Genomic DNA, 55093 nt, shown 5'->3' on the forward strand with positions numbered 1-55093 from the left:
GCTTCGTCTCGACCTTGAGGTCGAGGGCCTTGAAGCGGTCCATCGTGGCGGCGTCGGCGGCGTCCGCGAGGACGTGGGCGAGGCGGAGGTCGTCGAGGTAGTCGGGCATGCCGTCACGCTATCTGTCGCGGGCCGGGCGGGGCCACCAGGGCTTTGGCGGGCGTGGCGGGCCCGGGCAGGCGGCGCGAGGACCCTTGACAGTGCCCCCGTGCCCGTCAAATCTGGCAGGAAGTCGCTCGGCCGAGGGAGGCGAGGGTGCCTGCAGCCCGGGAGTCCCTGCTCGATGCCGCTTCCGCGGCGCTCGCGCGCCGGCCGTGGTCCGCCGTGCGGATGGTGGACGTGGCGGCTTCCGCCGGGGTGTCCCGGCAGACCCTCTACAACGAGTTCGGCAGCAAGGACGGCCTCGCCCGGGCGCTCGTGCGGCGGGAGGCCGACGGCTATCTGGCAGGGGTGGAGCGTGCGCTGTCCGGGTCCAGCGACCCGCGCGAACGACTCACCGCCACCGCCGAGTGGATGATGTCGGCGGCCCACGACAACGCCCTGGTCCGGGCCATGCTCACCGGCTGCTGGAGCGAGCGGCTGCCCTCGCCGGCCCTGACTGCGGTGCCCTCCTCCTCCGCCCTGCCGGCGCAGCGGCGGGCCGACGGTCCGCTGCCCTCGCCCGGCGACTTCGTGGGCCTTGTCCGCGACCGTGCCGTGGCCGTCCTGGGCGGTGCCGCGTCCTTTCCGCCGACGGACGCCGCCGATCTGGCCCGCTCCTGCGAACTTGCCGTGCGGCTCGCCCTCTCCTGCGTCGCCGCGCCGCCCGCCGAGGGCGGGGTGGCCGACCTCCTGCGCACCGCCCTGCCGCGCCGGTTGACGGCGTAGTGGCCCACGGGACCCGGTCAGGTCCTTAGTGCGCCGAGCCCGACAACTGCAGGCCGATCACGCCGATGATGACGAAGCTGATCGAGACGATCTTCAGGGTCGAGACCAGGTCGCCGAGGAAGACCATGCCGTAGATGGCGGTGCCCGCCGCGCCGATGCCGGTCCACACCGCGTACGCGGGGCCGACGTCGAGCTTCTTCAGGGACATCGTCAGCAGGCCGAAACTGCCCAGCGCGAAGGCGCAGAAGGCGATGGTGGGCCAGAGCCGGGTGAAGCCGTGCGAGAGCTTCAGACAGACGGCGAAGCCGGTTTCGAGCACTCCTGCCACTATGACCAGCAGCCACGCCATGTGTTGTCCTCCCGTGGTCCCCTACCGCGACCGCTGCGTCGGTGTCGATCAGTGGCGTCGCCCGACAGCGACTTCGTCCGGCTTTGCTCAGTCTTGGTTCCGGCTTGGTGCGATTATGCACTTACCGCCTGCACGGCACGGCAAACAACGCGGGGGTCAGTCCCCTTCCTTGCGTTCCCGTGTCGACAGCAGCCGGCGCAGCGAGTACAGCCGGGCCGGGTCGGCGTGTCCCTCGGCGACCCAGGCGTCCAGCGCGCAGTCGGGCTCGTCGTGGCTGCACGCCCGCGGGCAGCCCTCCGTGCCGGGCACCAGGTCGGGGAAGGCGTTGATCACCCGGGACGGGTCGACGTGCGCCAGCCCGAACGACCGCACGCCCGGGGTGTCGACGACCCAGCCGCCCTCCGCGGAGGACAGCGGCAGGGCGAGGGCGGAGGTCGTGGTGTGCCGGCCGCGCCCCGTCACCGCGTTCACATGACCCGTCATCCGGCGGCGGTCCTCCGGCACCAGGGTGTTGACGAGGGTCGTCTTGCCGACGCCGGAGTGGCCGACGAAGGCGGTGATCTTCCCGTCCAGGTGCTCGCGCACGAGGTCCGCGGCCGCGCCGTTCTCCAGCTCCTCGCGGCTGGTGACGACGTACGGGATGTCCAACGCGCCGTACAGCTCCAGCAGTTCGTCCGGCGGCGCCAGGTCCGACTTGGTCATCACCAGCAGCGGGGTGAGGCCGCCGTCGAACGCGGCGACCAGGCAGCGGTCGATGAGGCGGGGGCGCGGCTCGGGGTCGGCGAGGGCGGTGACGACGGCGAGCTGGTCGGCGTTGGCGACGACCACCCGCTCGTAGGGGTCGTCGTCGTCGGCCGTGCGGCGCAGGACCGAGGTGCGTTCCTCGATGCGGACGATGCGGGCGAGGGTGTCCTTCTTGCCGGACAGGTCGCCGACCAGGGCCACCCGGTCGCCGACGATCGCCGCCTTGCGGCCCAGTTCGCGGGCCTTCATCGCCATGACGATCCGGTCGTCGACGAGGCAGGTCAGCCGGCCGCGGTCCACGGTGAGGACCAGGCCCTCGGCGGCGTCCTCGTGCTTGGGCCGGATGTGGGTGCGCGGCCGGTTGCCCTTGCGGTTGGGGCGGGAGCGGATGTCGTCCTCGTCGGTGTTCTTGCCGTAGCGGCGCATGGCGAACCTTCCCTACGCCCCGAGCATCCCGGTCCACAGGTCGGGGAAGTCGGGCAGGGTCTTGGCGGTCGTCGCCACGTTCTCGATCTGCACGCCCTCGACCGCGAGGCCGATGATCGCGCCGGCGGTGGCCATGCGGTGGTCCTCGTAGGTGTGGAAGACGCCGCCGTGCAGCCGGCGCGGGCGGATGTGCAGGCCGTCGGCGGTCTCGGTGACGTCACCGCCGAGTTCGTTGATCTCCTTGGTGAGCGCGGCCAGGCGGTCCGTCTCGTGCAGCCGCAGATGGGCCACACCGCGCAGGGTGGAGGGGGAGTCCGCGAGGGCGGCGACGGCCGCGATGGCCGGAGTCAGCTCGCCGACCTCGCCCAGGTCGACGTCGATGCCGTGGACGGCGCCGGATCCGGTGAAGACGAGACCGTAGTCGGCCAGTTCGCAGGAACCGCCCATTTCGGTGAAGATCTCACGCAGCCGGTCACCGGGCTGGGTGGTGCGGGACGGCCAGTCCGGGATCACCACCTTGCCGCCGGTCACCAGCGCCGCCGCGAGGAAGGGCTGGGCGTTGGACAGGTCCGGCTCGATCGTGAGGTCCCGGCCGAGCAGCGCGCCCGGCGTGACCCGCCAGACGTTCGGCTCGCCGCCCGACTCGGGGGTGTCGACCTGGGCACCGACCGCGCGCAGCATGTCGACCGTCATACGGATGTGCGGCATGGAGGGCAGCGCGGAACCGGTGTGGCGCACCTCGACGCCCTGGTTGAAGCGCGGTCCGGACAGCAGCAGGGCGCTGACGAACTGGGAGGAGGACGAGGCGTCGATGTCGACCGGCCCGCCCTCCAGGGCGCCGCCGCCGTGCACGGTCAGCGGCAGCGCGCCGCGCCCGTCGTCGTCGACCCGGGCGCCCAGGACGCGCAGCGCGTCGATCACGCCGTGCAGCGGACGCTCGTACGACCGCGGGTCGCCGTCGAAGCGGACGGCGCCGTCGGCCAGCGCGGCGACCGGCGGCAGGAAGCGCATGACCGTGCCGGCGTTGCCGACGTCGACCGTGGCCGGGCCGCGCAGACCGGCCGGGATGACCCGCCAGAACTCGCCGGTGCCCTCGGGGCCGACGCCCTCCTCGATCTCGACGCCCATCGTGCGCAGGGCCTCGGCCATCAGCAGGGTGTCGCGGGAGCGCAGCGGGCGGCGCAGCCAGCCGGGCTCGGAGGCGAGGGCGGCCAGCACCAGGGCACGGTTGGTGACCGACTTGGACCCGGGCACGTGGACGGTCGCGTCGACGGCTCCGCTCGCATGCGGGGCGGGCCAGAGGGCGGTGTACGCGGGGTTCACGGTCATGAGGCCCACTTTAATGGCTGAGGACGATCGGAGATCTTGATCAAAAGCGGCGAAACCTGACCGAAAACGCAACAGTGCACTTGCCGTGCATATATGCGGGGCGTGCGGACGGCGCCCGGGTCCTCACAGCTCCAGAAGCCAGCGCGCTCCACCGATCAGCGAACACAGCGACACCGCGTGGAACAGGAAGAACCACACCCCCGCCGGCGCGTGCGTCAGCCGCGCCAGCTGGTCCGCGTCCGAGTCCCCGGCGCCGCCCCGCGACCGCTTGGCCTGCAGTTCGAAGGCCGGGCGCACCCCGCCGAGCAGCAGGAACCACACCACCGCGTACGCGAACGCCGCCTGCACCTGCGGCCCGGCCAGCCAGGACACCAGGACGAACGTGCCGCCGGTGACCACCACCGTCAGCACCCCGTAGGCGTTGCGGACCATCACCAGCAGGGCGACGAGCAGCGCCGTCGCCAGCCAGAGCAGCAGGGTGATGCGTCCCGCGGCCAGCAGCGCGGCGCCGCCGAGGCCCAGCAGCGGGGGAGCGGTGTAGCCGGCGACCGCGGTGAGGATCATCCCGGCACCGTGCGGCTTGCCCCGGCTGACGGTCAGGCCGCTGGTGTCCGAGTGCAGGGTGATCCCGGTCAGGGTGCGGCCCGTCAGCAGGGCCACCAGGCCGTGGCCGCCCTCGTGGGCGATGGTGATCGCGTTGCGCGCTATCCGCCACGACCCGCGGGTCACGACCACGGCGAGCGCGACCACCAGGGTCGCGATCACCACCCACAGGTCGGGATCGGGCTGGGTGCCGGAGACCTCGTCCCACAGGGAGGTGAGCGAGGCCGTTGCGAGGTGGTCCATGTTCGGGGAGGGCTCCTCGTGGTGACGGTCGGGCGGGTGCGGCGCGAAGCGCCTCGTTGCGGGGTGGTGGCCGGGAGGAGGGCGGGCCTGGCAGTGTGGCACGTATGTGCGGACGGTATGCGGCGAGTCGTCGACCCGAGGATCTCGCGGGAATCTTTGAAATCGAGAAGTGGGAGCCCGAGGAGAGCCTGGAGCCCGACTACAACGTGGCCCCCACCAAGGAGGTCTACGCCGTCCTGGACCGTCCCCTGAAAGACGTCGAGGACCCGAAGCCGGTTCGCCAGCTGCGCAAGCTGAAGTGGGGCCTCGTCCCCTCCTGGTCCAAGTCGCCCGAGGGCGGCGCCCGGATGATCAACGCCCGCGCGGAGACCGTCCACGAGAAGCCCTCCTACCGCCGCGCCTTCAGCACCCGGCGCTGCATCCTGCCCGCCGACGGCTACTACGAGTGGGTCACCGGCAAGCAGGAGCGGGACCTGGAGGTCGAGGGGCGCAGGAAGCGGCCCCGCAAGCAGCCGTACTTCGTGACCCCCGCGGACGGCTCCGTGTTCGCCATGGCCGGGCTCTACGAGTTCTGGCGGGACAAGACGCTCCCCGACGACCACCCGCTGGCATGGTGGGTGACGTGCTCGGTGATCACCACCGAGGCCGAGACCGAGCCGCTCGCGGTCGCCCCGGCCGACGGCCCGCACGCCCTGGCCGACATCCACCCGCGGATGCCGCTGATGCTGACGCCGGACCGCTGGGACGACTGGCTCGACCCGGCACGCACCGACCCCGACGAGCTGACCTCCCTGCTGGCGCCCCCGCCCGCCGGGCTGATGCGCGCCTTCCCCGTCTCCACGGCCGTGAGCAACGTCCGCAACAACGGGCCGGAGCTGCTCAAGGAGCTTCAGGCTCCGGAAGAGGGCACACTCTTCTGACGTGACCAGCGACACCACCGAGACCACCGAGATCACCGACACCGATGCGGGTCCCGCCCGCATCACCTGGCACCCGGCGAAGCGGCCCCGGCTCGTCCTTGCCGTGAGCCACGGCGCCGGCGGCGGCATCGAGGCGCGCGACCTGAGGGCGCTGGCGGCCGCACTGCCCGCCCACGGGGTGAGCGTCGCCCTCGTCGAGCAGCCGTGGCGGGTGGCCGGCAAGAAGCTGGCGCCCGCTCCGAAGACCCTGGACACCGGCTGGCGGGGCGTCTGGCCCGCGCTCGCCGCGCCCGGCCTGCCGGTGATCGCGGGCGGCCGCAGCGCCGGTGCCCGCGTCGCCTGCCGCACCGCCCGCGAACTGGGCGCCCACGCCGTCCTCGCCCTCAGCTTCCCGCTGCACCCGCCGGGCAAGCCGGAGAAGTCCCGCGCCGACGAGCTGCTCGGGGCCGGGGTGCCCACCCTCGTCGTCCAGGGCGGCAACGACCCCTTCGGCAGACCGCAGGAGTTCCCCGAGGCGCCCGCGGGGACCTACGACCTGATCGAGGTGCCGTACGGCGACCACGGCTTCGCGGTGCCCAAACGGGCGGCGATCGGCCAGGAGGAGGCGCTGGAGCTGATCACCGACGGCGTCCTGAAGTGGACCGGCTCACTCGGCTGAACGCCCGGGAATGACCGGCGGGCGGCCGCTGTTGTGCGGTGCGTACGTTGCTGAGAATCAGCGCCGACGCCGTAGGAGAGGAAGTCCGCCGCATGGGTTCAGCCTTCTGCCCGAGCCGCAGCAGCCGGTCCGACCTGGACTGGACTGTGCTGCACGCGGCGAAGACCGCCCCCATTCGGGCGGCGGGCGGACCGGATCGTCGTCTATCCTCCGATTCGAGTGAGACCGCTCTCGGTTTCACGACGTCACTGGAGGAGGTGGGTCCGGTCACTGGGACCGACGCAGGGACCGAACACGGCCAGGCGGAGCAGCCCGAGGGCCGGGGTACGGGCGCGGAGTCGACCGCGGAGCGCAGCGCGCGCTTCGAGCGGGACGCGCTGGAGTTCCTCGACCAGATGTACTCGGCCGCGCTGCGCATGACACGTAATCCGGCCGACGCCGAGGACCTGGTGCAGGAGACCTACGCCAAGGCGTACGCGTCCTTCCACCAGTTCCGCGAGGGCACCAACCTCAAGGCGTGGCTGTACCGCATCCTCACCAACACCTTCATCAACTCGTACCGCAAGAAGCAGCGCGAACCCCAGCGCAGCGCGGCCGAGGAGATCGAGGACTGGCAGCTCGCGCGTGCCGAGTCGCACATGTCGACGGGTCTGCGCTCCGCGGAGTCGCAGGCGCTCGACCACCTGCCCGACTCGGACGTGAAGCAGGCGCTCCAGGCGATCCCCGAGGAATTCCGTATCGCCGTGTATCTGGCGGACGTCGAGGGCTTTGCCTACAAGGAGATCGCAGACATCATGGGGACACCCATCGGTACGGTGATGTCCCGGCTGCACCGTGGACGCCGTCAGCTGCGCGGCATGCTGGAGGACTACGCCCGTGACCGCGGCCTCGTCCCCGCCGGCGCCGGAGAGTCGAACGAAGCGAAAGGCTCGGGGTCATGAGCTGCGGAGAGCCGCACGAGACGGATTGCAGCGAAATCCTCGATCATCTCTACGAGTTTCTCGACAAAGAGATGCCGGACTCGGACTGCGTGAAGTTCGAGCACCACTTCGAGGAGTGCTCGCCCTGCCTGGAGAAGTACGGGCTGGAGCAGGCCGTGAAGAAGCTGGTCAAGCGGTGCTGCGGACAGGACGACGTGCCGGGTGACCTGCGCGCCAAGGTCATGGGGCGGCTGGACCTGATCCGGTCCGGGCAGTCCGTGCCCGAACACGACGTCACAGCCTCGCCGTCGTCGGCTCCGCAGGAGTCCTGAGCCGGTCTCCGGGCCGGTGCCAGCGCCCTGAGTCGTTCAGAAGTCACTCGTACGTGCTAATCCGCGGGTTATCTGCCCGCGGACTCCCCCCGCCGTCCTAGGCTCCGGAGCCTGAAAGACGTGGCCGGGGAGGGGGCTCATGGACGCGGTACCGGCGCGGGCGCGTGCGTACGTGACCGGCGTCACCCTCGCCGCCCTGCTGTGCCTGCGGCCGCTGCCGTCGGTGCACGCGCCCTGGTGGGCGGTGCTGCTGCTCACCGGACTGTACGCGGGCTCCGAACTCGTCGCCCGGACCCGCCTCGTCGGGACCTGCTACCCCGTCCTGCTCGCCGGGGCCTTCCTGCTGCCGCCGCCCGCCGCCGCGCTCGTGGCACTGCCCGGAGCGCTGCTGTCCCCGGTGCCGCGCCGCCCCTTCGGTCTGCGGCGCGTCTGGCGGGCCGCCCAGCTGACCCTCGCCGTGTGGGCCGCCGCCTGTGTCCACTGGCGGCTCGGCGGCCGGGACGCGGTCGTCGAGCCCGCCTTCCCGTACGCCCTCGTGCCGGCCGGGGCCGCCGTACTCGCCTTCTGCCTGGTGCTCACGGTGCTGGACGGCGGCATCCTCACCCTCGCCGACCACGTGCCGCCGGGCCGGGCGTGGCGAGGCCTGCTCTCCCGGTCGCTCGCGCCGATCGCCGTGCACGGGCTCGCCGGGCTGATGATGGCCGTCCTGTGGCGCAGCGAGTACGGTCCGGTGGCCGCGCTGCTCGTCCTGCTGCCGATGTGCGTGGCCTGGTGGGCCTTCGCCCAGTACCACCGCGAGCGGGCCGCGCACCAGGCGACCATCCGCGCCCTGGTGCAGGCCGTCGACATCAAGGACGGCTACACGCGCGGCCACAGCGAACGCGTCGGCCAGGCCTCCATGATGATCGCCCGCGAGCTGGGCATGGACGACGAGCGCGTCGAGACCCTGCGCTTCGCCGGGATCCTGCACGACGTGGGCAAGCTCGGCGTGCCCACCCGGCTGCTGCGCAAGGACGGGCCGCTGACGCCCGAGGAACGCCGGGTGATCGAGCTGCACCCCGAGTACGGGCACGAGATGGTGCGCGGCATCCGCTTCCTGGGAGAGGCCCGCGCCGCGGTCCTCCACCACCACGAACGGCTGGACGGCAGCGGCTACCCCTACGGACTGGCCGGCGACCGGATCCCCGAGTCGGCCCGGGTGGTGGCCGTCGCCGACGCCTTCGACGCTATGACGTCCACACGCTCCTACAGCAGGGCCCGCCCCGTCGCAGTGGCCCTGGAGGAGCTCCAGCGCTGTGCCGGGAGACAGTTCGACCCACGGATGGTGCGGGCGCTGGTCCACGCCCTCCGCCGCCACGGCTGGCGTCCGTCGGTGACGGCGGACGGTTCGCCCGGCCCCGCCGCCGAAGCGGCAGGGGGCCGGGGCGAGGGTGTGCGGGACAGTGTCGGCAGGGGCGCGCCATGAGGGAGCCGGAGCCGGCGATGGCCCCCTGCCCGCCTCACGCGTGCCGTTCGCCTCGCCCCGGCCGGCCGGGGCGAGGCCGGGTGCCGTGCACGGTGGCCCCGGCGGTGCCCGCCGTCCGCGCCCCCACCGGGCCGGGGGAGCGTGCGGGCGGGTGGCTCGCGGCGGCGCCCCGCGCCGCGGTGCGCGGTGGCCGCGTGGACGGGGGCAGCCCATGACGCCCTTCCGGCCATGGGTCCCGTCTCCCGCAGCGGTCCCGGTCGCGGGCCCCGGAGCCAGGCGCGGGCCCGCGCTCCCGGCCCCGGCGACGCTGCTCCTCGTGCCCGGCTGTGCCGGGCTCCTCGCGCTCGGGTGCCTCGCCTCCGTGGTGGTGTCCGGGCCCGTGCAGCGGCCCGTCGCGCTCGCCTTCGGCGGTCTGGTCGTCCTCGGTGAGCTGACCCGGCGCACCGGTGCCGAGGCCCGGGAGGCCGCCCCGCTCGGGGCGGCGGGCGCGCTGGCGTACGCGCTGCTCGGAGACGTCGCCGGGCAGCCGGCGCACCACGGTGTCGCCCAGACCGTCACCGTCGTGCTCGCCGCCTCGCTGCTCGGCAGCGTGCCCTACGTCGCCCGCGGCAGCGGGCCCGTCCTCGGCCACCTGGCGCGGCGGGTGCTCACCGTCGGCTTCGCCGCCGTGTGCTTCCGGCCGCTGGCCGGCCAGGGCACCTTCGACGACTGGAGCGGACCCGCCGACGCCCTGCTGCTGCTCGCGCTGCTGGCCCTGACCACGCTGTGCGACGCCGTACTCGCCGCGGCACCCGCCCACGCGCGCACCGGCTGGCCCTTCGGACCGCTGCTGCGCGAGGAACTGCGCGGCATGGTCGGGATCACGTCGGCGGTGTGCGCGACCGGCGCGGTGATGGCGCTGGCGGTGAGCGTCGCGGGACTGTGGGCGCTGCCCGTCTTCAGCGTGCCCCTGCTGCTCGCCCAGCTCTCCTACCGCCGGTACGAGGCCGTCCGGGCCACCTACCGGCAGACCATCGCCTCCCTGGCCCGCGCCACCGAGATCGCCGGATACACCCCGGCCGGGCACGCCCGCCGGGTCGCCGGACTCGGCGTGGCCGTCGGGCGGGACCTGGGGCTGTCCGGGGCCGAGCTGACCGTGCTGGAGTACGCGGCGCTGATGCACGACATCGGCCAGCTCAGCCTGGTCGACCCGGTCCCGGCGGGAGCCACCGCGGACCTGCCCGCCACCGAGCAGCGGCGGATCGCGCTGCTCGGCGGGGCCGTCGTGCGTCAGACCGGCGTCGACGCGGCGGTCGCCGTGGTGGTGGAGCGGCAGGCCGACCCCTGCCGGGAGCAGCCGGTCGCCGCGCGGATCGTGCGGGTCGTGAACGCCTACGAGGAGAAGGCGCGGGACGCGGGCCCGGGCGGCGTCCTGACCGCACTGGAGGAGCTGCGCCTGGCCACCGCCGGCGACTACGCTCCGGAAGTGGTGGAGGCACTGGCCCGGGTCCTTTCCCGGAGCAGCCTTACCGAGCCCGCGGCTGGGTAACCCATGGGTAATGAGCGCCTCTACAGCCGTACGTGGTTTGATGCCCGGGAGAGGGTGTCCGGGGGCGCGAAAGGCACAGCCAGCCCACAGAACGGAACTGGCAGGCGGGAATCGTGAGGATCTTCGGCAAGGCACGGCACCGGCCCTCCGCCTCCTGGCGGCAGGCCACCGACCGCGCGTTCACGCTGATCGGCGACGGTCGCTACGAGGACGCGGGTGCGCTGCTGACCCGGGCGGCGGACCTGGAGCCCTGGCTGTCGGAGTCCTGGTTCAACCTGGCGCTGCTGCACAAGTTCCGGCACGACTGGGAGCAGGCCAGGGCGGCGGGCCTGCGGGCCGTCGCGCTGCTCGACCGGGACACCGGCGCCCCCGACTGGTGGAACGTCGGCATCGCCGCGACCGCCCTGCAGGACTGGCCGCTGGCCCGCCGGGCCTGGCAGGCCTACGGGCTGCGCACCCCCGGGGAGGCCACCGACGCCGGTGAGCCGCTCGGCATGGACCTCGGCAGCGCTGCCGTACGGCTGTCGCCGGAGGGCGAGGCCGAGGTGGTGTGGGGGCGGCGGCTCGACCCCGCCCGCGTCGAGGTGCTGTCCATCCCGCTGCCGTCGTCCGGGCGGCGCTGGGGCGAGGTCGTCCTGCACGACGGCGTACCGCACGGGGAGCGGACCACCAGCGCCGGGCACTCCTACCCCGTCTTCGACGAGATCGAGCTGTGGGCGCCCTCGCCCGTGCCCACCTGGGTCGTCCTCCTGGAGGCCGCCACCGAGTCCGACCGCGACGCGCTGGAGCAGCTGGCCGCCGACGCCGGGTTCGCCGCCGAGGACTGGTCGTCCTCCGTGCGGCTGCTGTGCCGGATGTGCTCGGAGTCCCGGATGCCGTCCGACGAGGGCGAGGGCGAGCACCTCGACCCGCACGACCACAGCGAACCCGGACACCCCGGGCCGCTGGGGCACCGCACCGACGGGCAGCTGTGGGTGCCGGAGCGGGAGTGCGGGGTGGCCGCGCCGGCCGGGCTGGTGAAGGGGTTGCTGGACGGGTGGGTGGCCGACAGCCCGGACTCACGTGACTGGCGGGACCTGGAAGAGGTCTGCTGAGCCGCCCCGTAGTCTTTGTCAGGACGCTCCAGCAGCAGTCACCATCAGCACCACCCTTGGTTGTACGAGGAAGGCATACGTCGGTCATGGCCCAGCAGGACACCGATCAGCAGCACCCGGGCGTGCTCCCCGTGGACGACGAGGGATTCGTCGTCGACACCCAGGACTGCGAGGAGCGTGAGGCCGACTGGCGCGGGCGCGGCACCTCGCGCCCGATCACGGTGGTCGGCAACCCGGTGCTGCACAAGGAGTGCGAGGACGTCACCGACTTCGGCGAGGAGTTCCAGCAGCTGGTGGCCGACATGTTCGCCAGCCAGCGCACCGCCGAGGGCGTGGGCCTGGCCGCCAACCAGATCGGCGTCTCCAAGAAGGTCTTCGTCTACGACTGCCCCGACGACGAGGGCGTCCGCCACGTCGGCGTCGTCTGCAACCCCAGGCTGGTCGAACTGCCGGCCGACCGCCGCCGCCTGGACGACAGCAACGAGGGCTGCCTGTCCGTGCCGACCGCCTACGCGCCGCTCGCCCGACCCGACTACGCCGAGGTGACCGGGCAGGACGAGAAGGGCAACCCCGTCAAGGTGCGCGGCACCGGGTACTTCGCCCGGTGCCTCCAGCACGAGACGGACCACCTGTACGGGTACCTGTACATCGACCGGCTCTCCAAGCGCGAGCGCAAGGACGCGCTGCGGCAGATGGCCGAGAACGAGCCGCGCTACCCCGTGGTCGCGAACGACTGACACCGCCTCACGGGCCACACATCCCCCTTGCGCACGGCGCCTGTTCGGGTCTTCCCCGAGCGGGCGCCGTTCGTGTGTGGAAAGCCGCCACACAACAGGAGAATTCCGGCATCGCGGGGTAGTGAATGGAGCAAATCCGTTCCCAGAACGGTCAGTTGTGGTGCTGAATGGGAAGTGCGGGGATACGCAACGGCGCACGCCCCGCTCAGTGAGAGGAGTGCGCCACCGGCGGCTGAGAGGGGTTTGTTCGTGCATGCTTTCCCACACGGCACCACAGCGACACCGACCGCGATCGCAGTACCGCCATCGCTGCGCCTCCCGGTGATCGAGGCGGCATTTCCCCGGCAACTGCACCCGTATTGGCCCAGGCTTCAGGAGACAACCCGCACCTGGCTGCTCGAAAAGCGGCTCATGCCGGCGGACAAGGTCCAGGAATATGCCGATGGCCTGTGCTACACGGACCTCATGGCGGGCTACTACCTGGGCGCCCCCGACGAGGTCATGCAGGCGATAGCGGACTACAGCGCGTGGTTCTTCGTCTGGGACGACCGGCACGACCGTGACATCGTCCACGGCCGTCCCGGCGCCTGGCGGCGACTGCGTGGCCGGCTGCACACGGCACTCGACTCACCCGGGGACCACCTGCACCACGAGGACACGCTGGTGGCCGGGTTCGCCGACAGCGTGCGGCGGCTCTACGCCTTCCTGCCGGGCACCTGGAACGCCCGGTTCGCCCGGCACTTCCACGCGGTGATCGAGGCGTACGACCGGGAATTCCACAACCGGACGCGCGGAATCGTGCCCGGCGTGGAGGAGTACCTCGAACTGCGGCGGCTCACCTTCGCGCACTGGATCTGGACCGACCTGCTGGAGCCGAGTTCCGGCTGCGAACTCCCCGACGCCGTACGCAAACACCCGGTATATCGCCGGGCGGCGCTGCTGAGTCAGGAATTCGCCGCCTGGTACAACGACCTCTGCTCGCTGCCCAAGGAAATAGCGGGAGACGAGGTCCACAATCTCGGTATCAGTCTCATAACCCATCATTCACTCACGCTGGAAGAAGCCATCGGAGAAGTCCGGCGGCGCGTCGAGGAATGCATCACCGAATTCCTCGCCGTGGAGCAGGACGCCTTACGGTTCGCCGACTCGCTGGCCGACGGAACCGTACGCGGAAAGGAACTGAGCGGCGCCGTGCGAGCCAACGTCGGCAATATGCGGAACTGGTTCAGTTCCGTCTACTGGTTCCACCACGAGTCAGGCCGGTACATGGTCGACAGCTGGGACGACCGGTCCACGCCCCCGTACGTCAACAACGAAGCGGCAGGTGAGAAATGACCGTCGAGTCCGTCAACCCCGAGATCCACGCGCAGACGGCACCGGAACTGCGCGAACCGCCCGTCGCGGGCGGCGGCGTACCGCTGCTCGGCCACGGCTGGCGGCTGGCCCGCGACCCGCTGGCCTTCATGTCCCAACTGCGTGACCACGGCGACATCGTGCGCATCAAGCTCGGCCCGAAGACCGTCTACGCGGTCACGGACCCGGAGTTGACCGGTGCCCTCGCCCTGAGCCCCGACTACCACATAGCGGGCCCGCTGTGGGAGTCGCTGGAGGGCCTGCTCGGCAAGGAGGGCGTGGCGACCGCCAACGGTCCGCTCCACCGCCGCCAGCGGCGCACCATTCAGCCGGCGTTCCGGCTCGACGCCATCCCCGCCTACGGGCCGATCATGGAGGAGGAGGCGCACGCGCTCACCGAGCGCTGGCAGCCGGGCCGGACCGTCGACGCCACCTCCGAGTCCTTCCGGGTCGCGGTGCGCGTCGCGGCCCGCTGCCTGCTGCGCGGGCAGTACATGGACGAGCGGGCCGAGCGGCTGTGCGTCGCGCTCGCCACCGTCTTCCGGGGCATGTACCGGCGCATGGTGGTCCCGCTCGGGCCGCTGTACCGGCTGCCGCTTCCGGCCAACCGCCAATTCAACAACGCGTTGGCCGATCTGCATCTGCTGGTCGACGAGATCATCGCCGAGCGCCGCGCATCCGGTCAAAAGCCGGACGATTTGCTCACGGCATTGCTGGAGGCGAAGGACGACAATGGCGACCCGATCGGGGAACAGGAGATCCACGACCAGGTGGTCGCGATACTCACCCCCGGCAGTGAAACCATCGCGTCCACGATCATGTGGTTGCTCCAGGCACTTGCCGACCATCCGGAACATGCCGACCGCATACGCGACGAAGTCGAAGCGGTCACCGGCGGGCGCCCCGTGGCATTCGAGGACGTCCGCAGGCTCACGCACACCGGCAATGTCATCGTGGAAGCCATGCGTTTGCGCCCCGCCGTATGGGTATTGACGCGGCGCGCGGTGGCCGAGAGTGAACTCGGTGGCTATCGCATTCCGGCCGGTGCGGACATCATCTACAGTCCGTACGCAATCCAACGCGATCCGAAGTCGTACGACGACAACCTGGAGTTCGACCCCGACCGATGGCTCCCGGAACGCGCGAAGAATGTGCCGAAATACGCCATGAAGCCGTTCAGCGCGGGCAAGCGGAAGTGCCCCAGTGACCACTTCTCGATGGCCCAGCTCACGCTGATCACGGCCGCGCTCGCCACCAGGTTCCGCTTCGAACAGGTGGCGGGCTCCAACGACGCGGTCCGGGTCGGCATCACGCTGCGCCCGCACGACCTGCTGGTCAGACCCGTGGCGCGGTGACGGCCCCGACGGCTCAGGCGGCGGCCTCCGGGCCACGGAACGTGCGCCGGTAGGCGTGCGGGGTGGTGCCCAGGGCCCTGGTGAACTGGTGCCTGAGGGCCGCCGCCGTGCCGAAACCGGCGCGCCAGGCGATCGTGTCCATCGTCTCGTCCGTCGCCTCCAGGAGACGCTGGGCCAGCAGGACGCGCTGGCGCAGGATCCAGCGGTAGGGGGTCGTCCCGGTCTCCTGCTGGAAGCGGCGGGCGAAGGTGCGCGGGGACATGTGCGCCCGGGCCGCCAGCTGTTCGACGGTGACCTCCTCGTCGAGGTGCTGCTCCATCCAGGCCAGCACCTCGCCGACGGTGTCGCAGGAGGAGCGCGGCAGCGGCCGTTCGATGTACTGCGCCTGCCCGCCGTCCCGGTGCGGCGGCACCACCATGCGCCGGGCGATCCGGTTGGCGACCTCCGTCCCCTGCTCCTTGCGCACGATGTGCAGACAGGCGTCGATGCCGGCGGCGGTCCCGGCGGAGGTGATCACCGGGTCCTCGTCGACGTAGAGCACGTCCGGCGCGACCTGGGCCCGCGGATACTGCCGGGCCAGCTCGGCCGCGTGGTGCCAGTGCACCGCGCACCGCCGCCCGTCCAGCAGTCCGGCGGCGCCCAGCACGAAGACGCCGGAGCACACGCTCAGCACGCGTGTGCCCCGGTCCGTCGCCCTGCGCAGGGCGTCCAGCAGCTCGGGCGGGTACTCCCGGCGGACGAAGTCGCTGCCGGCCGGCACGGTGATCAGGTCGGCCTCCTCCAGCCGGTCGAGACCGTACGGCGTGGTGACGGAGAGCCCGCCCACATGGGTGCTCAGTGCCGGGCCCTCCGCCGAGACCACCGCGAAGTCGTACTTCGGCAGGCCCTCGTCGGTCCGGTCGATGCCGAAGACCTCGCAGACGACGCCCAGTTCGAAGGGATGCACGCCGTCCAGCAGGACGGCGGCCACGTTCTGCAGCATGGTGCCAGTGTGCCCCGGAAGTGGCAGGAAATCGAGGCCCTACGGCAGTCCTGCCACTCCCGGTAAGGAGTATCCGGCGCGACAGTGGTGTCATGAACGGAAACCAGATAGAAGGCCTGATCGGAATGCTCGCCACCTTCGGACTCCTCGTCCTGATGGTCCTCCCGTCGGTGATCGGCATCATGCGCGACCGGCGCATCGACCGCGAGATCAGGGAGGCCCGGAAGGACAGGGGGGAGGAGAGCCGGGCGACTCAGAAGTCCTCGTCCAGGTCGACGGTGCCCTCCACCGCCACCTGGTACGCCGAGGGACGCCGCTCGAAGAAGTTGGTCAACTCCTGAACCCCCTGCAGCTCCATGAAGGAGAAGGGGTTCTCCGAGCCGTACACCGGGGCGAAGCCGAGGCGCGTCAGGCGCTGGTCGGCCACGCACTCCAGGTACTGCCGCATCGAGTCGGTGTTCATGCCCGGGAGGCCGTCGCCGCACAGGTCGCGCGCGAACTGCAGCTCGGCCTCGACGGCCTCCCGCAGCATGTCGGTGACCTGCTGCCGGAGCTGGTCGTCGAACAGCTCCGGCTCCTCCTTGCGCACGGTGTCGACGACGTCGAACGCGAAGGACATGTGCATGGTCTCGTCCCGGAACACCCAGTTGGTGCCGGTGGCGAGGCCGTGCAGCAGCCCCCGGCTGCGGAACCAGTAGACGTAGGCGAAGGCGCCGTAGAAGAACAGGCCCTCGATGCACGCCGCGAAGCAGATCAGGTTGAGCAGGAAGCGACGGCGGTCGGCCCGGGTCTCCAGGCGGTCGATCGACTCGACCGAGTCCATCCACCTGAAGCAGAACTCGGCCTTCTCCCGGATGGACGGGATGTTCTCCACGGCCGCGAAGGCGGCGGCGCGGTCCTCCGGGTCGGGCAGGTAGGTGTCGAGGAGCGTCAGATAGAACTGGACGTGGACGGCCTCCTCGAAGAGCTGGCGGCTCAGGTACAGCCGCGCCTCGGGGGAGTTGATGTGCTTGTAGAGGGTCAGTACCAGGTTGTTCGCGACGATCGAGTCACCGGTGGCGAAGAAGGCCACCAGCCGGCCGATCAGGTGCTGCTCCTCGGGGCTGAGCTTCGCGAGGTCGGCGACGTCCGAGTGGAGGTCGACCTCCTCGACGTGCCAGGTGTTCTTGATCGCGTCCCGGTAGCGCTCGTAGAAGTCGGGGTAGCGCATGGGGCGCAGGGTCAGCTCGAAGCCGGGGTCGAGCAGGTTCTTCGTGGCGGGGTTCGCGGGGGTCTCGGTGGTCATTACTGGCAGGCCTCGCAGGACTCGGGGTTCTCCAGGGAGCAGGCGACCGCTTCGGGGTCCGGGGCCGCCTGCACGGGGACGGGGGTGGCGCGGGCCGCGGCGCGGGCGATCCGGGTCGCCGGGCGCGAGCGCAGGTAGTACGTGGTCTTCAGGCCCTGCTTCCAGGCGTACGCGTACATCGAGGAGAGCTTCCCGATGGTCGGCGTCTCCAGGAACAGGTTCAGCGACTGGGCCTGGTCGAGGTACGGCGTGCGGGCGGCGGCCATGTCGATCAGGCCGCGCTGCGGGATCTCCCAGGCGGTGCGGTACAGCGCGCGCACGTCCTCGGGGATCCAGGAGAAGCCCTGCACCGAGCCGTTCGCCTCGCGCAGCGCCTCACGGGTGCGGGCGTCCCACACGCCGAGCCGCTTGAGGTCGTCCACCAGGTAGGAGTTGACCTGGAGGAATTCACCGGACAGCGTCTCGCGCTTGAACAGGTTGGAGACCTGCGGCTCGATGCACTCGTAGGCACCGGCGATGGAGGCGATGGTCGCGGTCGGCGCGATGGCCAGCAGCAGGGAGTTGCGCAGCCCGGTCGCCGCCATGCGCGCGCGCAGCGCGGCCCAGCGCTCCGGCCACGTGTGCTCGACGCCGTAGTGGTCGGGGTGCAGCACGCCCCGGGCGGTACGGGTCTTCTCCCAGGCCGGCGCGGGGCCGTTGCGCTCGGCCAGGTCGGCGGAGGTCTCGTACGCGGCGAGCATGATCCGCTCGGCGATACGGGTGGACAGGGCCTTCGCCTCGGGGGAGTCGAAAGGCAGACGGAGCCGGAAGAAGACGTCCTGGAGGCCCATCGCGCCGAGGCCGACCGGACGCCAGCGGGCGTTGGAGCGGCCCGCCTGCTCGGTCGGGTAGAAGTTGATGTCGACGACCCGGTCCAGGAAGGTGACGGCGGTGCGGACGGTGGCGTCCAGCCGGTCCCAGTCCATGTCGCCGCTCGCGGGGTCGACGAAGGCGCCGAGGTTGACCGAGCCCAGGTTGCAGACCGCCGTCTCCCCGTCGTCGGTGACCTCCAGGATCTCCGTGCAGAGGTTGGAGGAGTGGACGACGTGGCCGGGGGTCGCCGTCTGGTTCGCCGTGCGGTTGGCGGTGTCCTTGAAGGTCATCCAGCCGTTGCCGGTCTGCGCGAGGGTGCGCATCATGCGGCCGTACAGCTCACGGGCGGGCAGCGTCCTGCGGGCGAGCCCCGCCTCCTCCGCCCTGCGGTACGCCGCGTCGAACTCCTCGCCCCACAGGTCGGTCAGCTCCGGGACGTCGGAGGGGGAGAACAGCGACCAGGTCCCGTCGGTGTCCACCCGGCGCATGAACTCGTCCGGCACCCAGTGCGCGAGGTTCAGGTTGTGCGTACGGCGGGCGTCCTCACCGGTGTTGTCCCGCAGCTCCAGGAACTCCTCGACGTCCGCGTGCCAGGTCTCCAGGTAGACCGCCGCCGCGCCCTTGCGCCGGCCGCCCTGGTTCACGGCGGCGACCGAGGCGTCCAGCGTCTTCAGGAACGGGACGATGCCGTTGGAGTGCCCGTTGGTGCCGCGGATCAGCGAACCCCGGGCGCGGACGCGGGAGTAGGCGATGCCGATGCCGCCGGCGTGCTTGGAGAGGCGGGCGACCTGGTGGAGGCGGTCGTAGAGGGAGTCCAGCTCGTCCTTGGGGGAGTCCAGGAGGTAGCAGGACGACATCTGGGCGTGCCTAGTACCGGAGTTGAAGAGGGTGGGGGAGGAGGGCAGGTAGTCCAGACGGCTCATCAGGCCGTACAGGGCGGCGACCTCGTCCACCGCGCGGACCGTGTCGTCCTCGGCGAGGCCGGCGGCGACCCGCAGCAGGAAGTGCTGGGGCGTCTCGACGGTCTTGCGGGTGATCGGGTGGCGGAGCAGGTAGCGGCTGTACAGGGTGCGCAGTCCGAAGTAGCCGAAGCGGTCGTCGGCGGCCGGGTCGATCAGCGCGTCGAGGCGGGCCGCGTGCAGCCGGACGAACGCGGCCGTGCGGTCGGCGATCAGACCCTCGCGGTGGCCGGTGGCGACGGAGTCGGTGAAGGTGACGACGCCCTGGGAGGCGGCCTCGGCGCGGATGCCGACGGTCAGCAGCCGGGCGGCCAGCCGGGAGTAGACCGGGTCCTCGGAGATCAGACCGGCGGCCGCCTCGGTGGCCAGCTCCCGCAGCTCGGCCTCGTCGGCGTGCGCGGACCGGCCCCGCAGCGCGGCGGCGGCCACCCGGCCCGGGTCGGCGCCGGGGAGGTCGGCGGTCAGCCCGGTCAGGGTCCGCAGCAGGGCGGCACCGGGTCCGTCGGGTTCCCCGGTCGCCGTCACCGGGGTCGCTGAAGCCGGATCGGCTGGCGCGATGGTCACGTGGAGCACTCCCTCGCTCGGCACGGGGCCTGGCGGAGGGAGGGCAGGGGGCAGCTCACGAGCGCACGCGGCGTCGCGTCCACCGGCCCACTCCACGAGGCCCGGACGTCATGGCACCCGGGCCAAGGCGGCCGGGCGCACTGTCGGCAGGTCCTCGGACTGACCAGGCGTGCGCGCACGTGCGAAGACGTACGGATGCACACGAGTACACCGTTGCGGGACAGTTCCGGATTCGCACCGGATTCCCCTGCGGCGACAGCGAGCACGAGCATACATCTTGTGCCGGGCTCCGCCAGCACCCCCAGATGTTGTGTCTGGCTTCCGTGTCAGGGTGTAGCGTCGGGCCCGCTTCGGGTCGGTGCCAGAGCGTCAGAGCGTCAGTTCGTAAGTGAGCAGCATGATGTCGTCCAGCTCCGGCAGGGGGTTCCAGTCGCGGTCGGGCGTGCGGACGAAGCCCAGGCGCTCGTAGAGGCGGTGGGCGGTGCGCATGGCGGTCTGGGTCGACAGCACGACGCCCGTGCAACCGGCCACCGTCCTGGCGCGGTCGACACAGGCCCGTACGAGCGCCTCGCCCGCCCCGCGGCCACGCGCCTCGCGGGCGACGGCGAGCATGCGTATCTCGGCCTCGCCGGGGCGCGCGATGTCCGCCATGGGACCGCCGGACGGCACGAAGGTCACGCCGCCGAGCACCCGGCCGTCCGCCGCGGCGACCAGCACCTCGGCCGCCGCCGCCCGCTTGGCCACGTCGCGCAGCTCGTCCAGGTACGAGTCGCTCTCCCCGAAGTCGAGGAGGCCGTCGCGCAGGTAGGCCTGCGCGGTGATCTCGCCGAGGGTGTCGTACTCCTCGGCCGTCGCACGTCGGATCACGAAGTCCATGACGCCGAGTGTGCCCGACGGGTACGACAACGGGCCGCCGGATTTCTCCGACGGCCCGCCGCGTTCGCGCTCCGGGGATCAGTGCGAGCTGCCCGCCGTGGCCGGCGGCAGTTCCACCTGGACGCCGGGGTCGCCGGCGTCCGCCGTGTAGTCGCTCGGCTTGGTCTCGTCGATGCCGTCGGGCGCCTTGACCGCCCTCAGGACGAAGGTCAGGACCACGGTGACCAGCACGTTCAGCACGAAGGCGGTGAGACCGATGTAGCCGATCTCGCCGATGCCGGGGATCTCGTCGGAGGAGCCGCCGAAGTGCTTCTGCGTCGGCGAGGCCACACCGTAGGCGGCGACCGTGCCGTAGACCATGCCGACCGCCCAGCCGCCGAGCAGCGCCCAGCGGTGGAACCAGCGGGTGAACAGGCCGCCGACCAGGGCCGGGAAGGTCTGCAGGATCCAGATGCCGCCCAGCAGCTGGAAGTTGATCGCGACGGTCTTGTCCATGCCCAGGACGAAGATCAGCGCGCCCACCTTCACCAGCAGCGACACCAGCTTGGAGACCTTCGTCTCCTGTTGCGGCGTGGCGTCCGGCTTGATGAAGTCCTTGTAGATGTTGCGGGTGAACAGGTTCGCGGCCGCGATCGACATGATCGCCGCCGGGACCAGGGCGCCGATGCCGATCGCCGCGAAGGCCACGCCCGCGAACCAGTCCGGGAACATGTTCTCGAACAGCTGCGGGATCGCCAGCTGGCCGTTGTCCACCTTGACCCCGGCCGCGATGGCCATGAAGCCCAGCAGCGCGAGCAGGCCCAGCATCAGCGAGTACAGCGGCAGGATCGTGGTGTTGCGGCGGATCACCTCACGGCTGCGCGAGGACAGCGTGGCGGTGATCGAGTGCGGATACATGAAGAGTGCGAGGGCCGAGCCGAGCGCGAGGGTCGCGTACGTCCACTGGCCCCCCGCGTCCGGCACCACTCCGCCCTTGCCCGCCTCGGTGAACTTGTCGCTCGCCGACGCGAAGATGTCGTCGAACCCGCCCAGCTTGATCGGGATGTAGATGATCGCCACCGCGATGACGATGTAGATCAGCGTGTCCTTCACGAACGCGATCAGCGCGGGCGCGCGCAGCCCCGACGAGTAGGTGTACGCCGCCAGCACACCGAAGGCGATCAGCAGCGGCAGGTCCTTGACGAACCAGTTGGTGTCCTCGCCGCCGCCGACGCCCATCACGTCGAGGACGGCCTGGATGCCGACCAGCTGGAGCGCGATGTACGGCATGGTCGCCAGGATGCCGGTTACGGCGACCGCCAGCGACAGGCCCTTGGAGCCGAACCGGCCGCGCACGAAGTCCGAGGTCGTCACGTAACCGTGCTTGTGCGAGACCGACCACAGGCGGGGCAGGAAGGTGAAGATCAGCGGGTAGACCAGGATCGTGTACGGCACCGCGAAGAAGCCGGACGCGCCCGCCGCGTAGATCGCCGCCGGGACGGCCACGAAGGTGTACGCGGTGTAGAGGTCGCCGCCCAGCAGGAACCAGGTGACCCAGGTGCCGAACGAGCGGCCGCCGAGGCCCCACTCGTCGAGGCTGTGCTCGTTCTCGGCACGGCGCCAGCGGGCGGCCAGGAAGCCCATGGCGGTGACGAGCACGAAGAAGAAGATGAAGACGGCGAGTGCGACGCCGTTCACGCCGTCGTTCATCGCGACTCACCACCCTTCGGCGCGGAGGGGGTGGAGGGGACGGGGCGGCCGGCGGCGGAGCGGCCGGCGCGTCCGCGCTGGTCGTGCTGCCACAGCTTGTACGCGGCCACCGTCAGCAGGGTGGAGATCAGCACCCACGCCATCTGGTACCAGTAGAAGAACGGGATGCCGATGAAGGTCGGGTCCGCCTTCGCGTACGAACCGACCCACAGCATGGCGACGAACGGTGCGACGAGACAGAGCCCGATGACGACGCGCACCGGCGTCACCACCGGCTCTCTGCTCACTTCTGTGTCTTCTGACATGCGCGGCTCCGTCCCCTCGCTGATCACCTCGTGCAGTGCGCACGAAATGTAGGTGACGGTGTCAAGACAGCGGAAGACCTCGTCCGTATATCGGTCCTCAACCGCAACTTCGCGCCCGCGCGCGGGGAACTATGCCGGTTATGCGCCGGGACGGGGCCCTAGTCCTGCGGCCGCTTGAGGCGGGCCACGAACTTGTAGCGGTCGCCCCGGTACACCGAACGCACCCATTCCACCGGCTGGCCGGTGCGGTCCTGCGAGTGCCGGGAGAGCATCAGCATGGGCAGGCCCACGTCGGTGCCGAGCAGGCCGGCCTCGCGCGGGGTGGCCAGCGAGGTCTCGATGGTCTCCTCGGCCTCGGCGAGATGGACGTCGTACACCTCGGCCAGCGCGGTGTAGAGGGACGTGTACTTCACCAGGGAGCGGCGCAGGGCCGGGAAGCGCTTCGCGCTGAGGTGGGTGGTCTCGATCGCCATCGGCTCGCCGTTGGCCATGCGCAGCCGCTCGATGCGCAGCACCCGGCCGCCGGCGGTGATGTCCAGCAGTCCGGCGAGCCGGTCGTCGGCGGTGATGTAGCCGATGTCCAGCAGCTGCGAGGTGGGTTCGAGGCCCTGGGCCCGCATGTCCTCGGTGTACGAGGTCAGTTGCAGTGCCTGCGACACCTTGGGCTTGGCGACGAAGGTGCCCTTGCCCTGGATGCGCTCCAGGCGGCCCTCGACGACCAGCTCCTGCAGGGCCTGGCGAACGGTCGTGCGCGAGGTGTCGAACTCGGCGGCCAGGGTGCGCTCCGGCGGGACCGGTGTGCCCGGGGTCTGGGTCCGGGTCATGTCGAGCAGGTGCTTCTTCAAGCGGTAGTACTTGGGCACGCGCGCGGTACGGACGGTCGCCCCACCCTCGTTCTCCGCACTGCTGACGTCGGTGCTCATGCTCTGCCTTCCCGGCTCCGGGTGCCGAAGCGACCGCTATCCCTGTCGGCCACGGCTCACATCGTGGCACGGCTTCGTGCCGGGATGGCCCCCGCACGCTCCGTGATCCCTTCTGTATACCCGCGGGAACACCCTTGGTCTAGTCCACAGGTGCGTCAGAGGCCGCTGGTACGCGCGTTCGGGGCTGTCCCCGCACGTCATTCGGTGGGGGGTGGTACACCCGGTCCCGGTCCGCCCGATCTGTCGCTTGCGCAATGAAAGGTCCCTGCATATCTCGGTCCCATCACGGACGCGGGGGCGGAGTTTGAACACCCTTGACAGTCCTATTGGTCTGGGCCAAGCTCCCCGTACTGGTCTACACCATTGGTCCAGGTCCCGGCCCCATGGGCGGTCCGCGTCGACGAGCAACCGCGGGGAGGCAGGGGGGTTGTGTGGCATCCCTGAGGAGGGTTGGCGTGAAGCGCAAGCTTATAGCCGCGATCGGTATCGCGGGCATGATGGTCTCGATCGCCGCGTGCGGGGGCGACAGCGACGACGACGGCAAGAAGGCCGGCGCCGACGGCTACGCCGGCGAGACGCTCACCGTGTGGGTGATGGACGGCTCCTCGCCCGACGACTGGCAGGCGGACCTCGCCAAGGAGTTCGAGGCGAAGACCAAGGCCAAGGTCAAGTTCGAGATCCAGAAGTGGAACGGCATCCAGCAGAAGCTGACCACCGCCCTCTCCGAGGAGAACCCGCCCGACGTCTTCGAGATCGGCAACACCCAGACCCCCGCCTACGCCAAGACCGGCGGCCTCGCGGACCTGAGTGACCTCAAGGGCGAGATCGGCACCGACTGGTCCGAGTCCCTCAACAAGTCCGCCGTGTTCGACGGCAAGCAGTACGCGGCCCCATGGTTCGTGGTCAACCGCGTCGTCGTCTACAACAAGAAGATCTGGGCGGACGCGGGCATCAAGGAACTGCCCAAGACCCGCGACGAGTTCTACAACGACCTCAAGACGATCGGCGACAAGACCGACGCCGAGCCGATCTACCTGCCCGGCCAGAACTGGTACCACTTCGTGGGCCTGGTCATCGGCGAGGGCGGCGAGCTGGTCAAGAAGGACGGCGACAAGTACGTCTCCAACCTGTCCGACCCGAAGGTCGCCGCCGCCACCGAGACCTACAAGAAGTTCCAGGCCCTCTCCAAGGCGCCCAAGGACAAGGACGAGGCCACCCCGCAGCAGGGCGAGATCTTCGCCAAGGGCAAGACCGGCTCCTTCATCGGCATGGGCTGGGAGGGCGCCACGGCGATCGCCACCAACCCGGCGATCGAGAAGGACCTCGGCTACTTCACCATCCCGGGCCCCGCGGCGGACAAGCCCGAGGGCGTCTTCCTCGGCGGCTCCAACCTGGCCGTCGCCGCGGGCAGCAAGAAGCAGGAGCTCGCCAAGGAGTTCCTGAAGATCGCGCTCTCCGACAAGTTCGAGGGCGGGCTGGCCAAGGCCAACGGCGTCATCCCCAACAAGGAGGCGCTGCAGAGCAACCTGAAGGGCAACGCCGCCGCCGAGGCCGCCGCACCGGCCGCCGGGACCGGTGACACCACGCCGCTGATCCCCGAGTGGGCCGCGGTCGAGAACGACCCGAACCCGATCAAGACGTACCTGACGGCCGTCATGAAGGGGAAGTCCCCGGCCGAGGCCGCCAAGCAGGTCGAGGGCGAGTTCAACAAGCGCCTGGCGCAGCAGCAGTAGCACCGGGTGAGCCGGGGCGGGGGCTGACACACGACGGCCCCCGCCCCGGCGTCGAGGTGAACAGGTCGAGAAGAGAGAGACCCCGAGCATGACCGTGCAGACCGAACGGCCGCCCTCAGGCCCGTCGGACGTCCGCAAGGCGGACGGTGGGGGAACCGGCGGGCCGAGAGCGAGAGCGGCGTCGCGCGCCGGCGCGCTGGCCCCGTATCTGCTGCTGCTGCCCGCCGCCGCGGCCACCGTGCTGCTGCTCGGCTGGCCGCTGGTGAAGGACGCCCTGCTGTCCTTCCAGAACCTCAACATGGCGCAGCTGATCCAGCACGTCACCGAGTGGACCGGTTTCGACAACTACAAGGAGGTCCTCACCGGCGAGGACTTCTGGCGCGTCACCCTCCGTTCCATCATCTTCACCGCGGTCAACGTCGTCCTCACCATGGTGGTGGGCGGACTGATCGGCCTGCTGCTCGCCCGGCTCGCCAGGGTGATGCGGCTCGTGCTGATGATCGGCCTGGTGCTGGCGTGGGCCATGCCCGTGGTCGCCGCGACCACCGTCTACCAGTGGCTCTTCGCCGAGCGCTTCGGTGTCGTCAACTGGGTGCTCGACAAGCTCGGCTGGCACTCCATGGCCGACTTCAGCTGGACCGGCAGCCAGTTCTCGACCTTCTTCGTCGTCACCGTGCTGATCGTCTGGATGTCCGTCCCGTTCGTCGCCATCAACCTGTACGCGGCGACCACCACCATCCCCGGCGAGCTGTACGAGGCCGCCGCCCTCGACGGGGCCGGCACGTGGCGCAGCTTCACCTCCGTCACCCTGCCGTTCCTGCGCCCGTTCCTCTACGCCACGACGTTCCTGGAGATCATCTGGATCTTCAAGGCGTTCGTCCAGGTCTACACGTTCAACGGCGGCGGACCGGACCGTCTCACCGAGATCCTGCCCGTGTACGCCTACATCGAGGGCGTCGGCAACCAGCACTACGGCATGGGCGCGGCGATCGCGGTCCTGACCATCCTGATCCTGCTCGGCCTGACCGCGTACTACCTCAGGATCGTGCTCAAGCAAGAGGAGGACGAGCTGTGAAGCGCTCGCTCTTCGGCCGCCTGTGGCCCAACGTCACGGCCGTCGTCCTGTTCATCGGCCTCGTCTTCCCCGTCTACTGGATGTTCACCACGGCCTTCAAGCCGACCGGTGACATCATCTCGGAGGACCCGGTCTGGTTCCCGACCGACGTCACCTTCCAGCACTTCAAGACCGCGACCGAGGCCGACCACTTCTGGACGTACGTCGGCAACTCCTTCATCGTCACCGTCTGCGCGGTCGTCTTCTCGCTGATCATCGCCCTGGCCGGGTCCTTCGCCCTGGCGCGGATGCGGTTCAGGGGACGGCGGGGCTTCATCGTCGGCTTCATGCTCGCCCAGATGGCGCCCTGGGAAGTCATGGTCATCGCGATCTACATGATCGTGCGCGACGCGTCGATGCTGAACAGCCTGGTGCCGCTCACCCTCTTCTACATGATGATGATCCTGCCCTTCACCATCCTGACGCTGCGCGGCTTCGTCGCCGCCGTGCCGAAGGAGCTGGAGGAGTCGGCGATGGTCGACGGCTGCACCCGGATGCAGGCCTTCCGCCGCGTCATCCTGCCGCTGCTCGCGCCGGGCCTGATGTCCACCTCGATGTTCGGCTTCATCACCGCCTGGAACGAGCTGCCCCTCGTCCTGGTCGTCAACAAGGAGGCGGAGTCCCAGACCCTGCCGCTGTGGCTGACCAGCTTCCAGACCGTCTTCGGCGACGACTGGGGGGCGACCATGGCCGCCTCCTCCCTGTTCGCCATCCCGATCCTGATCCTCTTCGTCTACCTCCAGCGCAGGGCCGTCAGCGGCCTGACCGCCGGCGCCGTGAAGGGATAGCACCACCGATGACGACCCTCGCGAGGGCCACCGACACCCTCACGCGCGACGCGCTCACCGTCCTCCAGCCCGGCTTCGCCGGCACCACCGCCCCCGACTGGCTGCTGCGCCGCATCGGCGAAGGGCTGGCCTCCGTCGCCCTGTTCGGGCGCAACGTCACCTCGCCCGAGCAGGTGGCGGCCCTGACCGCGCAGCTGCGCGCCGAGCGCGAGGACCTGCTGGTCGCGATCGACGAGGAGGGCGGTGACGTCACCCGGCTCGAAGTGCGCACCGGCTCCTCCTTCCCCGGCAACCACGCCCTCGGCGCGGTGGACGACGTCGGGCTCACCCGGGCGGTGGCCGCGGAACTGGGCCGCCGGCTCGCCGCCGCGGGCGTGAACTTCAACTGGGCGCCCTCCGCAGACGTGAACTCCAACCCGGACAACCCGGTCATCGGCGTGCGCGCCTTCGGCGCCGACACCGACCTGGTCGCCCGGCACACCGCGGCCTACATCACCGGGATGCAGTCCGCGGGCGTCGCCACCTGCGCCAAGCACTTCCCGGGCCACGGCGACACGGGCATCGACTCCCACCACGCCATGCCGCGCATCGACGTGGGGGCCGACGTGCTGGCCGAGCGCGACCTGGTCCCCTTCCGCGCGGCCGTCGCGGCCGGCAGCCGCGCGGTGATGAGCGCCCACATCCTGGTCCCGGCCCTGGATGCGGACCGCCCGGCAACGTTGTCCCGCCGCATCCTGACCGACCTGCTCCGGGGGGAGCTGGGTTACGACGGGCTCATCGTCACCGACGGCATCGAGATGAAGGCCATCGCGGGCGCGTACGGCATCGAACGCGGCACCGTCCTGGCCATCGCGGCCGGCGCCGACGCGATCTGCGTGGGCGGCGGCCTGCACGACGAGGGCACCGTACGGCGGCTGAGCGACGCGCTGGTCGAGGCCGTCCGCGCGGGCGAACTGCCCGAGGAGCGCCTGGCCGACGCGGCGGAACGCGTCCGGGCCCTGTCCCGCTGGGCCGCGGCGAACCGTCCCGCCGACGGGGCCGCGGACACCGCCGACGGCGACGTGGGCCTGCGTGCGGCCCGCCGCGCGCTGCGCGTCACCGCCGCCGTGGACTCGGCCCCGCTCACCGAGCCGCCGTACGTCGCCGCGCTCACTCCGGTGGCGAACATCGCGGTCGGCGACGAGACCCCGTGGGGCGTGGCCGCCGAGCTGCGCCGCCTGTTGCCGGGCACCGAGACCGGCAGCTTCAACGGGGCCGACGCCGGTCGCGAGGCGCTGGCCGCCGCGGGCTCCCGCCGCATCGTCGCCGTCGTGCGTGACGAGCACCGCCACCCGTGGATGGCGGCGGCCCTCGACGTCCTGCTGGCGGCCCGGCCGGACACCATCGTCGTGGAGATGGGCGTCCCTCGTGCGAAGCCCCGCGGCGCCGTCCACCTCGCCACCCATGGCGCGGCCCGCGTCTGCGGCCGAGCGGCGGCGGAGGCCATCGCGGGCGTCTGACGCACACCCTGTCGAACACACTGAAGGCGCCGGTCCCGTGGCGGGGGCAGCGCCTTCGGCGTGGGTGGCGGCGTGGCACGGGCGTGGGCGTGGTCGCGCTCGTGGTGGGCGTGGGCAGGGATGCGCGAAGGCGCCGGGTCCCCGTGGGGATCCGGCGCCTTCGTACGTGGGTGTCCGTCCCGCGAGGCTCCGCCGCGCGGGACGGGGAGGGGCAGGGGAGGGGCGGGGGAGGGGCGGGGCAGGTCAGATGCCCTGCCAGTCCGGCTTGTGGGCGTAGGTGTGACGGAAGTAGTCGGCGAGCTTCAGCTTGGAGGCGGCGGCCTCGTCGACGACGACCGTGGCGTGCGGGTGCAACTGCAGCGCGGAGGCCGGGCACACGGCCGCGACCGGGCCCTCGACGCTCGCGGCGACCGCGTCGGCCTTGCCCTCGCCGGTGGCGAGCAGCACCACGTGCCGGGCCTCCAGGATGGTGCCGATGCCCTGGGTGATGACGTGGTGCGGGACCTGCTCGATGTCGCCGTCGAAGAAGCGCGCGTTGTCGACCCGGGTCTGCTCGGTCAGGGTCTTGATCCGGGTCCGCGAGGCGAGCGAGGAGCACGGCTCGTTGAAACCGATGTGCCCGTCGGTACCGATGCCCAGCAACTGCAGGTCGACACCACCGGCCCCGCCCAGCGCCGCGTCGTAGGCCTCGCACGCCGCCTGCACGTCCGCGGCCGTGCCGTCGGGGCCCATGAAGGCGTCCATGCCGATGCCCAGCGGCTCCAGCACCTCGCGCCGCAGCACCGAGCGGTACGACTCCGGGTGCTCTGCGGGCAGCCCCACGTACTCGTCGAGCTGGGCGATCCGAGCCCGCCCGGTGTCCACGGCACCCGAGCGCACCTTGGCCGCCAGCGCCTCGTACACGGGCAGCGGCGTCGAGCCGGTGGCCACCCCGAGCAGGGCGTCGGGCTTGCGCCGGAGCAGCTGTGCCATGGCTTCGGCTATGAGTTCGCCGCCCGCCTTGGCATCGGGAACGATGACAACTTCCACGCTGGCCTGCCGTTTCGAAGAGAGGACTCACCCGGGGCCCGGGACTGGCTATGTGGTTTAGACCAATCTAACAGAGCGGGGTCCCGCGGTCGCGCTGAAACGGTCAGGCGAGTGGTGGTGTGCCGGCGGTGGTGTCAGGTCAGTGAACCTCCCGTGGCGTCCACCCAGCTTCCCGTGACCCACCGGCCCCCGTGCGAGGCGAGGAACGCGACCACGTCGGCCACCTCGGCGGCCGTCCCCACCCCGCCCAGCGCGGAGAACGCCGCCGCCTGCTCCCAGCCGTCCGCGCTCCCGTGCAGCAGGTCGGCCGTGTTGTCCGTGTCGATGATGCCGGGTGCCACCGAGTTCACCGTGATGCCGCGGGCGCCCAGCACCTTGGAGAGGTCGCGCGAGAACACGTCCAGCGCGCCCTTCGTCATCGCGTACGCCATGTTGTCCGGCATCGCCGCCGTGCGGGCCAGACCCGACGAGATGTTGACGACCCGGCCGCCGTCGCGCAGCCGGCCCATGCCGTGCTTGAGGATGAAGAACGGCGCCTTCACGTTGACCGTGAAGACCGCGTCGTACTCCGCCTCCCCTATCTCCCCGATGGGGCGCGTGTTGCCGATCCCCGCGTTGTTCACCAGGACGTCCAGGCCGTCGGCGTGTCTGTCGAACTCCTCCCACAGCGTCTCGGCGGCGCCCGGAGCGGCGAGATCCGCCTTGACCGTGAACGCCGAGCCGCCCGCGGCCTCGATCGCGGCGACGGTCTCCTTCGCCGCCGCCTCGTTCCGCCCGTAGTGCACCGCGACCCGGGCGCCGTCGCTGCCCAGCCGCTCCGCGATGCCCCGCCCGATGCCCCTGCTCGCCCCCGTGACGAGTGCCGTCCTGCCCGCAAGCACGCTCATCCCGACGCCCCCTTCGCTTTCACTAGTGGTCGCTACAGAAATGACCGTACAGCAGCCCGGCAGCCTTTTTCTAGTGGCCGCTATAAAATGCACTCCATGGTGAGCGGTGAGAAGAGTGAACGGCCCGGGGCGCCTGCTCGCAGTGGTGCGGCCAGGACCCGCGGGCGTCCGCGTTCCTTCGACCGGGCGACGGCGCTGGAGGCCGCGCTGCTGGCGTTCTGGGAGCACGGTTACGAGGCCACGTCCGTCTCCGATCTGACGCGGGTCATGGACATCGGCGCCCCGAGCCTCTATGCCGCCTTCGGCGACAAGCGCTCGCTCTTCGAGGAGGTCGTCCAGGAGTACGGCGTGCGGTACGGCGCCTTCGGCGACCGTGCCCTCGCCGAGGAGCCGACCGCGCGCGCGGGTATAGAGAGGATGCTGCGCGAGGCCGCCGTCGAGTACACGGCCCCCGGCCGGCCGCACGGCTGCCTCGTCATCCACGCCGCGGCCAACTGCTCGACCGCCGAGGTCGAGGAGTCCCTGCGGGAGCGGCGCAACGCCAACATCGCCGCCATCGAACGCCGGATCGGCGCCGACGTGGACGCGGGTCTGCTGCCGCCGGACACCGACGCCGCCGCCCTCGCCCGGTACACCGGCGCGATGATCCAGGGCATGTCCCAGCAGGCGCGCGACGGCGCCGGCCGGACGGAGCTGGAGGCGCTCGCGGAAATTGCCCTGTCGGTCTGGCCCCGAGGTTGAGCCATCAGGGTTAGGCTTCTGGCGGCGGCTGCCCGGACGGCGGTGCGGTCGCAGAAGCCACCAGTAACAAACGGCGTTCACCGCATGGACACGGTTAGTGGTCTAGTCCACAATGGTCAGCGAGGCACCGACCGTGTCGCTCACGCAAGGTGATCGTCAGGCTTCCGTCCTCCCCGCACAGGAGGACGGACCGAGGAACCGGAGCTCTCTGCCCTGACTGCCCCGGCTCCTCATCCTTCGGCCGACCGGGACCGCACACCCCACGGCCGATGTTGCTCCGGGCTGCGGTGCCGGGAGGGTTGAGGGTCCCTCCCAGGCGCCGCGGCCCGCGGGTGTTTCCGGGGGCCTTGCGGGCCGCGTCCGGGAGCGGGGGAGCAGTGCGGAGTGGCTGGTTTCGATCGCTGTCCGTACCGCCAGGTACGCTCAGCCCCGTGCCCTCCATGAACGAACTCGTACGCCAGCACACCGCGCTCGACGACTCCGACCTCGAGTGGCTCCATCTGCTGGTCTCGGAGTGGCAGCTTCTCTCCGACCTCTCCTTCGCCGACCTGGTCCTGTGGGTCCCCACCCGGGACGGCACGCGCTACGTCTCCGTCGCCCAGATGCGGCCCAACACGGGCCCCACCTCGTACCAGGACGACATGGTCGGCCACCTCGTCCCGCGCGGCCGGCGCCCCATGCTGGACGCCGCCCTGGACGAGGGCCGCATCGTGCGCGAGGGCGACCCCGAGTGGCGCGAGGAGGTCCCGGTCCGCGTCGAGTCCATCCCCGTACGCCGCCAGGGCCGCGTCCTCGGGGTCATCGCCCGCAACACCAACCTGCTCACTGTGCGCACCCCGAGCCGCCTGGAGCTGACCTACCTGCAGAGCGCCTCGGACCTCGCCCAGATGATCGCGGCCGGCGCCTTCCCGTTCGAGAACCAGCAGGTCGACATGGACGCCTCGCCCCGGGTCGGCGACGGCCTGATCCGGGTCGACGGCGACGGCATCGTCCAGTACGCCTCCCCGAACGCCCTGTCGGCCTACCACCGCATGGGGCTCGCCGCCGACCTGGTGGGGCATCACCTCGGCCGCACCACGGCCGAACTCGCCCCGTCCCGCGGTCCGGTGGACGAGGCCCTGGCCAAGGTCGCCAGCGGCTGGGCGCCGCGCGAGTTCGAGATCGAGGCGCACGACGGGGTGATCCAGTTCCGCGCCATCCCGCTCAAGCCCAAGGGCACCCGCATCGGTTCACTGGTGCTCCTGAGGGACGTGACGGAACTGCGCCGCCGTGAACGCGAGTTGATCACCAAGGACGCCACCATCCGGGAGATCCACCACCGGGTGAAGAACAACCTCCAGACCGTGGCGGCCCTGTTGCGGCTGCAGGCCCGGCGCATCGAGTCCGACCGGGGCCGCGAGGCACTGGAGGAGGCCGTCCGCCGGGTGGGCTCGATCGCGATCGTGCACGAGACGCTCTCCCAGAACCTGGACGAGCGCGTGGAGTTCGACGAGATCGCCGACCGCGTGCTCGCGATGGTGGCGGAGATCTCACCGGGCAAGGTCACCGGCCGGCGCACCGGACGCTTCGGCATCCTCGACGCAGAGGTCGCCACCCCGCTGTCCATGGTCCTGACCGAGGTGCTGCAGAACGCCCTGGAACACGGCTTCCGGGACGGCGACACCGGCACGGTCGAGGTCTCCGCGGTCCGCGGCGGTACGACGAAGGAGGCCCGGCTGCTGGTCACCGTCCAGGACGACGGCGTCGGCCTGCCCGCGGACTTCGACCCGCACCGCTCCGGCAATCTCGGCCTGCAGATCGTCCGCACCCTGGTGGAGGGCGAGCTGGGCGGCACCTTCGACATGGTCCCCGCCTCGGAGCGCGGCACCCGGGTCATCCTCGACATCCCGGTGCCCGCCGAGAAGTAGCGCGGTCACGCAGCACGGACATCGGGGTGTGGGACGTGGGCACAGCAAAAAGCCCCGGACCTGTGAAGGTCCGAGGCCAGTGCTCGTGCGCTACATCGTCCGATGCGCATCGGGGGTACTGCGCGCTGCGGCTCGGGAGCGGGGGATGCGTACTCGCTGTACGCGCCGCCAAGCTGAGGCTGTCAGTAGGGGTGGGTTGTCAGGCGGAGGCCTGACGAGCCCGGTTGCGGGCGGCACGGCGCTTCATTGCGCGGCGCTCGTCCTCGCTGAGACCACCCCAGACGCCGGAGTCCTGGCCGGACTCGAGCGCCCACTGCAGGCACTGCTCCATGACGGGGCAGCGACGGCAGACGGCCTTGGCTTCCTCGATCTGCAGCAGCGCGGGACCGGTGTTGCCGATGGGGAAGAAGAGCTCGGGGTCTTCCTCGCGGCAAACGGCGCGGTGACGCCAGTCCATGGCTGCTACCTCTCCTTGGTATTACATGCTGGGATGCTTGTGAATGTGAACGCTTTCACGAATCCCTCAACAAGGGAAGGGCCTACAGCCAGGTTCCCTGGCGTGGTCCTGTGGTTTGAAGAGGGGTTCCGGTGATCTGTGGATGCCGGTCCTGCGGGCTGTCCCGATCGCCAAGAAGAGACTCGCAAACCTCGGCGGCGGATACAACCCCTTCCGGAAAGTTTTTTTTGATTCTTCGGTGTCGACTAGGTCACAGCCGTACTTCCATGGGGTGGACCCTGGTCTAAACGTTCGAGTGAAAGGACTTTCGCCCCTTCTGCTCACACAATCACACGCAGTGCACGGCGTACGCCTGTGAACGCCACGCTGGTTCGCAACCCCAGGTGGTCACCGTCCATCTGGAGGGGCAGGGGCACCTTCGAATGCAAGGTGAAGTCGGTCAGGTCGTGCAGGGAGACCGCGTGCCGACCGCGCGGCCCGCGCTCGGGGGACGAAGTGAGCAACTGGGTGCCATACCGGGCAACCGCGGCCGTCGACAGCCGGCTGAGGCCGAAGACGTCGAGCGCGGTGTCGAACGACGCCTCGGGAGAGGCGTAGATCGGGCGGTTGCCGAGGAACGTCCACGGGCAGGTGTTCGAGACTATGGAGAGCACCAGATCGGTGACCGGGTCCTCGCCGGCCCGCTCCAGAGTGATGGTCCCGCTGCGCCGGTGCGGCTCGCCGATGAGCTGGCGCACCACCTGGCGGACGTAGAGGGCGTGTGTCGACTTCTTGCCGCGCTCGCGGTGCTGCTCGACACGGCCGACCACGCCTGCGTCGAACCCCAGGCCGGCGTTGAAGGTGAACCAGCGGGCCGGGACCGCCTCGTCCTCCGAGCCCGGCGTACCCGACGCCAGGCCCAGACCGACGGTCCGTTCGCGGCCTTCGCGCAGGGCGTCCAGCAGGGCTCCGGTGGCCTCCACCGCGTGATTGGGCAGACCGAGGGCGCGCGCGAAGACGTTGGTGGAACCGCCGGGGACCACCGCGAGGCCGGGCAGGTGGTCGGGGTCGGGTCCCGCGTGCAGCAGACCGTTGACGACCTCGTTCACCGTGCCGTCGCCGCCGAGGGCCACCACCAGGTCGACGTCGTCGCTCTGCGCCGCCTGCCGGCCGAGGTCGCGCGCATGTCCGCGGTACTCGGTGGTGACCGCTTCCAGCTTCATCTCGCTCGCGAGCGCGTGGATCAGCACGTCGCGCGTGCGCGCGCTCGTGGTGGTTGCCGCCGGGTTGACCACGAGAAGTGCACGCATGGTGTGCAGGGTACCTACTGGGTGGTACTCGGCCCAGAGCGAGGTGGAGATCCCCACCGGCCCACCGTGCGCGTGATACGCCCGACACCCGGGCGGGCGCGCACACCCCGAGGGCTACCCTTCAGGGGTGAGCAGTGAGCAGACCCCCACCCCCACCTCCGCGGCCACCGAAGAGGCCGGCCCCCGCCCCGGCCGGCTGACCGCCGCGGCCGCCCTCGCCGCGCTGGAGGGGCTGGCGCTCGTCGCCGGCGGTGTCTGGATGCTCGTCGAGGGCCTCACCGGGCATCCCGACGACCGGACCTCGGCCGTCACCGGCGGCGTCACCCTGATCGTCCTGGCCCTGCTGCCGCTGCTCGCCGCCCGCGGACTGATCGGCCGGAAGGGCTGGAGCCGGGGGCCCGCCGTGATCACGCAGATCATGGCGCTGCCCGTCGCCTACAACATGGCGCGGGCCGACAGCCTGGCCGTCCCGGCGGGCGTCGTGCTCGGGGTCGTGGCCGTCGCAGCGCTGGTGCTGCTCGTCAATCCCACCACCACCCAGGCCCTGGGCATCCGGGGGCCCGGGAGCGCCGGGAAGTAGCTCCGGGGCGCCCGATGACGGCGCCCCAGCGGTACGCGACCCGGCGGCTACTCCTCGACCAGCAGCTTCTCCCGCAGCTGTGCCAGCGTGCGGGCCAGCAGGCGGGAGACGTGCATCTGCGAGATCCCGACCTCTTGCGCGATCTGGGACTGGGTCATGTTGCCGAAGAAGCGCAGGAGCAGGATGCGCTTCTCGCGCGGGGGCAGGTCTTCGAGGAGTGGCTTGAGCGACTCCCGGTACTCGACGCCTTCGAGGGCCTCGTCCTCGGCGCCGAGGGTGTCGGCGACCGCCGGGGACTCGTCGTCGGTGTCCGGGACGTCCAGCGACAGCGTGGAGTACGCGTTGGCCGACTCCAGGCCCTCCAGGACCTCCTCCTCCGAGATCGCCAGCTTCTCGGCCAGCTCGTGGACCGTCGGCGAGCGGCCGTGCAGCTGGGAGAGTTCCGCCGTGGCCGTCGTCAGGGCCAGCCTCAGCTCCTGGAGCCGGCGCGGGACACGCACCGCCCAGCCCTTGTCCCGGAAGTGCCGCTTGATCTCGCCGACGACCGTCGGGGTCGCGTAGGTGGAGAACTCCACCCCGCGGTCGGGGTCGAAGCGGTCCACCGACTTGATCAGCCCGATGGTGGCGACCTGGGTGAGGTCGTCCAGGGGCTCGCCGCGGTTGCGGAAGCGGCGTGCGAGGTGCTCGACCAGCGGCAGATGCATGCGGACCAGCCGATTGCGCAGCTCCGCGTACTCCGGACTGTCCTTCGTCAGCGTGCGCAGCTCGGCGAACAGGAGGCGCGCGCCGCTGCGGTCCTGCGGGTCGTGCCGTGTGCCCTGCGCGCCCCGTGCGCCCGGCGTGTGGCCCTCGGAGTGTCGCTCGTGCTCGCTCATCGTCCCGCCCGTTGCCCTTTCCCGAGCCCTTGCCTCCGCTCGGACGGGCCGGACGGGGGTCTCCCCGGTCCGCTGCCCGTCGCCCGGAACGACGGCCTCGGGCGAGGTCTCGTCCTCCGGATGCGGCCGGGCCTGCTCGGGGATGCCGTCGATGCCGTCCGCCGTGCGTCGCGCCTCGTTCGGAGAACGTGTGCCCTCGGCCGGCAGCTCCCGTGTACCGCGCTCTTCGTCCCGCACCGGCCCGTCCCCGTCCCTCACGTCGGCCCGGGTCCCGCGCCGCGCTGTTTGTAGAGGCTGATCGAAACGGTTTTGTCCTCGTCCACAGCGGAGGAGACCTTGCCCGCGAGGGCGGAGAGCACCGTCCAGGCGAACGTGTCCCGGGAGGGGGCGTGGCCGTCCGTGGTCGGCGCCGAGACGGTGACTTCGAGCGAGTCGTCGACGAGGCGGAAGACACAACTGAGCACCGAGCCGGGCACGGCCTGCTGCAGCAGGATCGCGCAGGCCTCGTCGACTGCGATGCGCAGGTCCTCGATCTCGTCGAGGGTGAAGTCCAAACGAGCTGCGAGGCCGGCCGTCGCCGTACGCAGCACCGACAGGTAGGCACCCGCGGCCGGCAGCCGGACTTCGACGAAGTCCTGGGTCGCGGGCTCGCCTGCGATCTGGGACACCCTCACCTCCAAGGTGGTACAAGCGTTACAGGGCCGAGGAACGCCCCTCGGGATAACGCGATACGTGGTTCAGCGGTGACGTTATCGCGCTCCGAAGTTTCCTGTCCCCGAGACCCCAACCCCATGCTGTCACTCATAGTAAACACGTGAACACGCACAGTGGCTAGAGGGTTGGCGGGCTCAAATCGGAAGAGCGTGCGCCGGGTTGACGTACCCAGGCGTCAGACGGTCGAACCGTCCCGGACAGAGGTCATACGAGGACGTGATCGACGAAGCACCAGCGCCAGCTCTCCCCGGGCTCGAAGGTCCGCATCACCGGGTGACCGGTCTCCTTGTAATGCGCCGTCGCGTGCTGCTTCGGCGAGGAGTCGCAGCAGCCGACATGGCCGCAGATGAGGCACAGCCTCAGCTGCACCGGGTCCGTGCCCTCGGCCAGGCACTCCGGACAGGTCTCGCCGCACGGCTCGGGTTCCGGGTGCGGCAGCGCGTCGGCGTGCGTGCACTGTTTCATGATTGCCAGGTTACGACGGGTGTGCGGAAGACCGCGCGGATTACGAGGGCGGGCGAGGACGATGGACGTGATGCCGCTGCTGTTGCTGGTGGCGGGCAGCGCCGCGATCGCCGCGGCGGGACGGCGTGTGCCGGTGCCGGTGCCGCTGCTGCTGGTCGCGGCGGGCCTGGCGGTGAGTTATGTGCCCGGCGTGCCCGACTACACCCTCGACCCGCACATCGTCCTGCCCCTGCTCCTGCCCCCGCTGCTGCACACGGCGGCCACCGACAGCTCGTACCTGGACCTGAGGGCGCAGGCGCGGCCCGTGGCGCTGCTGTCCGTGGGCTACGTCCTGTTCGCCACCTTCGTCGTCGGCTGCGCCGCCTACCTCATCGTGCCGGGCCTGCCGCTGACCGCGGCCCTGGTGCTCGGCGCGGTGGTGGCGCCCCCGGACGCCGTCGCGGCCACGGCGGTCGCCCGCCGCGTGGGGCTGCCCTCCCGGATCACCACGATCCTCCAGGGCGAGTCCCTGGTGAATGACGCCACCGCCATCACCGCCTTCAAGGTGGCGCTCGCGGCGGCCGTCGGCGAGGGCGCGACCTGGGCCGGGGGAATCGGCGAGTTCCTGATCGCGGCGGTGGGCGGCGTCGGCGTCGGACTGGTCCTGATGGTGCCGCTGCACTGGCTGCGCACCCACCTGAAGGAGGCGCTGCTGCAGAACGCGCTCTCCCTGCTGATCCCGTTCGTCGCCTACGCGGTCGCCGAGCAGGTGCACGCCTCGGGGGTGCTCGCGGTGGTCGTCGTCGCGCTCTACCTCGGGCACCGCGCGTGGGAGGTCGACTTCGCCACCCGGCTCCAGGAGGAGGCGGTGTGGAAGATGGTCGCCTTCGTCCTGGAGTCGGCCGTGTTCGCCCTCATCGGACTCCAGCTGCCCGTCGTCCTCAAGGGCTTGGGGGAGTACGAGGGGATCGACGCCGCCTGGTACGCCCTCGCCGTCTTCCTGGTGGTCGCCGTGGCGAGGTTCGCATGGGTGTACCCGGCGACCTTCCTGCCCCGGCTGTCGGCACGCGTACGCGCGCGCGAGGGCGACCTCTCCTGGAAAGGGCCGTTCGTCATCGGCTGGGCCGGGATGCGGGGCGTGGTCTCCCTGGCCATCGCCTTCTCCGTCCCGCTCACGGTGCACGGCGGCGAGCCCTTTCCCGAGCGCAACCTCATCCTGTTCCTCACCTTCACGACCGTCATCGGCACGCTGGTCGTGCAGGGTGTCAGCCTGCCGCCGCTGATCCGGCTGCTGAAGTTCCCCCCGCACGACGTGCAGGCCGAGACCCTGGCGGAGGCCAACGCGCAGGCACAGGCCTCGCGGGCCGCGGAACGGCGCCTGGACGACCTCCTGGCCGACGAGCGCAACGCCCTGCCGGGTCCGCTCGCCGACCGCCTCCGCACGGTCCTGGAGCGCCGCCGCAACGCCGTCTGGGAACGGCTCGGCCAGGTCAACCCCATCACCGGCGAGACCGTCGACGACACCTACCGGCGGCTCTCCCGGGAGATGATCGGCGCCGAGCGCGAGGTCTTCGTCCGGCTGCGGGACGGCCGCTACATCGACGACGAGATGCTCCGGACACTGCTGCGCCGGCTGGACCTTGAGGAGGCCGCCGCGTACCGCGAGACCACGTGAGCGACGCACGTGCGCGGGCGCGTCGGGGCGGTGGCCCCGTCCCGCTCAGGAGAAGGGGCGGCCGGTGACGACCGCGGCCAGGGTCGTTCCGCGCGGGAAGGCGCCCTCCTCGGTGAGGGCGAGCAGGGCGTACAGCATCTTGGCGACGTAGACGCGCTCCACGGGGAGGCCGTGGCGGTGTTCGAAGTCCTCGGAGAAGGCGTCCAGCTCGGGCGTCGTGCGGGCGTAGCCGCCGTGGTGGAAGCGGTCGTCCAGCCTCCAGGCACCGCGCGGCCCGCCGAACGCGCGGTCCTGGAGCCGCCGTATGTCGCCCTCCAGGAAGCCGCCCCTGAGCACGGGTACGCCGAGGGCCCGCCGCCCCCGGGGAAGCCCGGCGGCCAGTCCGGCGAGGGTGCCGCCGGTGCCGCAGGCGATGGCGGACACGTCGGCGTGTTCGCCCAGTTCCTCGCCCAGGGCGCGGCAGCCGCGGACCGCCTCCGCGTTGCTGCCGCCCTCGGGGACGACGAGGGCGTCCTCCGCGTCCACCGCACGCAGGAGAGCCGCCAGGGTCTCCGGTTCGGACTTGCGCCGGTACGTCGAGCGGTCGACGAAGTGCAGCCGCATCCCGTCGGCGGCACACCTGGCCAGCGACGGGTTGAGCGGCCGGCCGGCCAGTTCCTGCCCGCGGACCACGCCCACCGTGGGCAGACCGAGCAGACGGCCCGCGGCGGCCGCGGCCCGCAGGTGGTTGGAGTAGGCGCCGCCGAACGTGACGAGGGCACGGCCGCCCGCCGTGGCGAGAACCGGTGCCAGCTTGCGCCATTTGTTGCCGACCAGCTCGGGGTGGATCAGATCGTCCCGCTTGAGCAGCAACCGGACACCGTGCCGCTCGAACCGTGCGTCGGCCACCTCGTGCAGCGGAGAGGGCAGACGGGGCCGCAGGGCGGCGAGGTCGCGGGTGTCGGTGCCGGTCACCCCGCCATTGTCGCGCCGCCGCGCGGCGGACACCTCGCTTCGGCCGGCCCCGGGTCACTCCGGCCGGCCCCGGGTCACTTGAGCCGGTCCCGGATCCGCTCCCGCATCGACGCCATCGTGAACCCGCGCGGGTCCACCTTCCCCGGCTGCCACTCCAGGTGACCGATGACGGACCGCTCGTTCCAGCCGTGGTAGCGGCACACGGCCGCGGCGGCCCGCTCGATGGCATCCAGCTGCACCGCCGGCCAGGGGTCGTCGCCGTCGCCGAGGTTCTCGCACTCGAAGCCGTAGAAGTGCCGGTTGCCGTCGGTGTTCGCCTCGTTGTCCCGGGGCAGGGCCTTCTCCGCGATCACCGCGCGCAGGACGTCGTCGTCGCCGAGACCGGCGTGGTTGGCCCTGCCGTACCCGACGAGGTGGACCTTGCCGTCCTTGGTGACGACCCCGTGGCACAGGGGGCCGGGCAGACTCTCGTGCCCCTTGCGGCAGATGTCCACCGTCCGCGCGCTGCCCCTGGTGACCGTGTGGTGGATCATCACACCGTGCACGGGGCCCCAGGCGCCCTTGTGGTTGCGGTTGTGGTCGCGCCAGTCGCCGACCTCGACGACGGTGAGGCCCTCCGCCTTCAGTGCCTTGAGGAAACTGCTCGCGGACATGGGTGAGGCCACGGCCGGCTCCTTCACGCTGCGCGACGACCGCCCGACGCGACCGCCTCGTACGGAGCTTGTACCGAAACGGAGCGCTTCCTATTACTTGCCCGGAGCGTGTGCGAATCGTTTCGGACAATCTCGTCCCGGCCAGTGGCGACGAACAGGGCCGAGACGGAGCCGGGCAAGTCGCCGAGACGCCGAACAAGCCCCCATGTCTGCCCCGCACGTGAGTGATCCATTCCCGCTCTTTCGTGTAATAGCACCGGCACGCTCCGTGAGGAAGGCTGGTGCACGCACATCGATGCCGGGCGTAGCCGTCCGGCATGACCGGGAGGGCAATACCTTATGTCGGTAGGCGAAGAGGTCCGCACCGAGCAGACCAGGCCGCAGCAGAGCCTCGGCACGGCGGCCGCGCGGAACCTGGCCACCACGACCAAGTCCGTTCCTCAGATGCAGGAGATCAGCTCGCGCTGGCTGCTGCGCTCGCTCCCCTGGGTGGACATCCAGGGCGGCACGTACCGGGTCAACCGGCGCCTGACCTTCGCCGTCGGCGACGGTCGCGTGACGTTCGTGAAGACCGGCGACCGCGTCGAGGTCATCCCCGCGGAGCTGGGCGAGCTGCCGGCCCTGCGGTCGTACGAGGACGACGAGGTCCTGTCGGAACTCGCGCAGCGCTGTGAGCAGCGGGAGTTCGGCCCCGGCGAGGTCATCGCCTCGTTCGGCGGCCGGGCCGACGAGGTGTACCTGCTGGCGCACGGCAAGATCGAGAAGATCGGCACCGGTCCCTACGGCGACGACGCGGTCCTCGGCGTCCTCGCAGACGGCGCCTACTTCGGCGACCAGGCGCTCCTGGACGGGGACGCCATCTGGGAGTTCACCGCCCGCACGGTCACCGCCTGCACGGTGCTGGTACTGCCCCGCCAGGAGGTGGAGCAGGTCGCGGAGCGGGCGGACTCCCTGCGCGAGCACCTGGAGCAGCGGCGCTCGATCCCGGAGCAGCGCACCAACAAGCACGGTGAGAAGGAGATCGACCTCTCGGCCGGCCACAGCGGGGAGCCGGACATCCCGCACACCTTCGTCGACTACGAGGCCCGGCCCCGTGAGTACGAACTGAGCGTCGCCCAGACCGTGCTGCGCATCCACTCGCGCGTGGCCGACCTGTACAACCAGCCGATGAACCAGACCGAGCAGCAGATCAGGCTGACGGTCGAAGCGCTGAAAGAGCGCCAGGAGCACGAACTCATCAACAACCGCGAGTTCGGCCTGCTGCACAACTGCGAGTACGACCAGCGCATCCAGCCGCACGACGGCGTGCCCGGTCCGGATGACCTCGACGAACTGCTGAGCCGCCGGCGCGGCACCAAGCTGCTCCTCGCGCACCCGCGCGCCATCGCCGCCATCGGCCGCGAGCTCAACAAGCGCGGTCTCGTCCCCGAGACGATCGACGTCGCCGGGAACCGCATCCCGACCTGGCGCGGTGTGCCCATCTACCCGTGCAACAAGATCCCGGTCACCGAGGCCCGTACGTCGTCGATCATCGCGATGCGTACCGGCGAGCAGGACCAGGGAGTCATCGGTCTGCGGGCCACCGGCATCCCGGACGAGATCGAGCCGAGTCTGTCGGTGCGCTTCATGGGCATCAATGAGCAGGCCATCATCAAGTACCTGGTCACGGCCTACTACTCGGCCGCGGTGCTGGTACCGGACGCGCTCGGCGTCCTGGAGAACGTCGAGATCGGCCGCTGGCGGTGACGCCACCGTCCCGAACGCCGTGTTCCCGCCCTCCCGGGCGGGTACACCCCCGAGGTACGGACGGGCCCAGGGGGAAGGTGAGTCCATGACGGAGACCCGGCGCGGCGCCACCGCGACGCGCCGTCCCACCGGAACGCCGGAAAGGCACGGTCCCATCGGCACACAGCGCGAGAAGGAGCCGGGGGAGTTGTCCGACGGGCCGGGACAGGCGGTGGCCGAAGGGCACGAGGCAGCTGTACTCCTGAGTGAGTCACGGGCCTCGGTCGACCCCGAACTGCGGTCCGCCATCGCATCGCTGCCCGAGTCGATGCGCCGCATCGCGCTCTACCACTTCGGCTGGCAGCACGCGGACGGCACACCCGCGGCGGGCAACGCGGGCAAGGCGATCCGCCCCGCGCTCGTCCTCACCGCGGCGAGCGCGCTCGGCGGACCGGCGGCCCGCGCGACTGCCGGCCGTGCCGCCGCGGCGGTGGAGCTGATCCACAACTTCACCCTGCTGCACGACGACGTGATGGACCGGGACGCCACCCGGCGTCACCGGCCGACCGCGTGGACCGTGTTCGGCGACGCCGACGCGATCCTGGCCGGGGACGCGCTTCAGGCGCTCGCCCTGCGGCTGCTGGCCGCGGACCCGCACCCGGCGTCCGCGGCGGCGGCCACCCGGCTCGCCGACTGCGTCATGGAGCTGTGCGAGGGCCAGCACGCGGACACGGCCATGGAGCGGCGCCCGCCGGGCGAGGTCACGCTCGACGAGACGCTCGCCATGGCCGAGGCCAAGACGGGCGCGCTGCTGGGCTGCGCCTGCGCCCTCGGCGCGCTGTACGCGGGTGCGGCCAGGGAGGACGTCGAGGCCCTGGACGCGTTCGGCCGTGAGGCCGGGCTTGCCTTCCAGCTCATCGACGACGTCATCGGCATATGGGGCGACCCACGCCACACCGGCAAGCCTGCCGGTGCGGACCTGGCCGCCCGCAAGAAGTCACTGCCGGTGGTCGCCGCCCTGACCTCCGGCACCCCGGCCGCCGCCGAACTGGCCGAGCTGTACGCGGTGCCGTACGACAAGGACAAGGAGGACCTGGAGCGCACCGCCCTGGCCGTGGAGCGGGCCGGCGGCCGGGACTGGGCGCAGGCCCAGGCGGCCGACCGGATGGCGCGGGCCATGCAGGAGTTGGCCCGTGCCGTGCCCGAGCCGGAGGCGGCGGGCGGCCTGCTCGCGCTGGCCGAGTTCGTGACCCGGCGCAGCACCTGAGCGCCGCCACGCAAGACCCCGGAGCCTGTGCAGGGCCGTACGGCACCTGACCGACGTACGGCCGCACCGCCGACGGCTCCGGTCCGGCGGGTCCCGCACTTCCCCACGGTGTGCGGGGCCCGCCCCCTTCCTCCCGCGCAAGCGGGACGCAGTGACCCACCCACCCCCCACGTACCCACCGGCTAGGCTCAACCGCCGTACAGACGAGCGACGTTGAGTCAGCGGCACCGAGGCCGCGGCATCGAGTCGTCGGTGTCGAGTCGGAGGGGCGAGGCATGGGTGTGGTGATCCGGACGGCGGGGGAGGACGACCGGGATCTGGTCGTCCGGTTGCTGGACGAGGCCTTCCAGGACGACCCGGTGAGCAGTTGGGTCTTTCCCGGCGAGGAGTACCGGCGCCGGACGCACCACCGGCTCATGGCCGCGTTCGCCGACGCCGTCTTCGCCGACGGGCGCATCGACCTCACCGAGGACGGCGCCGCCTGCGCGCTGTGGTTGCCCGTCCCGGCGGACGGGCACGCGGGCGCCGAGCCGGACGACCGGATCGGCGAGGGCGCCGAGGACGGTCCCGCACAGGTCCGCGAGGCCGTCGACCCGGAGAACGCGCGCGTGGAGCTGATAGCCCGGCTCACGGACGCCATCCACCCCACCGGGCGGGCCCACGAGTACCTCTGGATGATCGGCGTGGTCCCCGGGCGGCAGGGCGAGGGGCTGGGCACCGCGCTGATCGAGAGCGTCCTCGACCGCTTGGACCGCGAGGGACTGCCCGCCTACCTGGAGGCGAGCAGTGCCCGCGGCAAGGTGCTGTACGAGCGCCTCGGCTTCGAGTTCACCGGCCGGGCTCTGGACCTCCCGGACGGCCCCCGGATGTGGCCGATGTGGCGCGAGCCGCGGACTCGGTAACCTCATAATCCGCTCCCCTGACAACTACGCATGGAGTACTGTGACCGTAGTGGTCAAGGCAAAGGGGAGAACGGTTTGCGCAAACTCACGTACTTCATCGCCTGCTCGATCGACGGCTTCATCGGCGGTCCGGACGGCGATGCGTCGTTCATGTTCCCGTTCGTCGACGAGGAGTTCCTCGAGTTCCTGAAGGCGGAGTATCCGGAGACGATGGCCACCCAGGGCCGTCGGGCGCTCGGTCTCGACGACCTGCGGAACAAGCGGTTCGACACGGTCGTCCAGGGGAGGGCCAGCTACGACCTTGCCCTCAAGGAGGGCGTCACCAGCCCGTACGCGCATCTGCGCGAGTACGTCGCCTCGCGCACGCTCACCGAGTCGCCCGATCCGAACGTCGAGATCGTCTCGGCGGATCTGGTCGGCAGGGTCAGGGAGCTGAAGGCGGAGGACAGTGCCTTCGACATCTACCTGTGCGGCGGATCGGCCGTCGCCGGCGAGCTGGTCGACGAGGTCGACGAACTGGTCGTCAAGACCTACCCGGTGGTGCTCGGCACCGGCATGCCGATGTTCGCCTCCGGTTTCGAGGTCGCCGAGTTCGTGCCGGACTCGGTGCGGACCTTCGGCAACGGCGTCGTGGTGCGCACGTACCACCGAAAGCGCTGAGCCGCCGCCCGCCCTTACCCGGGCCTGGGGGCAGCGGCACCCGGTCCCTTGCCCCGGCAATGCCGAAGGGGACCGGCCGTGATGACGGCCGGGCCCCTTCGGGCTGTCCTGGCGGCCTGCGATGGTGCACCGATCGCCGGCCCCGGGGATGCTGACGTTCGTCAGGCCTTCTTGGTCTCCCAGAAGATCTTGTCGATCTGGGCGATGTAGTCCAGGGCCTTCTGACCGGTCGCCGGGTCCTTCGAGCCCTTGGCGGCCGACAGGGCCTTGAGGGTGTCGTTGACCAGCTGGTGCAGCTCCGGGTACTTCTCGAAGTGCGGGGGCTTGAAGTAGTCGCTCCACAGCACGGAGACGTGGTGCTTCGCCAGCTCGGCGCGCTGCTCCTTGATGACCGTGGCGCGCGTCTGGAAGTGCGGGTCGTCGTTGCCGGCCATCTTCTCCTGGACGGCCTTCACCGACTCCGCCTCGATGCGGGCCTGGGCCGGGTCGTACACGCCGCAGGGCAGGTCGCAGTGGGCGCTGACCGTGACCTTGGGGGCAAACAGGCGGGAAAGCATGAAGCGTTCCTTCCTCGTGATCGTCTTCTCAGGGGGGACATTACTCCCTGGGAGGCCCGATTTCGCGAGTGCCCCCGTGGGCTTAGGACAAAAGTCCGGGGTGAGACTGAGACTGGTGGAGGAAAGACCGGGGAGGTGCCGGGTGATGCCGGAGCAACTGTCGCAGGAGACCGAGCGCGCGAGAGGAGCGCTGCCCTTCGGGCCGGCCGAGGTGACCGGGCCGTCGATGGTGCCCACGCTGCACCACGGTGACGTGCTGCTCGTGCATTGGGGGGCGCGGGTCCGGCCGGGGGACGTGGTCGTACTGCGGCATCCCTTCCAGCAGGACCTGCTCGTCGTCAAGCGGGCGGCCGAGCGGCGCGGGGCCGGCTGGTGGGTGCTCGGGGACAACGCGTTCGCGGGCGGGGACAGTACCGACTACGGGGTGGTCCCGCAGGACCTCGTGCTGGGCAGGGTCCGGTTCCGGTACCGGCCGCCGCGGCCGGGTCAGCGTTCGCCGCTCGCCGTGGTCCGCTGGGCGCTGTCGGCGGTCAGGCCGGTGCTGGCCGACCGGTCCGCCTCCAGGCGCTTGCGGGCGCGGTAGGCCGCCACGTTGGCGCGGGTGGCGCAGCGGTCGGAGCAGTAGCGCCGGGAGCGGTTGGTGGAGGTGTCCAGGTAGGCGTTGCGGCAGGGGGCCGCCTCGCACAGGCCCAGCCGGTCCACGCCGTACTCGGTGAGGTGGAAGGCCAGTCCCATCGCCGCGATGGCCGCGAAACCGGCGGTCGCGTTGGAGGGGTGGTCCGCCAGGTGCATGTGCCACAGCGGGCTGCCGTCCTCAGCACGGTGGTCGTGGCCGGAGATCTGCGGGCTCACCGGGAACTCCAGGAGCAGTGAGTTCAGCAGGTCCACCGCGAGGGTCTCGTCGCCGCCGTCGGCCGCCTCGAAGACCGCGCGCAGCCGCCCCCGAACCGAACGGAACCGGGTCACGTCGGCGTCGGACGCGCGCCGGGCCGCCGACTGGTTGGCGCCGAACAGCTCACGGACGGCCTCCACCGAGGTCAGGGAGTCCTGCCCCCGCGACGGTTCCTCGGTGTTGACGAGACGAACGGCGTAATCCGAGTAATAGGCCAGTTCCACTTGTAGTCCTTACGAAGGGGCTCTAGGGTCGTGCCTGCGGTCAGGTAACAGCTGACCGTGCTTCCAGGGTATTACGCGACGCAGCACGGAGGGGCTCGATGACGAACGCGGACACCACCACGACGACCACGACCACGACGACCGCCACCGCGACGACCGCGGCGGGTGCCGACTGGCAGGCCTGGCAGCGGAGCTGGGACCGGCAGCAGGAGTGGTACATGCCGGACCGCGAGGAACGGTTCCGGATCATGCTCGACATGGTCGAGGCGCTCGTCGGCCCCGCGCCGCGCGTCCTGGACCTGGCCTGCGGCACCGGCACCATCACGGCCCGGCTGCTCGACCGGTTCCCGGACGCCACCAGCACCGGCGTGGACCTCGATCCCGCGCTCCTCACCATCGCCGAGGGCACCTTCGCGGGCGACCAGCGGGTCTCCTTCGTCACCGCCGACCTCAAGGACCCCGACTGGCCGTCGAAGCTGCCGTACGACGCCTACGACGCCGTGCTGACCGCTACGGCCCTGCACTGGTTCCACGCCGAACCCCTCGCGGATCTCTACGGGCGGGTCGCGGGGCTGGTCCGCGACGGTGGTGTCTTCATGAACGCGGACCACATGATCGACGACACGACGCCCAGGATCAACGCGGCCGAGCGCGCGCAGCGGCACGCGCGGATGGACGCCGCCAAGGGCGAGGGCGCCCTGGACTGGGCCGAGTGGTGGCAGCTCGCCGCCAAGGACCCGGCACTCGCCGGGCCCACCGCCCGCCGCTTCGAGATCTACGGGGAGCACGCCGACGGCGAGATGCCCTCGGCGGCCTGGCACGCGCGCGTGCTGCGCGAGAAGGGCTTCGGCGAGGCCCGGCCGGTGTGGTGCTCGCCGTCGGACACCCTGCTGCTGGCCGTGAAGTGAGCCCATGACGGCAGGAAGGGGCGGTACGGAGATCCGTACCGCCCCTGGCCTCTGCTCGCGGCCTCAGAGGACCTTGGACAGGAACGCCTTCGTCCGGTCGTGCTGGGGGTCGGTCAGCACGTCGCGCGGGTTGCCCGACTCGACGACCACGCCGTCGTCCATGAAGACCAGGCTGTCGCCGACCTCGCGGGCGAAGCCCATCTCGTGGGTGACGACGACCATCGTCATGCCGGACTCCGCGAGGTCGCGCATGACGTCGAGGACGTCGCCGACCAGCTCGGGGTCGAGCGCCGAGGTCGGCTCGTCGAACAGCATCAGCTTCGGGTCCATCGCCAGGGCTCGTGCGATGGCGACCCGCTGCTGCTGGCCGCCGGAGAGCTGCGAGGGGTAGTTGCCGGCCTTGTCGGCCAGGCCCACGCGCTCCAGCAGCGCCCGTGCCCGGTCCCTCGCCTGGGACCTGCTCACGCCCTTGACCTGGACCGGCGCCTCCATGACGTTCTCCACGGCCGTCATGTGCGGGAACAGGTTGAAGCGCTGGAAGACCATGCCGATGTCCCGGCGCTTGAGGGCGACCTCGCTGTCCTTCAGCTCGTAGAGCTTGTCACCCTTCTGGCGGTAGCCGACCAGCTCGCCGTCGACGTACAGACGCCCTGCGTTGATCTTCTCGAGGTGGTTGATACACCTGAGGAAGGTGGACTTGCCGGAGCCGGAGGGGCCGATGAGGCAGAACACCTCGCCCTGCTTCACCTCCAGGTCGATCCCCTTGAGGACCTCGACGGCACCGAAGGACTTGTGGACGCCCTCGGCCTTGACCATGGCGGTCATGCCGCACCTCCCGTCGTGCTGGAGCGGTTCGACAGGGAGAACAGGTTCGCCCTGATCTTCTGCAGCGGGGTCGGCGGCAGGCTGCGGCTGGAGCCGCGGGCGTAGTAGCGCTCCAGGTAGTACTGGCCGACGCTGAAGACCGAGGTCAGCAGCAGGTACCAGGCCGCCGCCAGGAACAGCATCTCGGCCGGGGCGCCCGAGGTCTGGCCGATGTCCTGGGCGACCCGGAACAACTCGGCGTACTGGACGACCGACACCAGGGAGGTCGTCTTCAGCATGTTGATGACCTCGTTGCCGGTCGGCGGCACGATCACGCGCATCGCCTGCGGGACCACGATCCGGCGCAGCGTCTTGGCGTGGCTCATGCCCAGCGCGTGTGCCGCCTCCGTCTGGCCCTCGTCGACCGCGAGCAGACCGGCACGGCAGATCTCCGCCATGTACGCGGCCTCGTTGAGACCGAGACCGAGCAGCGCCGTCAGGAACGGCGTCATGAAGTCCGACCACTCGTCGCGGTAGAACGGACCGAGGTTGATGTACTCGAAGACCAGGCCGAGGTTGAACCAGACGACGAGCTGCACCAGGACCGGCGTGCCGCGGAAGAACCAGATGTAGAACCACGAGATGGACGAGGTCACCGGGTTCTTCGACAGCCGCATCACGGCGAGCAGGATGCCGCCGACGATGCCGATCAGCATCGCGAGGACGGTGATCAGCAGCGTCTTGCCCATGCCGGTCAGGACGCGGTCGTCGAAGAAGTAGTCCGGGATCGCACCCCAGTTGATCTTGCCCTGGGAGAACGCGTAGACGACCGCGGCCAGCAGCGCGATCGCGACGACCGCGGAGACGTACCGCCCGTAGTGCCGGACCGGGATGGCCTTGATGGCCTCCGGCGGGGTCGGCGGCGTACCGGCCGGGCCGCCCGCCGTCTTGTCGATGTCAACAGTCACGGATGTTGCCTTTCAGCGCCCGCCGCGCGGTCACTTGCCGCCGTTGACGGTGGCCTCGGTGACGGCGCCTTCCGCCACGCCCCACTTGTCCATGATCTTCTTGTACTCGCCGTTCGCGATCACCGCGTCCAGCGCCGCCTTCAGGGCGTCGCGCAGCTGCGCGTTGTCCTTGGCGACCGCGATGCCGTACGGCGCGGCCTCGACCTGCTCGCCGACGAGCTCGAAGTCCTTGCCGCCGCCGGAGGTCTTCACCGCGTACGCCGCCACCGGGAAGTCGGAGGAGCCGGCGTCCGCGCCGCCCGCGCGCAGACGGGTCTGGGCCTGCTGGTCGTTGTCGAAGGCCTCCATGGAGATCTTCTTGCCGGCCGGGCACTTCTCGTTCTCGGCCTTGGCGAGGTCCTCGGAGACCGTGCCGCGCTGGAGCACGAGCTTCTTGCCGCACAGGTCGGACCAGGTCTTGATGCCCTGGTCGTCGCCCTTCTTGGTGTAGATCGAGACACCGGCGGTGAAGTAGTCGACGAAGTCGACGCCCTGGCCGACCTTCTTGCCGGTGTCGGAGTCGATGCCCTCCTGGCGGTCCTTGGTGTCGGTCATCGCGGACATGGCGATGTCGTACCGCTTGGAGCGCAGACCGGTGATCAGGGTGTCGAACGTGCCGTTCTCGAACTCGAACTTCACCCCGAGCTGCTTGCCGAGGGCGTCGGCGAGGTCCGGGTCGATACCGACGGTCTTGCCGGAGCCGTCCTTGAACTCGACCGGGGCGTACGCGATGTCGGAGCCGACCTTGACGGTGCCCTTGTCGCGGATCGACTGCGGCAGCTTGTCGGCGAGCGGGGCCCCGCTCGCCGACTGGTTGTCGCTGCTGCCGGAGTCGCTGTTCTCGGTCTGGTCGCCGCATCCGGTGAGCAGCAGGGCGCCGGCGACCGCGATCGCACCGACCGCTGCTAGCCGGGAGTGCGCGGCGGTCGTACGACGGGTGGAGCGTGCGGTCATGGTGGTTCCTCCGGCGGATGAGGGAGTTGCCGATGGGACGGGACGCCGGCCGGGGGACCGGCCGGTGCCGTGGGTCGACGAGAGCACACACCTTCGAGTGCCGCGACCTCGTGTGATTACGGCATCTTGCCATTCGGACTCGGCCATTCAGGGGGGCCGTCATGTCAAAATCGGATAACGGGTCAGCCCCCGAACCGCACCAGGTCGGTACATCCCGACCGAACCTTTACGGGAATCTGCCCCTCCGGCCGGAAGATCTGCGGAATTTCTCGTTATCCGGGCATGGATCGCGGGCGGGCGGGGCTGTTGAAGGTGGCGCTCGCGGCTCTGTCAAGAGGTGCCGGGAGGTTGTCCGGAAGCCTGGCTATGAGCCATGTCACCGACATGCGGCGTTCGGGGTCCGGCATGTGAGCTTGCGCTTATCGGACTCGTCGCGGGAGGCGTCCGTCGGGTAAGAAGGTTCTTTACACCCCTCATCAGGGGCTCAGGGCGCGTGTGCGGCGCGCCCGTCGCGCAGGGGTCCGCGTGGCCCAGACAGCCATCTCCCTGCGCGGTGCCCGCCCATTCCTCACCAGGAGTGGACAAACCCTCAAACCATGAACTCTTAAGGGGTAAGACAAAGTGGCAGCGGAGATCGTCAATCCTCGCAGCGACAGCGAAGCCGGTGCGGAGCAGGGGGAGGGCGCCGAGCCGCTCGACTCCTTCGACCCCGCGTTCGCGCTGCACCGCGGCGGCAAGATGGCCGTGCAGGCCACCGTGCCGGTCCGCGACAAGGACGACCTGTCCCTGGCGTACACGCCCGGCGTCGCGAAAGTGTGCAGCGCGATCGCCGAGCAGCCCGACCTCGTCCACGACTACACCTGGAAGTCGTCGGTCGTCGCGGTCGTGACGGACGGCACGGCGGTGCTGGGACTCGGTGACATCGGGCCCGAGGCCTCCCTCCCGGTGATGGAGGGCAAGGCCATCCTCTTCAAGCAGTTCGGCGGAGTGGACGCGGTCCCGATCGCCCTGAACTGCACGGACGCCGACGAGATCGTCGAGACCGTGGTCCGGCTCGCGCCCTCGTTCGGCGGCGTCAACCTGGAGGACATCTCGGCGCCGCGGTGCTTCGAGATCGAGCGCAAGCTCCAGGAGCGCCTGGACATCCCGGTCTTCCACGACGACCAGCACGGCACGGCCGTGGTGACGCTGGCGGCACTGCGGAACGCGGCGCGGCTGAGCGGGCGGACGCTGGGTGAGCTGCGGGCGGTGATCTCGGGCGCGGGCGCGGCCGGTGTCGCCATCGCCAAGATGCTGGTGGAGGCCGGCATCGGGGATGTCGCGGTCGCCGACCGCAAGGGCGTCGTCTCGGCCGACCGGGACGACCTGACGCCGGTGAAGCAGGAACTGGCCTCCTTCACCAACAAGGCCGGGCTGTCCGGCCCGCTGGAGGCGGCCCTCGCGGGTGCCGACGTCTTCATCGGCGTGTCCGGCGGTACGGTGCCGGAGCCGGCGGTGGCCTCGATGGCCGAGGGCGCCTTCGTCTTCGCGATGGCCAACCCGAACCCCGAGGTGCATCCGGAGGTCGCCCACAAGTACGCGGCGGTCGTCGCGACGGGGCGCTCGGACTTCCCGAACCAGATCAACAACGTGCTGGCGTTCCCGGGCATCTTCGCGGGCGCGCTCCAGGTGCGGGCGCCGCGGATCACCGAGGGCATGAAGCTCGCGGCGGCCGAGGCGCTGGCCGCCGTGGTGGGGGACGACCTCGCCGCGGACTACGTCATTCCGTCGCCGTTCGACGAGCGGGTCGCGCCGGCCGTCACGGCGGCGGTGGCGGCGGCGGCCCGTGCGGAGGGGGTTGCGCGCCGGTGACGGCGTGAGCCCCTGCGTGTGGCGTGTGGTGAGCGGCCTCGTCCTTGGTGGGCGGGGCCGCTTGCCTATTGGGTGCGGGTGCGGGTGTGTGAGTGGCGGGCCGGGGTGCGCTGCCCGGCGGTACGGGGCGCGCAAGAGGGGGTGTGTCACACGGTGCTGTGGTTCCCGTCGGGCGGTGGGGAACCTATCGTCAAGGTCATGTTCGCTGTCTACGCCGCCCGAATCGACCGCGACGAGCCCTTGGCGGGCCTGGAGTTGGGAGAGCTTCCCGCTCCCGAGGCCCGGCCCGGCTGGAGTGTCGTCGATGTCAGGGCCGCCTCCCTCAACCATCACGACCTGTGGTCCCTGCGCGGCGTCGGCCTCCCCGAGGACCGGCTGCCGATGATCCTCGGCTGCGACGCCGCCGGGATCGACGCCGACGGCAACGAGGTCGTCCTGCATTCCGTGATCGGCCAGACCGGCCACGGGGTCGGCCCCGAGGAGCCCCGGTCCATCCTCACCGAGCGCTACCCGGGGACGTTCGCCGAGCAGGTCGCCGTGCCGACCTGGAACGTCCTGCCCAAGCCCAAGGAGCTCTCCTTCGAGGAGGCCGCCTGTCTGCCGACCGCCTGGCTGACGGCGTACCGGATGCTGTTCACCAACGCGGGGGTGCGCCCCGGTGACTCGGTGCTGGTGCAGGGCGCCGGCGGCGGGGTCGCCACGGCCGCCATCGTGCTCGGCAAGGCGGCGGGGCTGCGGGTCTTCGCGACCAGCCGCGACGAGGCCAAGCGCAAGCGGGCCCTGGAACTCGGTGCGGTGGAGGCCGTCGAGACCGGGGCGCGGCTGCCACAGCGGGTGGACGCCGTGATCGAGACGGTGGGCGCCGCGACCTGGTCGCACTCGATCAAGTCGCTCAGGCCGGGCGGCACGCTGGTCATCTCCGGTGCCACCAGCGGCGACCGGCCCTCCCACGCCGAGCTGACCCGGATCTTCTTCCTGGAGCTCAAGGTCGTCGGCTCCACGATGGGGTCCAAGGACGAGCTGGAGGACCTGCTGTCCTTCTGCGCCGACACCGGTGTGCGGCCCGTCATCGACGACGTGCTCCCGATGGACCGGGCCCGTGAGGGGTTCGAGCGGATGGCCTCCGGCGGGCAGTTCGGCAAGATCGTGCTCAGCAACTCCTGACGCCTTTCCCCGTATACGGCACATACGGCACATACGGCATATATGGCACGTGCGGCGGGTCCGGTTCTCCGGGCCCGCCGTTCGCGCGTCCCGGAGCCCCGGCGACTCCGGCCTGTTTGTCAACCACGGTTGACGCGTAGGCTCTGTCAACCTAAGTTGACGGTATGAGTGAAGCAACGGATCTCGCCACGCGGGCGGGGGACCGCGATCCCCGGGTCGGGCTGCGGGCCGTCGCCGCCCTGCGGAAGCTGGTGGAGCAGCTGGAAGCCGTACAGGTGCGCAGTGCCCGCGGGCAGGGATGGTCGTGGCAGGAGATCGCCACGGAACTCGGAGTCAGCAGGCAGGCCGTGCACAAGAAGTACGGGAGGCATTGATGTTCGAGCGGTTCACGAAGGACGCCCGCGCGGTCGTGCAGGGGGCGGTCGGACACGCCGAGGAGGCGGGGGCGGGGACCGTCGAGCCCGAGCACCTGCTGCTCGCCCTGCTGGACCGGGAGGGCAGTCGTGCCGCCTTCGCGCTGGCGGCACTGGGCGCCGAGGAGCACCGGGACGCGGTACGCCAGGCATTGCGGGACGCACGGCGTCGCGCCGGTCTGTCGAAGTCCGAGACGGACGCCCTCGCCGGACTGGGGATCGACGTCACGGAGATCGTCGCCAAGGTCGAGGAGGCCCATGGCGTGGGGGCGATGTCCGTCGACGACCGGAGGGGCGGGCGCCGGTGGTCCGGACACCGGAGCTTCAGCCGGGGCGCCAAGGAGGTCCTGGAGAAGGCGCTCCGGGTCGCCGTCGCCCGCCGCGACCGGCGCATCGGGGACGAGCATCTCCTCCTCGCCCTGGTCCTGCGCCCCGGTGTGCCCGCCGAAGTGCTCGCCGACCACGGGGTGACCCACGCGTCGCTGACCAGGGTGCTGGGCGACGGGGCCGGGGAGGTCTGTGCCTGACCGGCGTTTCACCGGCGCGCGGCGCCCCTGAGGGAAATGAGGGCCGCCGCGCCGTGCCCCGCCGGGCTCAGGCCTTCGGCGGGCGCAGGATCGCCCCGATGTGGGCCGCCGCCTCCGACAGCCGACGGCGGGTGTCGCGCACCTGGTCGGCTGTCACACCGTGGTCCCGGGCCGCGTCGCGGATGTCGTCCCGGAAGCGGTCGAGCAGCCGGTCCAGGTCGCGGGCGGGGTCGCCGGTCGACTCCGCGGCGTCCTCGTGGGCCCAGCTGGGCGCATATCCGGCGGGGAAGTCCTCGGGTGTGACGGTGTACTCGGGCCGGTGGGCGGTGCTCCCGGTGTCGGTGCGGCCGAAGCCCCAGTCCTTGCCGAACTCCTTCCCGAAGTCCTTGCCGAAGTCACCGACCTCCTTGGCCAGTTCGCTCAGTCCCTCGCGCAGTCCCGTCGGCCAGTCGCCCCGCGCGAAGTGGTCCTGCACCTGCTCCTGCACGCGCTGGGCGATGCGCTGGACCTCTTCCTGCGCCTGGGCCCGGGCCCGCTCCTG

The 55093-nt window shown here is 70.9% G+C and carries 57 protein-coding genes and 1 riboswitch (2 of these 58 cut by a window edge); of the genes, 30 read left to right on the forward strand and 27 right to left on the reverse strand.

The genetic code is table 11. From position 1 onward, the window contains the following. Positions 1–109, reverse strand: the start of a protein-coding gene (hisN, locus tag ACZ6IM_RS20760; protein ID WP_059300671.1) for a histidinol-phosphatase. It extends 692 nt beyond the left edge of the window; 109 of the gene's 801 nt are visible here — the first part of the coding sequence; its start codon is at positions 107–109; its stop codon lies off the left edge, out of view. Positions 110–255: 146 nt separating this feature from the next. Here hisN and ACZ6IM_RS20765 point away from each other — a divergent pair, with 146 nt between their 5' ends. Next, complete coding sequence (locus ACZ6IM_RS20765) at positions 256–867, forward strand: TetR/AcrR family transcriptional regulator (protein WP_052840781.1); 612 nt, start codon at positions 256–258, stop codon at positions 865–867. 25 nt (positions 868–892) lie between these two features. On the opposite strand, the gene ACZ6IM_RS20770 is transcribed toward ACZ6IM_RS20765, so the two are convergent. From ACZ6IM_RS20770 to ACZ6IM_RS20785, 4 genes are all read right to left on the reverse strand, one after another. Beyond that, positions 893–1216 carry a DMT family transporter gene (locus tag ACZ6IM_RS20770; RefSeq protein WP_030145926.1) on the reverse strand — a complete coding sequence of 108 codons (324 nt, stop codon included), beginning with the start codon at positions 1214–1216 and terminating at the stop codon, positions 893–895. 156 nt (positions 1217–1372) lie between these two features. Next, positions 1373–2386, reverse strand: coding sequence for a ribosome small subunit-dependent GTPase A (gene rsgA / locus ACZ6IM_RS20775; protein ID WP_052840780.1), 1014 nt, complete (start codon positions 2384–2386; stop codon positions 1373–1375). Between the two features lie 12 nt (positions 2387–2398). Beyond that, entirely contained in the window at positions 2399–3715 is a 1317-nt protein-coding gene (gene aroA / locus ACZ6IM_RS20780) for a 3-phosphoshikimate 1-carboxyvinyltransferase (protein WP_469558072.1), read from the reverse strand. Positions 3716–3838: 123 nt separating this feature from the next. Further along, entirely contained in the window at positions 3839–4561 is a 723-nt protein-coding gene (locus tag ACZ6IM_RS20785; protein ID WP_469558075.1) for a M50 family metallopeptidase, read from the reverse strand. 104 nt (positions 4562–4665) lie between these two features. Here ACZ6IM_RS20785 and ACZ6IM_RS20790 point away from each other — a divergent pair, with 104 nt between their 5' ends. The 10 genes from ACZ6IM_RS20790 (at position 4666) to ACZ6IM_RS20835 (ending at position 14923) form a co-directional block, all read left to right on the forward strand. Then, complete coding sequence (locus ACZ6IM_RS20790) at positions 4666–5481, forward strand: SOS response-associated peptidase (RefSeq protein WP_052840777.1); 816 nt, start codon at positions 4666–4668, stop codon at positions 5479–5481. Position 5482: 1 nt separating this feature from the next. After that, a complete protein-coding gene (locus ACZ6IM_RS20795) occupies positions 5483–6139 on the forward strand; it encodes an alpha/beta hydrolase family protein (protein ID WP_052840776.1) in 657 nt (218 codons plus the stop codon). Between the two features lie 257 nt (positions 6140–6396). Continuing rightward, a complete protein-coding gene (sigR, locus tag ACZ6IM_RS20800; RefSeq protein ID WP_003973756.1) occupies positions 6397–7080 on the forward strand; it encodes an RNA polymerase sigma factor SigR in 684 nt (227 codons plus the stop codon). Beyond that, positions 7077–7391, forward strand: a complete 315-nt coding sequence (gene rsrA, locus ACZ6IM_RS20805; protein ID WP_052840775.1) for a mycothiol system anti-sigma-R factor — start codon at positions 7077–7079, stop codon at positions 7389–7391. Before sigR ends, rsrA begins: the two co-directional genes overlap by 4 nt. A 139-nt stretch (positions 7392–7530) precedes the next feature. Then, the gene (locus ACZ6IM_RS20810) at positions 7531–8856 is read left to right on the forward strand and encodes an HD-GYP domain-containing protein (protein ID WP_469558080.1); all 1326 of its coding nucleotides are present in this window, start codon (positions 7531–7533) and stop codon (positions 8854–8856) included. Between the two features lie 211 nt (positions 8857–9067). Further along, positions 9068–10384 carry an HD-GYP domain-containing protein gene (locus ACZ6IM_RS20815; RefSeq protein WP_469558083.1) on the forward strand — a complete coding sequence of 439 codons (1317 nt, stop codon included), beginning with the start codon at positions 9068–9070 and terminating at the stop codon, positions 10382–10384. A 113-nt stretch (positions 10385–10497) separates the two neighbouring features. Then, on the forward strand, positions 10498–11478 hold the full coding sequence (locus ACZ6IM_RS20820; RefSeq protein WP_052840773.1) for a tetratricopeptide repeat protein: 981 nt from the start codon (positions 10498–10500) through the stop codon (positions 11476–11478). 86 nt (positions 11479–11564) lie between these two features. Then, on the forward strand, positions 11565–12215 hold the full coding sequence (def, locus tag ACZ6IM_RS20825) for a peptide deformylase (RefSeq protein WP_052840772.1): 651 nt from the start codon (positions 11565–11567) through the stop codon (positions 12213–12215). 249 nt (positions 12216–12464) lie between these two features. Next, positions 12465–13550, forward strand: a complete 1086-nt coding sequence (gene cyc1 / locus ACZ6IM_RS20830) for an epi-isozizaene synthase (protein ID WP_469558283.1) — start codon at positions 12465–12467, stop codon at positions 13548–13550. Continuing rightward, a complete protein-coding gene (locus ACZ6IM_RS20835) occupies positions 13547–14923 on the forward strand; it encodes a bifunctional albaflavenone monooxygenase/terpene synthase (RefSeq protein ID WP_052840770.1) in 1377 nt (458 codons plus the stop codon). The genes cyc1 and ACZ6IM_RS20835 overlap by 4 nt, the downstream gene beginning before the upstream one ends. 13 nt (positions 14924–14936) lie before the next feature. Here ACZ6IM_RS20835 and ACZ6IM_RS20840 read toward each other — a convergent pair whose 3' ends face one another. After that, positions 14937–15905 carry a GlxA family transcriptional regulator gene (locus ACZ6IM_RS20840; protein WP_469558087.1) on the reverse strand — a complete coding sequence of 323 codons (969 nt, stop codon included), beginning with the start codon at positions 15903–15905 and terminating at the stop codon, positions 14937–14939. A gap of 92 nt (positions 15906–15997) precedes the next feature. Between ACZ6IM_RS20840 and ACZ6IM_RS20845 the strand changes: the two genes are divergently transcribed. After that, the gene (locus ACZ6IM_RS20845) at positions 15998–16246 is read left to right on the forward strand and encodes a hypothetical protein (RefSeq protein WP_469558091.1); all 249 of its coding nucleotides are present in this window, start codon (positions 15998–16000) and stop codon (positions 16244–16246) included. Here the strand turns inward: ACZ6IM_RS20845 and ACZ6IM_RS20850 are convergent. The 6 genes from ACZ6IM_RS20850 to ACZ6IM_RS20875 all read right to left on the reverse strand — a co-directional run bounded on the left by ACZ6IM_RS20850 (position 16159) and on the right by ACZ6IM_RS20875 (position 23358). Continuing rightward, positions 16159–17190, reverse strand: a complete 1032-nt coding sequence (locus ACZ6IM_RS20850; protein ID WP_052840768.1) for a ribonucleotide-diphosphate reductase subunit beta — start codon at positions 17188–17190, stop codon at positions 16159–16161. The genes ACZ6IM_RS20845 and ACZ6IM_RS20850 overlap by 88 nt on opposite strands. Beyond that, the gene (locus ACZ6IM_RS20855) at positions 17190–19565 is read right to left on the reverse strand and encodes a ribonucleoside-diphosphate reductase subunit alpha (RefSeq protein ID WP_052840767.1); all 2376 of its coding nucleotides are present in this window, start codon (positions 19563–19565) and stop codon (positions 17190–17192) included. Before ACZ6IM_RS20855 ends, ACZ6IM_RS20850 begins: the two co-directional genes overlap by 1 nt. A 128-nt stretch (positions 19566–19693) precedes the next feature. Further along, a riboswitch (cobalamin riboswitch) is annotated at positions 19694–19837 on the reverse strand. A gap of 97 nt (positions 19838–19934) precedes the next feature. Further along, positions 19935–20441, reverse strand: coding sequence for a GNAT family N-acetyltransferase (locus ACZ6IM_RS20860; RefSeq protein WP_052840934.1), 507 nt, complete (start codon positions 20439–20441; stop codon positions 19935–19937). Between the two features lie 78 nt (positions 20442–20519). Beyond that, entirely contained in the window at positions 20520–22130 is a 1611-nt protein-coding gene (mctP, locus tag ACZ6IM_RS20865) for a monocarboxylate uptake permease MctP (protein ID WP_052840765.1), read from the reverse strand. Then, positions 22127–22435, reverse strand: a complete 309-nt coding sequence (locus ACZ6IM_RS20870) for a DUF3311 domain-containing protein (RefSeq protein ID WP_052840764.1) — start codon at positions 22433–22435, stop codon at positions 22127–22129. The genes mctP and ACZ6IM_RS20870 overlap by 4 nt, the downstream gene beginning before the upstream one ends. Positions 22436–22593: 158 nt before the next feature. Then, positions 22594–23358 (reverse strand): GntR family transcriptional regulator, encoded by a 765-nt coding sequence (locus ACZ6IM_RS20875; protein WP_003973740.1) that lies wholly within the window; start codon positions 23356–23358, stop codon positions 22594–22596. Between the two features lie 455 nt (positions 23359–23813). Between ACZ6IM_RS20875 and dasA the strand changes: the two genes are divergently transcribed. The 4 genes from dasA (at position 23814) to ACZ6IM_RS20895 (ending at position 28492) form a co-directional block, all read left to right on the forward strand. Beyond that, positions 23814–25091, forward strand: coding sequence for a N,N'-diacetylchitobiose ABC transporter substrate-binding protein DasA (dasA, locus tag ACZ6IM_RS20880; protein WP_052840763.1), 1278 nt, complete (start codon positions 23814–23816; stop codon positions 25089–25091). A gap of 88 nt (positions 25092–25179) precedes the next feature. After that, positions 25180–26166, forward strand: coding sequence for a carbohydrate ABC transporter permease (locus ACZ6IM_RS20885; protein ID WP_469558097.1), 987 nt, complete (start codon positions 25180–25182; stop codon positions 26164–26166). After that, entirely contained in the window at positions 26163–26993 is an 831-nt protein-coding gene (locus tag ACZ6IM_RS20890) for a carbohydrate ABC transporter permease (protein ID WP_052840761.1), read from the forward strand. Before ACZ6IM_RS20885 ends, ACZ6IM_RS20890 begins: the two co-directional genes overlap by 4 nt. Positions 26994–27001: 8 nt before the next feature. After that, entirely contained in the window at positions 27002–28492 is a 1491-nt protein-coding gene (locus tag ACZ6IM_RS20895) for a glycoside hydrolase family 3 protein (protein ID WP_469558099.1), read from the forward strand. A gap of 243 nt (positions 28493–28735) precedes the next feature. On the opposite strand, the gene nagB is transcribed toward ACZ6IM_RS20895, so the two are convergent. Both nagB and ACZ6IM_RS20905 read right to left on the reverse strand, forming a co-directional pair. Beyond that, a complete protein-coding gene (gene nagB / locus ACZ6IM_RS20900; protein WP_052840759.1) occupies positions 28736–29521 on the reverse strand; it encodes a glucosamine-6-phosphate deaminase in 786 nt (261 codons plus the stop codon). Between the two features lie 134 nt (positions 29522–29655). Beyond that, positions 29656–30408 carry an SDR family oxidoreductase gene (locus tag ACZ6IM_RS20905; protein WP_052840758.1) on the reverse strand — a complete coding sequence of 251 codons (753 nt, stop codon included), beginning with the start codon at positions 30406–30408 and terminating at the stop codon, positions 29656–29658. A gap of 96 nt (positions 30409–30504) precedes the next feature. Here ACZ6IM_RS20905 and ACZ6IM_RS20910 point away from each other — a divergent pair, with 96 nt between their 5' ends. Beyond that, positions 30505–31149, forward strand: a complete 645-nt coding sequence (locus ACZ6IM_RS20910; protein WP_052840933.1) for a TetR/AcrR family transcriptional regulator — start codon at positions 30505–30507, stop codon at positions 31147–31149. 431 nt (positions 31150–31580) lie between these two features. Beyond that, on the forward strand, positions 31581–33056 hold the full coding sequence (locus ACZ6IM_RS20915; protein ID WP_469558104.1) for a sensor histidine kinase: 1476 nt from the start codon (positions 31581–31583) through the stop codon (positions 33054–33056). Positions 33057–33255: 199 nt separating this feature from the next. Here the strand turns inward: ACZ6IM_RS20915 and ACZ6IM_RS20920 are convergent, their stop codons facing one another. Continuing rightward, complete coding sequence (locus tag ACZ6IM_RS20920) at positions 33256–33513, reverse strand: WhiB family transcriptional regulator (protein WP_003973730.1); 258 nt, start codon at positions 33511–33513, stop codon at positions 33256–33258. A 320-nt stretch (positions 33514–33833) separates the two neighbouring features. Then, positions 33834–34802: a diacylglycerol kinase family protein gene (locus tag ACZ6IM_RS20925; protein ID WP_052840932.1), complete on the reverse strand. Its 969-nt coding sequence runs from the start codon at positions 34800–34802 to the stop codon at positions 33834–33836. A 127-nt stretch (positions 34803–34929) separates the two neighbouring features. Between ACZ6IM_RS20925 and ACZ6IM_RS20930 the strand changes: the two genes are divergently transcribed. Next, positions 34930–35382 (forward strand): hypothetical protein, encoded by a 453-nt coding sequence (locus ACZ6IM_RS20930; RefSeq protein WP_052840756.1) that lies wholly within the window; start codon positions 34930–34932, stop codon positions 35380–35382. A gap of 47 nt (positions 35383–35429) precedes the next feature. On the opposite strand, the gene ACZ6IM_RS20935 is transcribed toward ACZ6IM_RS20930, so the two are convergent. The 3 genes from ACZ6IM_RS20935 to ACZ6IM_RS20945 form a co-directional block, all read right to left on the reverse strand. Continuing rightward, positions 35430–36494 (reverse strand): RNA polymerase sigma factor SigF, encoded by a 1065-nt coding sequence (locus tag ACZ6IM_RS20935; protein ID WP_469558108.1) that lies wholly within the window; start codon positions 36492–36494, stop codon positions 35430–35432. Between the two features lie 17 nt (positions 36495–36511). Continuing rightward, positions 36512–36925, reverse strand: a complete 414-nt coding sequence (locus tag ACZ6IM_RS20940; protein WP_003973726.1) for an ATP-binding protein — start codon at positions 36923–36925, stop codon at positions 36512–36514. A gap of 250 nt (positions 36926–37175) precedes the next feature. Further along, a complete protein-coding gene (locus ACZ6IM_RS20945) occupies positions 37176–37436 on the reverse strand; it encodes a UBP-type zinc finger domain-containing protein (protein ID WP_052840754.1) in 261 nt (86 codons plus the stop codon). Between the two features lie 61 nt (positions 37437–37497). On the opposite strand from ACZ6IM_RS20945, the gene ACZ6IM_RS20950 reads away from it, so the two are divergent. Then, entirely contained in the window at positions 37498–39090 is a 1593-nt protein-coding gene (locus ACZ6IM_RS20950) for a Na+/H+ antiporter (RefSeq protein ID WP_469558113.1), read from the forward strand. Between the two features lie 45 nt (positions 39091–39135). Here ACZ6IM_RS20950 and ACZ6IM_RS20955 read toward each other — a convergent pair whose 3' ends face one another. Together ACZ6IM_RS20955 and ACZ6IM_RS20960 are read right to left on the reverse strand one after the other, a co-directional pair. Next, positions 39136–40044 (reverse strand): 1-aminocyclopropane-1-carboxylate deaminase/D-cysteine desulfhydrase, encoded by a 909-nt coding sequence (locus tag ACZ6IM_RS20955; RefSeq protein WP_469558116.1) that lies wholly within the window; start codon positions 40042–40044, stop codon positions 39136–39138. Positions 40045–40118: 74 nt separating this feature from the next. After that, entirely contained in the window at positions 40119–40697 is a 579-nt protein-coding gene (locus ACZ6IM_RS20960; RefSeq protein WP_469558286.1) for an N-acetylmuramoyl-L-alanine amidase, read from the reverse strand. A 339-nt stretch (positions 40698–41036) separates the two neighbouring features. Between ACZ6IM_RS20960 and ACZ6IM_RS20965 the strand changes: the two genes are divergently transcribed. From ACZ6IM_RS20965 to ACZ6IM_RS20980, 4 genes are all read left to right on the forward strand, one after another. After that, positions 41037–42443 carry a family 2B encapsulin nanocompartment shell protein gene (locus tag ACZ6IM_RS20965; protein ID WP_052840751.1) on the forward strand — a complete coding sequence of 469 codons (1407 nt, stop codon included), beginning with the start codon at positions 41037–41039 and terminating at the stop codon, positions 42441–42443. An 85-nt stretch (positions 42444–42528) separates the two neighbouring features. Continuing rightward, on the forward strand, positions 42529–43689 hold the full coding sequence (locus ACZ6IM_RS20970) for a family 2 encapsulin nanocompartment cargo protein polyprenyl transferase (protein WP_052840750.1): 1161 nt from the start codon (positions 42529–42531) through the stop codon (positions 43687–43689). A 275-nt stretch (positions 43690–43964) separates the two neighbouring features. Further along, positions 43965–44591, forward strand: coding sequence for a GNAT family N-acetyltransferase (locus ACZ6IM_RS20975; protein ID WP_052840749.1), 627 nt, complete (start codon positions 43965–43967; stop codon positions 44589–44591). Positions 44592–44666: 75 nt separating this feature from the next. Beyond that, on the forward strand, positions 44667–45251 hold the full coding sequence (locus tag ACZ6IM_RS20980) for a dihydrofolate reductase family protein (RefSeq protein WP_052840748.1): 585 nt from the start codon (positions 44667–44669) through the stop codon (positions 45249–45251). A gap of 161 nt (positions 45252–45412) precedes the next feature. Here ACZ6IM_RS20980 and sodN read toward each other — a convergent pair whose 3' ends face one another. Continuing rightward, complete coding sequence (sodN, locus tag ACZ6IM_RS20985) at positions 45413–45808, reverse strand: superoxide dismutase, Ni (protein ID WP_003973716.1); 396 nt, start codon at positions 45806–45808, stop codon at positions 45413–45415. 145 nt (positions 45809–45953) lie between these two features. Here sodN and sodX point away from each other — a divergent pair, with 145 nt between their 5' ends. Continuing rightward, positions 45954–46391 (forward strand): nickel-type superoxide dismutase maturation protease, encoded by a 438-nt coding sequence (gene sodX / locus ACZ6IM_RS20990; protein ID WP_052840747.1) that lies wholly within the window; start codon positions 45954–45956, stop codon positions 46389–46391. Here the strand turns inward: sodX and ACZ6IM_RS20995 are convergent. Further along, positions 46295–46924, reverse strand: coding sequence for a CGNR zinc finger domain-containing protein (locus ACZ6IM_RS20995; protein ID WP_052840746.1), 630 nt, complete (start codon positions 46922–46924; stop codon positions 46295–46297). The genes sodX and ACZ6IM_RS20995 overlap by 97 nt on opposite strands. A gap of 98 nt (positions 46925–47022) precedes the next feature. Between ACZ6IM_RS20995 and ACZ6IM_RS21000 the strand changes: the two genes are divergently transcribed. Beyond that, positions 47023–47832 (forward strand): class I SAM-dependent methyltransferase, encoded by an 810-nt coding sequence (locus ACZ6IM_RS21000; RefSeq protein WP_052840745.1) that lies wholly within the window; start codon positions 47023–47025, stop codon positions 47830–47832. A gap of 63 nt (positions 47833–47895) precedes the next feature. On the opposite strand, the gene ACZ6IM_RS21005 is transcribed toward ACZ6IM_RS21000, so the two are convergent. From ACZ6IM_RS21005 to ACZ6IM_RS21015, 3 genes are read right to left on the reverse strand one after another with little or no spacing between them, the layout of a single operon-like run. Next, positions 47896–48657, reverse strand: a complete 762-nt coding sequence (locus ACZ6IM_RS21005) for an amino acid ABC transporter ATP-binding protein (RefSeq protein WP_052840744.1) — start codon at positions 48655–48657, stop codon at positions 47896–47898. Beyond that, the gene (locus ACZ6IM_RS21010; protein ID WP_052840743.1) at positions 48654–49604 is read right to left on the reverse strand and encodes an amino acid ABC transporter permease; all 951 of its coding nucleotides are present in this window, start codon (positions 49602–49604) and stop codon (positions 48654–48656) included. The genes ACZ6IM_RS21005 and ACZ6IM_RS21010 overlap by 4 nt, the downstream gene beginning before the upstream one ends. Positions 49605–49634: 30 nt before the next feature. After that, positions 49635–50597: an ABC transporter substrate-binding protein gene (locus tag ACZ6IM_RS21015; RefSeq protein WP_052840742.1), complete on the reverse strand. Its 963-nt coding sequence runs from the start codon at positions 50595–50597 to the stop codon at positions 49635–49637. Positions 50598–51218: 621 nt separating this feature from the next. On the opposite strand from ACZ6IM_RS21015, the gene ACZ6IM_RS21020 reads away from it, so the two are divergent. From ACZ6IM_RS21020 to ACZ6IM_RS21035, 4 genes are all read left to right on the forward strand, one after another. Further along, a complete protein-coding gene (locus ACZ6IM_RS21020; RefSeq protein WP_469558125.1) occupies positions 51219–52448 on the forward strand; it encodes an NAD(P)-dependent malic enzyme in 1230 nt (409 codons plus the stop codon). 198 nt (positions 52449–52646) lie between these two features. Beyond that, positions 52647–53612, forward strand: coding sequence for a zinc-binding dehydrogenase (locus ACZ6IM_RS21025; protein WP_052840740.1), 966 nt, complete (start codon positions 52647–52649; stop codon positions 53610–53612). A 164-nt stretch (positions 53613–53776) separates the two neighbouring features. Continuing rightward, positions 53777–53986 (forward strand): helix-turn-helix domain-containing protein, encoded by a 210-nt coding sequence (locus ACZ6IM_RS21030; protein ID WP_052840739.1) that lies wholly within the window; start codon positions 53777–53779, stop codon positions 53984–53986. Then, a complete protein-coding gene (locus ACZ6IM_RS21035) occupies positions 53986–54552 on the forward strand; it encodes a Clp protease N-terminal domain-containing protein (RefSeq protein ID WP_052840738.1) in 567 nt (188 codons plus the stop codon). The genes ACZ6IM_RS21030 and ACZ6IM_RS21035 overlap by 1 nt, the downstream gene beginning before the upstream one ends. A gap of 67 nt (positions 54553–54619) precedes the next feature. Here the strand turns inward: ACZ6IM_RS21035 and ACZ6IM_RS21040 are convergent, their stop codons facing one another. Further along, positions 54620–55093, reverse strand: the 3' end of a protein-coding gene (locus ACZ6IM_RS21040; protein ID WP_469558129.1) for a PadR family transcriptional regulator. The gene runs 594 nt beyond the window's last position; the window shows 474 of its 1068 coding nt (coding positions 595–1068); the start codon falls outside the window, past its right edge; the stop codon is at positions 54620–54622.

It is taken from the genome of Streptomyces sp. NPDC042336 (assembly GCF_055581985.1).

Coding starts and splice junctions, on each gene's coding strand:
- ACZ6IM_RS20790 (WP_052840777.1), top strand. CDS start 4,666: ATGTGCGGACGGTATGCGGCGAGTCGTCGACCCGAGGATCTCGCGGGA.
- ACZ6IM_RS20950 (WP_469558113.1), top strand. CDS start 37,498: ATGGACGTGATGCCGCTGCTGTTGCTGGTGGCGGGCAGCGCCGCGATC.
- ACZ6IM_RS20905 (WP_052840758.1), bottom strand. CDS start 30,408: ATGAGCGTGCTTGCGGGCAGGACGGCACTCGTCACGGGGGCGAGCAGG.
- ACZ6IM_RS21025 (WP_052840740.1), top strand. CDS start 52,647: ATGTTCGCTGTCTACGCCGCCCGAATCGACCGCGACGAGCCCTTGGCG.
- ACZ6IM_RS21015 (WP_052840742.1), bottom strand. CDS start 50,597: ATGACCGCACGCTCCACCCGTCGTACGACCGCCGCGCACTCCCGGCTA.
- sodN (WP_003973716.1), bottom strand. CDS start 45,808: ATGCTTTCCCGCCTGTTTGCCCCCAAGGTCACGGTCAGCGCCCACTGC.
- ACZ6IM_RS20895 (WP_469558099.1), top strand. CDS start 27,002: ATGACGACCCTCGCGAGGGCCACCGACACCCTCACGCGCGACGCGCTC.
- ACZ6IM_RS20975 (WP_052840749.1), top strand. CDS start 43,965: ATGGGTGTGGTGATCCGGACGGCGGGGGAGGACGACCGGGATCTGGTC.
- ACZ6IM_RS20770 (WP_030145926.1), bottom strand. CDS start 1,216: ATGGCGTGGCTGCTGGTCATAGTGGCAGGAGTGCTCGAAACCGGCTTC.
- ACZ6IM_RS20840 (WP_469558087.1), bottom strand. CDS start 15,905: ATGCTGCAGAACGTGGCCGCCGTCCTGCTGGACGGCGTGCATCCCTTC.
- ACZ6IM_RS21005 (WP_052840744.1), bottom strand. CDS start 48,657: ATGACCGCCATGGTCAAGGCCGAGGGCGTCCACAAGTCCTTCGGTGCC.
- ACZ6IM_RS20945 (WP_052840754.1), bottom strand. CDS start 37,436: ATGAAACAGTGCACGCACGCCGACGCGCTGCCGCACCCGGAACCCGAG.
- ACZ6IM_RS21035 (WP_052840738.1), top strand. CDS start 53,986: ATGTTCGAGCGGTTCACGAAGGACGCCCGCGCGGTCGTGCAGGGGGCG.
- ACZ6IM_RS20960 (WP_469558286.1), bottom strand. CDS start 40,697: ATGTCCGCGAGCAGTTTCCTCAAGGCACTGAAGGCGGAGGGCCTCACC.
- ACZ6IM_RS20785 (WP_469558075.1), bottom strand. CDS start 4,561: ATGGACCACCTCGCAACGGCCTCGCTCACCTCCCTGTGGGACGAGGTC.
- ACZ6IM_RS20835 (WP_052840770.1), top strand. CDS start 13,547: ATGACCGTCGAGTCCGTCAACCCCGAGATCCACGCGCAGACGGCACCG.
- ACZ6IM_RS20850 (WP_052840768.1), bottom strand. CDS start 17,190: ATGACCACCGAGACCCCCGCGAACCCCGCCACGAAGAACCTGCTCGAC.
- ACZ6IM_RS20815 (WP_469558083.1), top strand. CDS start 9,068: ATGACGCCCTTCCGGCCATGGGTCCCGTCTCCCGCAGCGGTCCCGGTC.
- ACZ6IM_RS20860 (WP_052840934.1), bottom strand. CDS start 20,441: ATGGACTTCGTGATCCGACGTGCGACGGCCGAGGAGTACGACACCCTC.
- ACZ6IM_RS20925 (WP_052840932.1), bottom strand. CDS start 34,802: ATGCGTGCACTTCTCGTGGTCAACCCGGCGGCAACCACCACGAGCGCG.
- ACZ6IM_RS20875 (WP_003973740.1), bottom strand. CDS start 23,358: ATGAGCACCGACGTCAGCAGTGCGGAGAACGAGGGTGGGGCGACCGTC.
- ACZ6IM_RS20870 (WP_052840764.1), bottom strand. CDS start 22,435: ATGTCAGAAGACACAGAAGTGAGCAGAGAGCCGGTGGTGACGCCGGTG.
- rsgA (WP_052840780.1), bottom strand. CDS start 2,386: ATGCGCCGCTACGGCAAGAACACCGACGAGGACGACATCCGCTCCCGC.
- ACZ6IM_RS20810 (WP_469558080.1), top strand. CDS start 7,531: ATGGACGCGGTACCGGCGCGGGCGCGTGCGTACGTGACCGGCGTCACC.
- ACZ6IM_RS20845 (WP_469558091.1), top strand. CDS start 15,998: ATGAACGGAAACCAGATAGAAGGCCTGATCGGAATGCTCGCCACCTTC.
- ACZ6IM_RS20910 (WP_052840933.1), top strand. CDS start 30,505: ATGGTGAGCGGTGAGAAGAGTGAACGGCCCGGGGCGCCTGCTCGCAGT.
- def (WP_052840772.1), top strand. CDS start 11,565: ATGGCCCAGCAGGACACCGATCAGCAGCACCCGGGCGTGCTCCCCGTG.
- ACZ6IM_RS20970 (WP_052840750.1), top strand. CDS start 42,529: ATGACGGAGACCCGGCGCGGCGCCACCGCGACGCGCCGTCCCACCGGA.
- sodX (WP_052840747.1), top strand. CDS start 45,954: ATGCCGGAGCAACTGTCGCAGGAGACCGAGCGCGCGAGAGGAGCGCTG.
- ACZ6IM_RS20885 (WP_469558097.1), top strand. CDS start 25,180: ATGACCGTGCAGACCGAACGGCCGCCCTCAGGCCCGTCGGACGTCCGC.
- mctP (WP_052840765.1), bottom strand. CDS start 22,130: ATGAACGACGGCGTGAACGGCGTCGCACTCGCCGTCTTCATCTTCTTC.
- aroA (WP_469558072.1), bottom strand. CDS start 3,715: ATGACCGTGAACCCCGCGTACACCGCCCTCTGGCCCGCCCCGCATGCG.
- rsrA (WP_052840775.1), top strand. CDS start 7,077: ATGAGCTGCGGAGAGCCGCACGAGACGGATTGCAGCGAAATCCTCGAT.
- ACZ6IM_RS20965 (WP_052840751.1), top strand. CDS start 41,037: ATGTCGGTAGGCGAAGAGGTCCGCACCGAGCAGACCAGGCCGCAGCAG.
- ACZ6IM_RS21030 (WP_052840739.1), top strand. CDS start 53,777: ATGAGTGAAGCAACGGATCTCGCCACGCGGGCGGGGGACCGCGATCCC.
- ACZ6IM_RS20920 (WP_003973730.1), bottom strand. CDS start 33,513: ATGGACTGGCGTCACCGCGCCGTTTGCCGCGAGGAAGACCCCGAGCTC.
- ACZ6IM_RS21000 (WP_052840745.1), top strand. CDS start 47,023: ATGACGAACGCGGACACCACCACGACGACCACGACCACGACGACCGCC.